Source organism: Marinobacter sp. V34 (assembly GCF_055524115.1).
The window spans coordinates 343,917-401,587 of record NZ_JBUPZY010000002.1 but is presented as its reverse complement, the minus strand read 5'-3'; the positions used below and the strand labels follow the sequence as shown (position 1 = coordinate 401,587).

Genomic DNA, 57,671 nt, shown 5'->3' with positions numbered 1-57,671 from the left:
ACCCCGAGGAGGCCCTGAACGCGCTGAACCGTGGCGAATGTGACCTGGCCAGCTTTCACTTTCCCACCTGCCCACAGCGGGCCCGGGAAATCATGGCCCATTATCAACATCTACTGACCGGACACCGGTTCCGGTTGATCCGATTTGTCACTCGGCGTGAAGGTTTGATGATGCGCAAAGACGCCCCGGTGAAGATCCATAACCTGTCGGAACTGGCCGCTTCCGGGCTCCGCTTCATCGGCCGTGATCGCCATTCCGGCACCCGCATCCTGTTCAACCTTCTGCTCCGTCAGGCGGGACTCACTGAAAAGAGCATCAACCGCTCGCCGCAGCACGAGTTTACCCACACAGCCGTCGCCGCCTTTGTGGCGTCGGGAATGGCGGATGTAGGCTTCGGCGTGGAAGCGGCTGCCAGCCAGTTCAACCTTGATTTCGTGGAGATGGCCAGCGAGCACTACCTGTTGCTTTGCCACGAAGAACGCCTGAGCCAGGCCAACCTGTCGCATCTGGTCGAGCTGATGCGCTCGCAGGCCTTTATTGATCGGATCAGGCACCTTCCCGGCTATGAACCGGATAGCCCCGGCTCCATTACCAGTTTTGAGCAACTACTGTCCGAAGGGGCTGGAAGGGATCACAAAGAAAGGACCGAAACCGTCACAGGACGGTTTCAGCAATAACGCAGGCAGGAAATCAGAGTTTCCCTGTCTCAACGACGATCCGGCTCAACGAAGATCCGGGTTCAGCGTGTAAGTACCAGTCACCCGGGCACTGGCCAGAACATGGCCTGCCATGGCCTCACGAACGGCGGCACCGTCGAACTCACCATCCAGGCCCAGGCTCTCCACATCCAGAGCGTGCACCTCGTAGTGGTAATGGTGGAGGATCTCATCGTTCCAGGGCGGACACGGGCCGTCATGGCCAGCATAGGTTCCTGCCATGTCGGGGTTGCCAGCGAGGAACTGGGTGTAGTTGTTCACCCCACGGATACCAATTGGTCCCGGGCCGGGCTCCTTACCCTTGGGGATCACACCGTCACTGTCCTCGCCTTCCGGAATACGGGAAACCGAGGCCGGCACATCCACCAGCAGCCAGTGGAAAAAATCCACCCGAGGAATGTCCTTCGAAACGGTCTTGCCTTCCTGGTTAACATCATCCGCAACGCTGGGCACGTCGGGATCAAACATCATCACCACAAAACTTTTGGTACCTTCAGGCACCTCATCCCAGGTCACTTCCGGATTGCGGTTGGGGCCAAAGCTCATGTGATCCTGTTCGCTGTAAACACCGAACGCAAACTTCTCCGGCACCGGTTGGCCTTCTTCAATACCTCGAACCTTGATTTTCACAATCGTGTTCTCCTGTACCCTTGATGGTTTTGCTTACCTGATAGCACGGTTTTAACAGTGGCATCGTGGGTCTGTCCAGATCCATACCGTACCCAAGTCCAATTCTTGGCCAGCTTCAGGCGTGTTACGGTTGCCCGATAGACGCTATGAAACCAGAGGAAGACCATGAGCCAGGACAAGCCAACCAGCCCCCAGAACCCCGATAACCAGCAGGACGAGGACGCCATTGCCTTCGCCCAGGGGTTGTTCGAACTGGCCCGGAACGGCGGTGCCGGCCCGCTCAGCGTGATGCTTAATGCCGGCGTACCCGTGGACATCCGCACCAACACCGGCGACAGCCTGCTGATGCTGGCCTGCGGTAACGGCCACAAGGACACAGTCCGCCTGCTGCTGGAACAGGGTGCCGACCCCAACCTGGCCAACGACCAGCTACAAACGCCTCTGGCCAGCGCGGTGTATCAGGGCGATACCGACATTGTAGACCTGCTGCTGACCTCCGGAGCCGTCGTTGATCACCGCCCGGCAGGCGCCAAAACGCCGCTGATGGTCGCCGCCATGTTCAATCGGGTGGATATGATTGAGCGTTTGCTCGAAGCGGGAGCGGAAAAGTCGCTTAAGGATGAGGAGGGGCAATCAGCAGAGGATCTGGCCCGGACCATGGGAGCGAACGAGGCTATCGGGGCGTTGTCGTCGTAGCGGCTGAATCGCGAACAAAACGCCTCAGTTTGACTTCGACCGTCACCGTCAAGGTTTCAAGTGTCTCGGCACGAGCCCGCCCCTCCGCCGGCGCCCGGTAAAAATGCGGCGTCATCGCCAGCAGGTCGGCAATAGCGTCCTGACTTTCCAGAGTCAGTGAATAGCGAACCGTTTCTGTGCCCAAGTCCGAAAACCCGTCCGGCACCTCCGCCATCGGCGGTTTCTCGGGCTTGAGTGACGGATAGATAATCTCCCGCAGCTCTCGCAGATGGTCAGGGCCGGCGTCGGCCTGGATCACTGTGCCGCCGGGTTTGAGCACACGGGCAAACTCACGGTAGACGGGAAAGCCAAACAGGCAGAGCACGCAATCGAGGGTGCCGTTCAATACCGGCAGATTGGCGTTACTGCCGACCAGCCAACGGGGCCGCTTATCCTGCTTCGCGGCAGCCAGGGTCGCCCACTTGGAGATATCGACCCCCACCAGCGCAAGGGACATGTCCATGTTCGACGCGGCCAGTTGTCGGAGGTAATAGCCTTCACCACAACCGGCGTCGAGACACGCCAGTGGTTTGGTATCGCCTGTGCTGGTTGTCACCGCTTTGCCCACAGCCTCTGCAATGGGCTGATAGAAACCGGCATTCAGAAAGCGCCGGCGCGCCGCCACCATGTCCTTGCTATCACCCGGGTCCAGCGAGCGCTTCTTCTGGACCGGCAGCAAGTGCAGATAGCCCTGGCGCGCAACATCAAAACTATGGCCAGCCGGGCAACGCCAGCAGGTATCGGACTGGCTCAGGGGCTCGCCGTCCAATGGACAGGCCAGGGCGTTGAAGACTTCCATCGTCATGAGCTCACAGCCTCCGGCTCTGATGCATGGCTTGAGAAGCGGCGGATAAATGCCCAGAATAACGGCGCAGCGATCAGACAAGGGACGCCACCGTGAAGGGCGAGATTATCCATTACACCCGGGACGCACTCGGTGGCATTCTGGTGGTCGACTATCGCAAACATCGGGTGATGACCTTTGATTCGGTGTTTGAGCAAAGCAAGATAGACCGCCGCAGACCCCACCTTCCCGTTCACGAGTACAGCCGCGCGATGCTATTGCCCGTAGCCTTTGCGCAGCCCGCACACGCCACGGTTCTGGGCCTGGGCGGCGGCGTGATGGCCAGTGCGTTGTTGCACCTCTTGCCGGAATGCCAGGTGCATGCCGTGGAACTGCGGCCCCGGGTGCTGGAGGTAGCCCGCGAATACTTCAGCCTGCCGCATTCCGCCAACCTGACGATGACCATCGGCGATGCCAGGGACGCCCTCGGCAAAGCGCCGGACGGTAGCAGCGACCTCATCCTGGCCGATATGTACAACTCCGACCGCATGAGCCCGGCTCAGGCCCAGCGCGAGTTTATCAGACAATGCAGCCGGGTACTCGGCGACAGCGGCTGGCTCGCCATCAACTATCACCGCACACCGGACATCAACGGCCCATTGTTCCACCAGCTTCGCGCCGGGTTTGCGGTGCTGCTGCTGTTCAAGAGTAAAACCAACAACACAGTAATCTTCGCCAGCAAGCGTCCCTTTGAGGCCCTGCACACCAAAGACCCCACCCTGGTGGAGCTGGAAAACCGACTGCCCATCGACTGGCGGCGTTTAATGGGGAGAGTGATTCGCCTGAACTGATCGGCTTCTGCGCTTCTCCTGCCCCCTCCTCTCCTCCTCACAAAGTAGCACCTGCCCGGCCCGGAGGTCTCATTGTGCCGGCATGGCAAATCTCTAGCATGGATCTGACCAACAACAATAAATCGATGGAGAGACACCATGCCCGGGCGGTTGTTGCTGCTGCTGCTGTTGGTCCTAGTCTGTTTTCCCCTGGCGGCGTACAGCGCTCTGGACGACGAGAAGCACGCGTTAATCCAGGAACTGTTCCCCAAGGCAACGGACATTCGTGACCGGTTGCCGGACTACCCGGTGTACCCCGTGTACCAACTCCAGGAGCTGATCGGCTACGCCTACGAATCCCGTGAAATCAGCCCTCTCCAGGGCTTTGCCGGGAAACCCGTCAACATGCTGATCGGGCTCGATAGTCGCGGGCGCTTTACCGGCATTCGCATTCTCAACCATCATGAACCGGTGTTTCTTCACGGACTTGGCGAAGAGCCCCTGTTCGAGTTCATCGATCAGTACGAGGGCCGCTCACTCACCGAGCAGATTGTTATAGACACATCGGGCTCCCGCAGCGGCAAAAACCCGGATGGCAACGTGGTGCATTTTGACGGCGTGAGCAAGGCCACGGTGTCAGTGCTGATCATCAACGACACCGTCCTGTCATCGGCTCTCAAGGTGGCTCGAAAAAAACTCGCCGGATTTACTCAGGAAGCGCCGACCCGGGCGAAACCAGATCTCTATCAACCGCTTTCCTGGGCGCAATTGGTTGACCGGGGGTACATAGGCCATTGGCGGATCAGCCCGTCCGAGATTGAAGAAATGCTGGGATCTCCGCTGGGCGATTATCCCGAGGCACCGCAACCAGAACCGGGCGAGCCGTTCACCGAACTGTTTTTCGGCTACATCAACGCACCGATGGTCGGCCGCAATCTCCTGGGAGATGAGGGGTTCGAGCGGCTGATAAAGAGAACCGGGCCGGACGCCCAGATACTGGCGGTCATGTCCCGTGGCCTATACCCGCACCTGCCCGATGATTTCACACCCGGCAGCTCTCCCGAACGCCTGGGACTGCAGCAAAACAACCTGTCGCTGGACATTCGCGACATCAACGTATTCGACCAGAACATCCATATTGATGCCAACGGCATGCCAGAGTTGGCCCGGACAACCCTTTTCCGGGTCGGCGGTAATGCGGGGTTCAATCCCGGGGCCGAATCGACCCTGAAACTGAGCGTCACGCTGCGGAAGAATCACCTGGTCGCCGACAGCGCCGAGCTGGAGATCCCGGTGGCCTTTGCCCAGGACCTGTTCGAAGCCGTCGAGGTGGCACCCCGGCCAGAAGACCGTCGCCAACCGGTGTGGATCGGGTTATGGAAGGAACGATGGCTGACCATATCCCTATTGGTCCTCAGCCTCATCCTGCTGACAGTGTTCTTCGCACGCCAGCGCGCCCTGAGCCGATACCCGAAACTGGTACACCGCTTCCGCTGGGGCTTTCTTTTCTTCACCCTGTTTTTTATCGGCTTCTATGCTCAGGGGCAGCTTTCGGTAGTGAATGTCTACACCCTGTTCCTCGCTATCTGGGATGGCTTTTCCCTGAACGTGTTCCTGATGGACCCGGTGTTGTTCATCCTCTGGATCTACACGTTCATCAGCCTGTTTGTCTGGGGGCGCGGTCTGTTCTGTGGCTGGCTATGCCCCTTTGGCGCGCTGCAGGAGATGGCGGCCTGGCTGGGTGAGAAACTGAAGTTCCGCCAGGTGAAGGTGCCGGAGAAATGGCACCGTCGGCTGATTCTTCTGAAATACCCGATACTTCTGATGCTGGTGGGAACGGCATTTTATTCGCTGGAACTGGCGGAGAAGCTGGTGGAAGTGGAACCGTTCAAAACCGGCATCACACTCTTCTTCGTACGCTATTGGCCTTTCGTGGTCTACGCCGTTGGCCTGCTGGTGGTGGGTATGTTCATCCACAAGTTCTACTGTCGCTATCTATGCCCGCTTGGAGCAGGACTGGCGGTTCTGGGCAAGCTACGCCTGTTCAGTTGGCTTGACCGGGTAGAACTTTGCGGCAAGCCCTGCCAGCACTGCAAGAACAGTTGCGGTATCAATGCCATCCGAAAAGATGGCCGGATCGATTACAACGAATGCATCCAGTGCCTGGAGTGTGTGGTCATTCTGAAAGACGAGAATCAATGCGTGGACAAAGTGCTGGAACAGAAACGCCAGCGGCAGGCGCATATACTGGCTACGGATGCGGGCTGAACCGCACCCGTAGCGTCAGGGAGTGACTTCGTTACTTCTTCTTTTCCCAGGCAAACTTCTGGAACGGCTCATCAACCGGCGTTTCCGCAATGTGGTTGATGTAGTTGCTCATGACTTTCTGGGACAGCACCAGGATCACTTCCAGTACCTGACGGTGCTTATAGCCAGCGCCATAGAACGCGTCCAGGTCTTCCTTGCCGACATTGCCTTTCTTGTGCATCACTGCCAGCGTAAACGTCCTCAGAGACTCGAGCTTGTCGCTGGGCAGGGGAGTTTCATCCCGCAGTGCGTTGATGATGTCGTCCGACACTTCCATCATCTTGGCGATGCCTGTGTGCGCCGGCACGCAGTAGTGACAGGCGTTCTCCACGTTGATGGTCTGCCAGACCACCGTGGTCTCTTCGTTATCGAAACTGCTGTCGAGCACCAGCTGGTGCAGGGTTTGATATGCCTCCAGAGTGCCAGGTGCCTCAGCCATGATTCCGTGCAGCGCGGGAATCATGCCAAAGCCTTTGATCGAATTTTCCAGCAGCGGTTTAGATTTTTCCGGTGCAGACTCGACATCGTAAATGGTGAAATCCGTCATAACACTCTCCTCTCGATTAATGATGAGCGTTCATTCAACTTCAATTCCACGGTAACTGTTTTTGAGCGTTCATTCAAGTTATCATTACGAGGAATTAAATCACCAGTAGTTGGCAGGTACCCATGGCCAGAAACGCTCGTTACGATCGACAAATCGCGCTGGACAAAGCAATGAACCTGTTCTGGGAACGCGGCTATGCTGGTGCTTCCATGAAGCAGATTGAGCAGGCCCTGGACATGCGCCCTGGCAGCATCTATGCAACCTTTGGCAGCAAGGATGGCCTGTTCAGCGAAGCACTGGCTGCCTATGCACAAAGAAGCGGGCTGGAACTACGCGAGCACCTGGCTGGAAATTCGTCGGTGCTGGATGGGCTGCAGGAGCATCTTCACTGCATTGCACGCCAGGCTAGTCCATACGGTGAATCACCATCCCGTGCCTGCATGGTCGTCAAAACTCTGCTGGAAGCCAGCAATACCAATACTGCCATTGCAAACCAGGCGGACTCGATCCTGAACGCCATCGAGCAGACCCTGACTGAACTTCTGGAGCAGGCGAAAATCCAGGGCGAACTGGCGCAGGGAACCCATTGCGCCCGACTGGCAAGATTGCTTCAGGCCCAGATCATTGGCCTCCGGTCTTTTGCGCAACGGGAAATCAGTTCTGAACAGGTCGCTGAGCTTGCCGAAGATATGGCAACCATGCTTGATCACTATCGCGCCCGTCACTAGACCGCGCCCGGCCTGCCCAGGGTATAGGTACTAACGGCGAATTGTTCCTGCCACAACAGTGCGTTAGCATTACCGCTCTGTGTCGCTCCCTTCCTCAGTGAGGACAGCCAAGGGTTTTTAACGAGAGTTCTTGGCTATCTTCACTTCAGGAACTCTTTGTCATGGAAAACCTGCATCACATCGTCGTCGTGGGCGGCGGCGCGGGCGGCCTTGAGCTGACCACCCGCCTCGGTAACAAACTCGGAAAAAAACGCAAAGCCCGTATCACCCTGGTCGACGCCGGCCTGACCCACGTCTGGAAACCCCTGCTTCACGAAGTGGCCTCTGGCTCGCTCGATGCCAACACCAACGAAATCAACTACCGGGCCCATGCTCGCAAGCACCACTATGAGTTCCAGCTCGGGCGCATGAATGGCCTGGACCATAACGCCAGGGAAGTGGTCATCGCGCCATTTCACGATGAGGACGGCGACGAAGTTGTGCCGGAACGTCGCATTGGTTATGACACCCTGGTGATTGCCGTGGGCAGCACAGCGAACGACTTCGGAACCCCCGGCGCCCAGGATCATTGCCTGTTCCTGGACAGTCTCAACCAGGCCCGGCGCTTCCACAACCTGATGCTTAACGCCTTTTTGCGCAAAAACCACGATGCCCAGGCCGGCAATGGTCCTGAGCTACCCATCACCATCATTGGAGCCGGCGCAACCGGCGTTGAGTTGGCGGCGGAACTGCGACTTGCTTCCAGGGAACTGCCTATATACGGCATGAATCATCTGCGTCCGGAGGATGTGTCCATTACCGTCGTCGAAGCGGCTGACCGCATCCTGCCTGCACTGCCGGCCCGGCTCTCCGAGGCCGCAACCCGCGAACTGGATCACCAGAACGTCAGGGTGATGACGGGTGAGCCCGTCAGTGAAGTTCGTGATGGCGTGGTGGTGCTCAAAGACGGTACGGAGATCGCCTCGGAGATGACCATCTGGGCCGCGGGGATCAAGGCGCCTGCTTTTCTGGCAACACTGGACGGCCTGGAAACGAACCGTGGCAACCAGATCAAGGTGAAGCAAACCCTGGAGTCCACCACGGCTCCAGACATCTTTGCCTTTGGCGATTGTGCCGAATGCCCCCAGCCCCAGACAGAACGGCCCGTGCCACCGCGTGCTCAGTCCGCGCATCAGCAGGCGGACACTCTTTTCAAAACCCTGTGTCATCGACTGGATGGCCGTGAGGCGGTTCCGTTTGTCTACAACGACCATGGTTCACTGATCAATTTCAGCCGCTACACCACCGTGGGGAACCTGATGGGTAATCTCTCCGGTCGCAGTATGTACATCGAGGGAAAAGTCGCGCGCCTGTTTTACCTGTCACTCTACCGCATGCACCAGGTCGCGCTGCATGGCCTCATAAGAACCGGAATCATCTGGCTGATGGATCGGATCAGCCGCGCCATGCATCCGCGCCTGAAACTGCACTGACGCGGTCGTGACCCTGCTATCATCGAAACATATTCCCAATCCGGAGCAGGAATGGATCCGCTAGTTACCTTGATCGGTGCTCTGATGCTGGTCATCAGTATCATGCTCAGCCCGCTGTCCAGCAGGCTGGGCATGCCGGTACTGCTGATATTTCTCGTGGTCGGCATGATCATGGGGGAGGATGGTCCCGGTGGCATCCTGTTCGACGACTTCGAGCTGGCGTTCCTGATCGCCAACCTGGCGCTCGGCGTGATCCTGCTGGATGGCGGCATGCGCACCCGGGCGGAAACGTTTCGTGTCGGTCTCCGCCCGGCATTGGTACTCGCCTCCGTTGGCGTGTTCCTGACTGCCTCCGGGGCCGGCCTGGTGGCCTGGTGGGTGTTCGACATACACTGGATGGCGGCACTACTCATCGGCGCAATCATCTCATCCACCGACGCAGCAGCGGTGTTCTCGCTGCTTCAAGGGCGCGGCCTTCATTTAAACGAACGGGTCAGTGCAACCCTGGAAATCGAGTCCGGCAGTAACGACCCGATGGCGATTTTCCTGACCCTGATGCTGGTCACCATGATTGAGGCAGGCGGAACATCTGAAGGCTGGATGGCGCTGCTGATGCTGGTGAAGCAGTTCGGTATTGGCGGTATCGTCGGCGTCGCCGGCGGCTTCATCGTGGTGGAACTGGCCAACCGGGTTCGGCTGACCCCATCGCTGTACCCTTTGCTGGTGGTGGCAGCCGGCATCATGGTGTTCTCCGGTACCAACGCGCTCGGGGGCAGCGGCTTCCTGGCGATCTATCTCGCCGGCGTGGTTGTGGGCAACCGCCCGGTGCGGATGATGCCAATGATTCTCCAGGTTCATGATGGCCTGGCCTGGCTGGCCCAACTATGTCTGTTCCTGATGCTGGGGTTGTTGGTCACGCCCTCGGAACTGTTGCCCCTCGCCGGCGGCGGCCTGGTCCTGGCGCTGGCGCTGATTTTCCTGATCCGGCCGCTGACAGTGATGGCGACGCTCTGGCCGTTCGGCTTTAATCGACGCGAACTGGGTTTTATCAGTTGGGTCGGTTTACGAGGTGCCGTGCCCATTGTGCTGGCGTTGTTCCCGATCATCGCCGGGCTGCCGGAGGCCCAGCTCATCTTCCATGTCGCCTTCTTCATCGTACTGGTATCACTGGTGGTCCAGGGTACCACCATGGCGCCACTGGCCAGGAAGCTGCGACTGGAAGTCCCCACCGGTGAAGATCCCTACCGCCGCCTGCCCCTGGATGTCCCGGCCGCCGGAGACCACGAACTGATGCTGTTTCCGCTGCGGGGCAGTGCCTGGGAGTCACCCAGACCCCTGGGCCAGCTCCGGTTGCCGGAAAACACTGCCATCGCTGGTGTTTTCCGCAAACGAACGTGTTACCAGCCGAGTCCGGATATGGAAGTATCCACCGGCGATGTATTGGCGATGTTTGCAACGCCAGCGATGCTTTCCGAGCTGGGTAAAGCTCTTAGTGGTCGCCATGCCCCCAAATACCTCGCCGAGCGCGCCTTCTTTGGCGACTTCGTGCTCAATGGCGATGCCCTGCTGGGGGATGTGGAGCAGGTCTACGGCATTGAATTTGATCAACTGCCCCCGGAACTTTCCCTTGCCGAATGCTTTGCACGGCGCACCAAAGGGCATCCAGTGGTAGGTGATAAGGTAGTGCTGGGCCCCGTTACACTGGTCGCGAGGGCAACCGAGGCCGATCGTGTGACGAAAGTTGGCCTGAAAATGGACAACTAATAAAAATCTTTAACAAAAACACTCAAAACCTTGGTTCGATTCCCAAAAATCCTGTGCTATAAAGTGTACAAAGATTAATCATCGACTCGTTATGTTATTTAAAATGCCGATTCCAATCTCCGGCCCCGGCCGATCCTCAGTTGCCGCTGCCAGCTTTCTGGCCTTTGTTTTATCGTTGTTGCTGGCTCCCCTATGCCCGCTGTCGGCGTCGGAGCTTCCGATGGGCGCCATGGATGAAACGCCGAAAGTTAGCGAGGTTCTGGTTCGTAAGGAAGAGCGCAGGCTTTACCTGCTGTCGGGCGATCAGGTGGTGCGCAGCTACCGTATCGGGCTGGGCGACAATCCCTCCGGCCACAAGCTCTACGAGGGCGATGAGCGCACGCCCGAAGGTAAATATGTGTTGGATTGGCGCAACTCCAACAGCGATTTCTACAAATCCATCCATATCTCCTATCCCAACGCTGTAGACAGGGAGCAGGCTTCTGCCTGGGGGCTCGATCCCGGCGGCAGCATCATGATTCATGGTTTGCCGAACGAGGCCGGTGATATGGCATTCGCTTTCCTCGGTTTGGACTGGACCGATGGCTGCATCGCTGTCAGTAACGAGGAAATGGACGAAATCTGGCAATTGGTGGCCGATGGCACACCAATACGGATCGTCCCCTGACACTGATCCAATCCCCACTTCATGCGTAGATTCTTACTGCAATATTAAGTTGTTGTCATAACCTAGGAACTTTTACGTATCCTTAGTTAACATTTCTGTCTAGACTGATTTACACTGTTTGACGATGTCGTTGGCCAAACGCTAACGACCCCGTTTTGACAGAATGTCTGCACCAACGACTTCTGGAACGCAGGAAATAAAATGACCAATAAGGGGATTTACAATGCGTAAACTGACGATCGCAGGGTTTGCACTGGCCACCGCACTGACCGCAGGTTGTGCGACTACTGACCAGGGCGCTCTCGACGAAGCGAATGCAACCGCTTCTTCTGCCGAGCAGACCGCTGAAAACGCACTGAACACTGCTAACAGCGCTTCCAGCGCCGCTCGCTCTGCGCAGAGCACAGCGGACGAAGCCCTGGCTGCCGCCAAGGCCGCCCAGCGTGCCGCTGAAGAAGCTAACGAGCGCGCCAAGCGCATGCTCGAGCGTTCCAGCCAGAAATAAGGCTGCTACGTAGCAAAAAAGGCCGGGATTCGTCCCGGCCTTTTTTGTGAGCGCCTGATAAAGCCCATCAGGATTCGTCGTTATCGCTCTTCGGCTTCTGTGGTGAGGGCGTGTTGCTCATAAAGGCAGACATCATTTCCATCGGCAGCGGGAACACAATCGTGGAACTGTTGTTGGTGCTCATATCCGCCAGGGTTTGCATGTAACGCAGCTGCATCGCTCCGGAGTTGGCTGACATAACTTCAGCAGCCTCAACCAGCTTTTGCGATGCCTGCAATTCACCCTCCGCGTGAATCACCTTGGCACGACGCTCACGCTCCGCCTCTGCCTGGCGGGCAATGGCGCGAATCATGGACTCGTTCAGGTCCACATGCTTGATTTCAACATTGGCCACCTTGATACCCCACTCCTCGGTCTGAGCGTCGATGATGCTCTGGATATCCGAATTCAGCTTGTCCCGTTCGGACAGCATTTCATCCAGATCATGCTTACCCAACACAGAACGTAGTGTGGTCTGAGCCAGTTGACTGGTGGCAGAGCCAAAGTCCTCGACACGGATGATGGCTCGCTCCGGGTCGACCACCCGGAAATACAGCACGGCATTGACCCGCACTGTCACGTTGTCCTTCGAGATAACGTCCTGGCTAGGCACGTCCAGCGCAATGACACGCAAATCCACGCGGGTTATCTGCTGGATACCGGGGATCACAATGATCAGACCTGGCCCTTTGACACCCTGAAAGCGCCCCAGGAAGAAAACCACGCCACGCTCGTATTCCGGCAGAATCTTGATGGCCGCCCCAAGAATCAGCAGGAGCACCACCGTGGGTGCAATATAGGGAATCAGATCAGTGATGTTCATAAGGCCTCCTTCGTTGGCTTGATCGCCGGCTAACCTGTCAACACTCTCCAGTCCGGCTTCAGGGTTCCGCCCTGTCGGCTTCGACGTACACCGTCAAGCCCTCCAATGCAGTCACCCTTAGCTTGTCACCGTTGCTCACTGGGGTTTTACAGGCGGCATTCCAGCGTTCACCGCTCATGCGCACATGCCCCCTGAAATACCCATCGTTGTCCTGAAACTCATCAAGTGCGGTCACTCTCTCGTGGACTATCTGTTCGCTTCCGCTGACCGGGTGCTTTCGGCGCAAGCCGATGAACTTGATGACGGTCCAGAGGATAAAGCCGGCCGCGACCAGTGCCGTGCCACCGATGGTGGGCAGTGAAATCGCCTGATGGCTGCCATCCATCAGTATGATGGAACCGGCCACAAACGCGACAATCCCCCCTATGCCCAATATGCCAAAGCTGGGCATAAAGGCCTCGCCGACAATGAAGGCAAGCCCCAACAGAATCAGCGCCAGGCCCGCGTAATTGACGGATAGCACCTGGAAGGCAAATAGTGCGAGGATCAGGCAAATAGCGCCAATCACACCCGGAAATATGGCCCCGGGGTTGGATAGTTCGAAGATGATGCCGTAGAAGCCGATGATCATCAGGAAGTAAGCGACATTCGGATTGGTGATCACCGATAGCAGCCGCGTGCGCCAGTCCGGGTCTGCTCGCGTCAATTCAATGTTCGCGGTGGCCAGCGTTCTCTCGCCATTGGCCATTTTCACGGTGCGCCCGTCGATTTTTTGCATCAGGCTGTCCATGTTGTCGGCCACCACATCAACCACGTTCTGCGCCAGCGCTTCTTCGGCACCCAGGTTGACGGCTTCACGCACCGCCTGCTCCGCCCAGTCGGCGTTGCGTCCATGCCGCTCCGCCAGGCCGCGGATATAGCTGACAGCATCCTCCAGAACCTTGCGTTCCATGGCCGTACCGCCTCGGCGTTTCTCGGAACCGGAGTCGTCATCCTGGGCCGATTCTTTGTCCCCCGCGCTTTCGTTTCCATCGGGATTGGCATCCCCGGTGTCTTCCGCGGGCTTCTGTTCCTCAGAGCCCGGCAGGCCACCCATCTGGACCGGCGTGGCCGACCCCAGGTGGGTAGCCCCAGCCATTGCCGCCACGTGACTGCCATAGAGAATGTAGGTACCGGCACTGGCGGCACGCGCCCCCGCCGGCGATACCCAGGTCACCACGGGTATGTCTGAAGAAAGGATTTCCTTGATGATACCGCGCATGGACTCCATCAGGCCGCCGGGGGTATCCATCCGGATAATGAGCAACTCGGCACCTTCGGACTCGGCGCGGCGAATGCCCCGTACCACGTAGTCCATGGTGGCAGGGCCGATAGCACCGTCGACCGTCAACACAAGACCTGTCGGCGCATCGTCCTGCTGGGCGATGACCGTATGCGACAGAGAGGCCAGTGCAAGCACCAGGCCCAGCAGGAAGATAGCCAGCCACCAAGGCAGGCGGCTGGAGGGAATTGATGGGTTGGGTCGGTTAGCGATCATCACTCCTCCCCGGGTCCGTTCAGCGGATTAGAACCTTCGGTATCAGAACCAGAGGCGTTGCTTCTCACCTTTATGGCCATCTGGGGTACTTCGCGTCGGCCCAACAGCGTCATCCGCGACGCGGGTCAGACGTTCTCCCACCATTCGCGGCAGACCGTCCGCCTGGTCCACAGCCAGCTCAATCGCCATGCGCTTCACTTCCACACCGGGCATTTTCTGGCGAAAATCTTCCACCTTTTTCTGTACCTGCTTCCACAATTGTTCACGGTCCCGCTGGCTGTAGTCTTCTTCAGGACGGTGTACCTCCAGCCAGACCTCATTACCTTTCAGGCCAATCTTCACGGGTTCATGGATAACCTGCACCGGCGTACCCTTGCTGACTTCATAGACAAACCGCGATATATCCTCGTTGTACATGCGAAAACAGCCGTGACTGACCTGCATGCCCACACCGAACAACTTGTTGGTGCCATGAATCAGGTAACCTTTCTCACTGAGCATTAATGCGTGGGATCCCAGAGGATTGTCTGGCCCGGGTGGAATCATCCTGGGCAGATAGTCCCCCTCGGCTTCGTATTCGGCACGAATGCTGGCGGGCGGATACCAGGCCGGGGATTCCAACGGCATGGTCACTTCGGCGTTGGTCAATGGCGACGGGTTGTCGTCAGTGCCTACCCCCACCGGATAGACCTGTACCTTTCCTTCAGTAAAGTAGTACAACCGGTATTCCGCCAGATTAATGATTATGCCTTCGCGTTTCACATCCGGAAGCACATAGTGCCGAGGTACGGTTATCCGGGTACCATCACCAGGCAGCCAGGGATCAACCCCGGGGTTGGCCTTAACCAGTTCCAGATAGCCAAGACTGTTTTGATTGCCAATGGCCGCAAAGGTGTCCTCATAGCGGGTGGTCATCACCGACAGTTCCCCGGCCAGATCCCCTTCAATGGAAAACCGAGGGACACGGGGCTGCTCGGGGGCGTCGTTTTTCCCTTCGGGCGTACTCAGTTCCTGACCCGCGGCCTGCGCCTCTGTTTCGGCACCAACCGCGCTGGCCGACACCAGAGTCAGCAAAATCAGCAGAAAACCTGTCAACTGCGTTCGATACATAGCGTCTCAATCCGATATCCGGTCTGCAGCGATAACAGCATGCTTCAAACCGACGTCAGGGCTGTCCAAACCGTGGCAACAGCCAGAATCAAAAATAGTAGGCTGGCCCCAATTCTGGCCGTAGCCAGTGGTAACCGCTCCATCAACCATTTACCGGCCATGATAACCGGTATATTAGCCAGCAGCATACCAACGGTGGTGCCCATAATCACCCAGAAGGTTTCCGTATATCGTGCTGCCAGCACCACGGTTGCAATCTGGGTCTTGTCGCCGATTTCCGCCAGGAAGAACATCACGGTCGTAGCCATGAAGGCCCCCATGCCCAGAAACGCCGAATCACCATTGTCATCTTTATCCGGAATCAACAACCAGAGCGCAATGGCCACAAAACTGATGGCCAGTATCCAGGGCAACCAGGCTTGTGGAATCCACTCCGCGATCCAGGCGCCCAACAAGGCTGACAACGCATGGTTCAGCAGGGTAGCGACAAGTATGCCAAGAATAATGGGCGCGCGCTTGGCGTAACGGGCAACCAGGAAGAGAGAGAGTAGTTGCGTCTTGTCGCCGATCTCCGCAATGGCGACCGCAAACGTTGAAGCGAGAAAAGCGTCCATGAAAAACTCCGGGGCGGACATTCAGACATGAGACAGCTCACCTTCCGCCCTGGGAGGTGAAACTGCCTCAGGTCTTGCCAATTTCACCAGTGTGCCGGTGAAACATGATAGCCACGGAGATTGAGCTCCAAGTATGTTGACTACCATCCGCCCCTGGAAACGGGTTCCGTTGCGGAGGCTACTCCCCTGAAGAGTGCGGAAATGTTAATCAATAACTCGCCGGATGACAACTACGCGCGCATTTTCCAAACCGGAATGGCCGCCACCGCCACGAACACAGCGACCAACCACCAGGCCGAGTGAAAAGCCTCGATAGTGGGAATGCCGCCACTGTGATCACCAAACTCGATGGTCAGGGCCACGATATTGACGCCAAAGGCCCCACCCAGCTGGCGGGTAAAGTTGATGGTGCTCGAACCGGCACCGAGTTGTTCCGGCGCCAGTGGATTCAGGGCGCCTGTTGAGAGTGCTGGCAGCATAAAGCCGATACCGATTCGCCCCAACACGGTCCATAACGCCAGCCAGCCAAAGGCGAGCTCAATGTCCGATACCGCAAACAACATGGCCGATATGGCGAACAGGACAATACCGAATATCACCAGCTTACGGGCACTCAGGCGGTCCGCCAGTCTTCCGGCTAACGGGAAAGTCATGCCCAGCACGATGCCTGCTGGCAGCATGAGCAAACCGGCTTCGGTGGCGGTGAATTCCAGGGCTGTCTGGACGAACAGAGGTACCAGGTAAGTGGAGCCGAACAAAGCGAGCCCCAACGCCATGGCACCCACGTTGGCGTATACGAAGGCCGGATTGCGTAAAAGCCCTATGTTCACCAATGGGTGGCGGGCGCGTCTCTCACGAATCACAAACAGCGTCAGGGCAACGACGGCAACAACGCCCTCGATCGCAATTCGTGCCTCCTGTCCCGCCAGCTCCTGCAGCCGGTTGAGGGTGTCCAGAGACAGACCGATGGCAATGCCCAATAGCACCAACCCAAGAAAGTCAAAACGGTAGGGAGCCGGGCGCGAAACCGGCAGCGGCAGAAAGCGCCATGCCATAAACACCCCGGCCAGGGTGACGGGCACCGGGGCGAAAATCACATAGCGCCAATCCAACTGGTCCACCAGGAAGCCCCCGAGAACCGGACCCAGGGCTGGAGCGAGAATCACACCCATGCCGTAGATCCCCATGGCTTGCCCACGACGGTTGCGGGGGAAAATCCGGAATACCAGATACATACCCATGGGCTGCATCAGCCCCGCCATGGCACCCTGGCCAATGCGGGCGGCAATCAACTGTTCCGGGGAGGTGGCAAAACCACCGAGAAGTGAGATCACCGTGAACAGGAACATGGCCGTCGCCAGGGTCTTGCGCACTCCGAAGTGATCCAGAAGCCACGACGAGGCCAGCATGGTCGTGGTCATGGCAGCAATGAACCCGGTGGCCAGCCAGTGCACCTGGCCCTGCCGAATACCGAATTCCAGCATGATGTCGTGGAGGGCAACGTTGACCACGGTTGCGCTGAGCACAGTTGCCATGGTGCCCAGCATCACCGTGGCAACCGCCAGCCAACGCCAGCGCTCACCGTAACGGGCCCTCAGCCCCTCAACCGTGTTATCACTCAGACCAAAATCCCTCCAGGTGGAGGTATCGACAGCACACCATTACCGTTGGCGCTCCGCATTCTCCAGGATCTTGTGGAATACCTTGACGGCACCTTCAATGTCCCTGTCGCTAATACCGTCCAGCATCTCTTCACGCAGGCGGGCCGCACGCTCGGTCAGGACATTCATGAACTCGGTCCCGTCTTTGGTGAGATGAAGACGGCGGGCACGGCGGTCATTGGGACAGGGACGGCGCTCAATCAGGCCCTGCTGTTCCAGGCTGTCCAGCAATCGCACCAGCGTCGGATTCTCAATGGCCATCAGGCGGGCGAGCTCACGCTGGGTCAGTCCTTCGCCCCCTTGCTGCAGATAGACCATGGTGGTCCAACGAGCCTGGGTGACACCCAGATCCTTAAGGCGTTCATCCAGCAATTTGCGCCAACGACGGGTGACCCGGGCGACGGCAAAGGGAAATTGATCTCTCATGATCTGGGACTCCGGTAATGGGTATCGACGGCTGTACTACCTGATAACGAATACCACTGCCGAAACGGTGCAGTGACGGATGAAGTTACCAATAGTAAGCTAACAATTACGATAAAAACAGATATGCAAGGTGAAACAAAATTGGGGAAAACCGAGAGACGTGGCCCGGGGTTCGAGGGAGACCGATCAATCAACCAGTCTTTCGCATGTCCTCTTCCTGAAGCTCCGTCGCTTCCGCGGACGAGTGGAACTCCTCGTTCCGGGGATCCATTTCCGTCAGCACCGGCGAGGTCTCAGGCATGGCAGGTATGAAGTGTTCCTGCTCCGCCACCGGCACGTCGTCAGTGTGACTGATGCGGTAACTGGTTATCACAGCCAACACGACCAGGAACCCGGCGTTGCCAAAAAACAGCCCCCTGGGGCCCAGTATGCCGACCAGTTCGGCCATGACGATGGGGCCAATAACACTGCCCACGCCATAGCTCAGCAGCAGTGTCGCGCTGGCGGCCACAATACGGTTGCTCTCCATCCGGTCGTTGGTAATCGCAACCGCGATTGGATACAGAGTGGCTGACAGCCCCGTAAACAGACCAACCAGCAGAGTCAGCAACCACATCCTTTCGGCCCCAAGGACGCCAACCAACACCGCCGCGGTGCCCGCTGTTACCGCTACCCAGAACATTACACGGCGACGATCAAACCGGTCACACACCCGCCCCAACGGCCAGGCCAGGAGCATCGCCGCAACAATGGCACTGGCCATGAAGGTAGACACCCGACTGACCTCCAGACCGACCAGGGTGGCGTAGACGGGGCCAAGCGCATAGAACGAACCGATCATGACGCCGCAGATCAATGCGCCGGAAACCCCGGTGAACGACTCACGCGCCAGGGTGAAAAATGACAATCGCTCTGACTGCTCGATCACCGGGGCGTCCATGCGTGTCAGCGACAGGGGAATCAGTGCCAGCGTCAGCAAAACGGCGGCCAGGGAAAACGGAATAAACGAGGACGGCTCGCCCACATTGATCAGCAACTGTCCACCGGCCGCGGACAGGTAGAACACGATCTGGTAGACCGCGAACAGGGCCCCCCGGTTAGCGTTGGTGGCACGGCTGCTGAACCAGCTCTCAATGACCACCAGCACCCCGGCCACACTGAAACCGGACAACGCACGGAGAATCGCCCAGAACACCTCGGACACCGCCATCGGATACAGCAGGGCACACACTGCCGCCATAGCGGCAAAGACCGCAAAAGCCCGGATATGCCCGACACGACCGATAATCAGATGCACGTAGAGTGTGCCCAACACGAAACCAATGGAGTAGCACACCAGAATCCAGCCGATAATGTTCGGCGAGACCGCTTCAATACTCAGTCGTACACCCAGCAGGGTCATCAGAAAGGCGTTGCCACTGACCAGAAGGACAATACTGAGGATCAGGGCTGAAAGCGAGGTGACCATTCGGGTCATCAGTCAGACTCCGGCGTACTTGATACGGTTGATACAGGAATGTAATGAAAGTAGCAGCAACGCCGGAACATTGTAGAGCGCGAATTAGAACAGGGCATAATCCACAAAACCACTACGCAGTTCCCGAAATTCCCAATACTGCTTGCAGCGCCGCAATGACTGGATTTAACATCATTTTACATTAAGGTGACGTAACACACCCTGGTGGTCTGAAGGGTTAACATGTGGGTAGTTTGATCGCTGCCTATTTGAACCCACGAGAGTCTCTCATCTCATGCAATCCACGCTAACCATGAGCGCCTGGTTATGAAAAAAACGGACTGGCCTATTCGATGGGATCTGTTGCTTCGCTACCGGCTGATTGAAATCATCGCCCTCTGGGAAGGACGGCTCACCACCAATCATATCTGCCACAGTTTCGGCATCGGGCGACAGCAAGCTTCCAAGGATATCAACACCTACTTGCGGGAGCTGGCGCCGGACAATCTGATTTACGATCGCCATCTCAAAGGCTATGTGCCATCGTCCGGTTTCCGGCCGGTGGTCACCCAAGGGCACGCCAGTGAATATCAGGACCTGCTGGCCCGCCAGGACAGCCTCAGCGAGGCTTTTGAGTCGCTTAATATCAGCCTGCCTGACAACGCCATCGTCCGCGGACCGGAGCGGGTTGTTAAGCCGGAAGTCATGCGTGCCGTGGTCACGGCAGCCCGCCATGGCCGGGTGATGAAGGCAGAGTATGCCTCCCTTAGCCCGGCTGGCGTTTCCCAGCGCACTCTGGAACCCCACACATTGGTGTGTGTCGGTCAGAACTGGCACCTCCGTGCCTGGTGCGACTCCAACCGGGAATTCCGGGACTTTGCCCTCAGCCGTTTTCGCGGCAAGCCGGAAACCACCCGGCAACGCAGCCGTCACACGATCCAGCATGACGATGACTGGAATCGTCAGATCTCTCTGGTCATGATGCCTGACAGCCGCCTGAACAAGGCACAGCAGGACATTGTCGCCACCGACTACGGCATGAGCGACAACCGGCTCGAACTCACCATTCGCGCGGCCCTTGCACCTTACATACTGTCCCGGCTCGACCTGGGTTCAGACAGCCAGCACCCGGACCCAATGGTCCAGCAACTGGAACTGGCCAACGAAGAACAGCTGGGTATTGCGGAGTCGGCCCGTGAACGGGCGATTAAAGCAGTGGCAGGGCTCTGCTAGACTGGGAGGGTGACCATAACCAACCCTTCAATATCCCGGCGCCTTGCCCTCACCCTACTCATCTGCCTGCCCGCTGCCGCGGCGGGCGATTGCGGTACCGGGGCTGTCCCGGTTTCCCGCATCCAGGGCGAGGGGAGTCATTCCCCGCTCGCTGGCCAGACCGTTTCCGTTGAAGGCATCATAACCATGGACGCCCGCCAGCAGGGCGGCTTCCGAGGCTTTTATCTGCAACAAGCTGATGGCGAAACGGATAACGACCCGAAAACCTCCGAGGCGCTGTTTATTTACACCAACCACTCCGACGGACAACGCGGGGAACGGGTGCACGTCTCCGGGCGGGTGAAAGAATTCCATGGCCTGACCGAGCTCACCGATATTACCGCCATCACCCGTTGCGGGGATGGTCATCTACCAGAGCCTGTCCCCGTCACGCTGCCTTGGCAGGATGGCCAGCCTCCGGAACACCTGGAAAACATGAGGATCAATGTCGCCGGTGAGCTGACGGTTATCGACCACTATAACCTGGCCCGTTACGGTGAGCTGACCCTCGCAGCTGCGCCCCAAACGATGGCCACGGAGATCCTGGAACCGGGACCGCGGGCCCAGTCGCACCACAAGCAGCAGGCGATCAACCGACTGTTACTTGATGATGGCCGGGGTGCCCGCAACCCGCGCCCTATCCCTTGGCCTAAGCCGCCATTATCCGCAGGTAACACCGTTCGCACCGGTGACGAGATCAGCGGGTTAACGGGCATACTGGATTTCCGATTCGGTGCCTGGCGGGTGCAACCGCAATCAAATCCGACCTTCAGGCCTGCCAATCCACGCCCGCAGGCACCCAAGCGACCAAAGCTGACCACGCTCAGGGTGGTCACACTCAACCTTGGCAATTTTTTCAACGGTGATGGCCGTGGCGGTGGTTTTCCAGCAGCACGGGGTGCCCAATCCGACACTCAGTTTGAACAGCAGAAAGCACGCCTGCTTGCCGCACTGACCATCCCGGATCCAGACATCCTCGCCGTAACAGAAATGGAAAACGATGGTTATGGGAGTAACAGCGCCATTGCCGAACTGGTCAAAGCCCTGGGTGCACATTGGCGTTACGTGGAAACGGATGACAACACCGGCAGCGATGCCATTCGCACTGATCTGCTGTACCGCAGCGACCGGGTGATCGCAGAAGGCCCTGCCAGCAGACTGACAACGACACCGTTTGGTCGACGTGGCCGGCCACCTGTGGCCCAGGTATTCCGCCCCATAGGCCGTGACCGGGCCTTGAGGGTTATCGTTCCTCACCTCAAATCAAAGGCCTGTCGTGGCGCCAGTGGTTCGAACCAGGACCAGGGCGACGGCCAGGGCTGCTACAGCCACCGCCGTGAGCAGGCGACCCGGGCCATTATCCGCTGGACCCATGCTCTGCCGCACCCGGATGGCCTGTCCGGCACCATGATCACCGGCGACATGAATGCCTACGCTCGGGAAACGCCGCTGCAACTGCTGGAAGCGGCAGGCTTTATCAACGCCGTTCGTCACATACACGGCTGCACCGAAACCGCCTGCAAGCACACCAGTTATACCTATCATGGCCGTAGCGGAACCCTGGACTACAGCCTGGTTTCGAACGGACTCCTCCCACAGATCGTCGGTGCCCGCACCTGGTCGATAAATTCCGATGAACCCCGGGCGCTGGGCTACAAGGGGCCGGTTACCGTGCCCACAGGCCAGCCCTGGCGCTCATCGGACCACAACCCGGTCATCACCGACCTGTCACTCTGATTCCACCTTGCCCGCGAGCCGCAGTTTCAGGGCAGGTAGGCCAAAGCCCGGCGTGGGATAAGCGGTACACTGGTTCCAATCCAGCTGAAACGGAAACCGACCGTGAAAATACCCACTCCAAACTTATGGCCCGCCGCCCGCACCGGTCAGCGATGGCTGGTACAGGCAAAACGTCGTGAAACCGTGATCGATGGCCACCGTATGGTGTATCTGGAAAAAGGGACCGCTGTCGCGGACCGACCCACGGTTATACTGATGCACGGTTTTGCCGCCATGAAAGAGAACTGGGCGTTCTGGCTGCAGCGGCTGCCCGAACACTGGCATGTTCTGGTTCCGGACCTGCCAGGGCTTGGAGAAAGCGAGTACCGTTCGGACGCCGATTACGGCTACGAGGCCCAGGCATCAAGGCTGGCAGCCTGGATCGATACTCTGACCACCAACAGCCTCCATCTGGTCGGCAGCTCCATGGGGGGTGCCATTGCCACCGTCCTCGCCCACAAAATGACACCCGCACCCGCTTCCCTCACGGTGCTGAACAGCGCTGGCATACCCGAACATACAAACGTGGACCTCAACGCACCGTTCGAATCTGACCGCGACGCCATTCTCATTCCCCGGGACTGGACCGGTGTCTACCGGATGTTCAACAGCGTCGGCAGTGGCAGGCCAACCGCCATGGGCGTCGCCATGACAGGACTCCTGGGGCCGGACCTACTGCGACGAACCGAGTCGTTGCGCCACATCTTCAACGACATGCTCGCCGACGCACTGGCACCGGCACGCTACCTGGGCTCGGGCACGCCTCCTCTTCAGGTCCAGTGGGGTGATCGGGACGTCATCACTCCCACACGCTGTGTTGACTGGTATCGAAAGGTCACGCCCGAAGCAGATATTCACGTGTTCCGGCGGGTGGGCCATCTTCCCATGCTGGAGAATCCGGGCCACTCAGCCCGCACTCTGGCAGCCTTCATCGCACGCCACTCAGCGGGCGACCAGATCTGTTAATTGGCCTGCATATCCTGTTGACCCGTCAGCGAAGTCATGGGGTGGGAGGAACATTCCGTTCATAATCATGGAAGAAGTTTCATCCCTGACATAACAACAACAGGAAACACGAGGAAATCCCATGCGCGCCTCAGTATCTACCACTCAGGATCTGGGCATGCCGGCCATTTACCTGCACTTGCTGGCGGAGTTGCTTAGTACCATCGGCGTCGATGAAAAAGCGCTGCTCAAGCGTGTCGGCCTCGACCCGGTGCGTTTGCAGTCAACCGATTTAAGAGTCAGTCAGTCACAGGCCAGCGAATTCGTGACCCGCGCCATCATCGAAAGTGGCGAGCCCGGGCTCGGCATCATGCTGGCCCGGGAACTTCGACTACCATTGCACGGCGCCCTGGGCACTGCGGTCATGAGCAGCCGCACGCTGGCGGAGGCTCTGGACCTGATGACGCGGTACCTGACCCTGCGTGCCCCACATCTGCAGGTCAAGCGCTGGCAGCACGATGGCCAGGCTATCTACGCCATTTCGTGCGGCATTGATCTGGGACCATTACAGGGCTTTATCATGGACGCCATGCTGTTCGGCTGCGCGTCCATGGGCGCGCAGCTGACGGGCTCACCAGTTGCCGGCTCGTCGATTCAGCGACGCGGCCCGGAACCGGCCTACTTTCACCGCTTTCGCCAGCAAATACCGATTCCCGTGGTGTACGGCGCTGCCGAAGATGCGATTGTCATTCCCGATTCGCAACTGGCATTGCCCATCCGTTTTTCCGACGATCAGCTGGCCGCCTCCTCGAAAGCCCAGTGTGAGGAGGCCCTGCGCCTTCTAACGGAAGATGCCGGCTTTGCCTGTCGGGTCAGGCGGGTGATTGAAACCAGTCACCCGTTCCCACCGAAACTGGCCAGGGTGGCCACAACACTGTTTGTGTCGGAGCGCACCCTGAAACGACGTCTACAGGCGGAGGAAGCCAGTTTCCAGCACCTGGTGGATCAGGTTCGATTGGAAAGAGCGGGTGAGTTGCTGCAACAAACCGCCATGAACCTGAGCCAGATTGCCGACGCCCTGGGCTATGCCGACGCTGCCAACTTTACCCGGGCGTTCAAGCGCTGGACGGGACAGAGCCCCAGCCACTACCGAAACCAGGCCTCCCTGCCAACAACGACGTCAATCAAGAGAACACCGGCCAGTGCAATGGTCTGAGATACTCAGTCGATGCCAATGATCTTGTGCATCTGCAGGGTCAACCGCCACTGAGGGTGTGTCAGGCAGTAATCCGTGGCTTTGCGGGTGTTACTTTGCTTGACGGGGTCAGGCTCACCCTCTGAGACGGTCGGCGACGCCATTGGCGAGAGAAAGTAGTGGCTGGCCTGAATGTCAGTGAAGCGTTCCGGCATCGCCAGGGGTTGAGGGTACACCACTTTGAGCTCATCACACTGGCGCAACACTACCGGCGCGTCCGCCTTAGGGCTCACACACAACCAGTCAATACCGGCTGGTGCCGGCAGTGTGCCGTTGGTTTCCACGCCTACTTCAAAGCCGGCCCGGTGAAAGGCATCAACCAGCTCATTATCCAGTTGCAGCAAGGGTTCACCGCCCGTGCACACCACATAGGGCCGACCAGACGCATCTGGCCAAAGGCAACGAATATGCGCCGCCAGCGCATCCGCGGTTTCAAACTGGCCGCCGTTCTGGCCATCGGTACCTACGAAATCGGTATCGCAGAAACTGCATACGGCATTGGCCCGGTCCTTTTCACGGCCGGTCCAGAGATTGCACTTACTAAAGCGGCAAAACACCGCTGCTCGCCCGGCCTGGGCACCCTCACCCTGCAACGTATAAAACGCTTCCTTTACCCGATACATCAGGTTTTCACCTCATAAGGCAAGGGGTCTGAAACGCCGTTGGCGGCAAACGCCTCCAGACGTTCCACGCAGGAGCCACAGAGGCCACAGGCCTGATCGCGGCCGTTGTAACAGGTCCAGGTTTTGCTGTAATCGAGCCCCAGCTTCAGACCCTCGGCAAGGATGGCACCCTTGTCCGAGCCCATGAAAGGCGCTTCTATTTTCACGGGGTCGTAGTTGGCCACCTGACAGACGGCATCCATTTTTTCAACGAACTCCGGTCGACAGTCCGGATAGATAGCGTGATCGCCACCATGGGCACCGTACCAAACAGCAACAGCACCGGCGGTAACCGCATAACCGGTGGCCAGCGACAACAGAATCATGTTGCGGTTGGGCACCACGGTGGCCTTCATGTTGTCTTCTTCGTAGTGCCCCTCGGGCACTTCCACTGCGTCCGTCAGGGCCGATCCAGCCATGACTTCACTGAGCGCACGAATATCGATCACCTTGTGCGGCACAGACAACTCGTCGCATACCTGGCGGGCGACTTCCAGTTCGCGAACGTGCCGCTGGCCGTAGTCAAACGACAGAGCATGAACCTTATACCCTCGGGCACGGGCAAGGTGGAGCAGGGTGAACGAATCCATTCCCCCAGAGTAGATTACAACGACGGTTTCGGTCATCAGGTCATCCCGGTTTCAGACAGCCCGCAGGGCGTCACTGGATTGTTATAGGGTCGGAGTATCATCCGTGGACACATTGTAACAGTGGAATGCGACGATGGGTTCGCGTCTGCAGGAGCGTGCGGGTAAACTCTGATGACGGCACAGCAACAAAAACCAGGCGGAATGAAAACCAGAACCAGCCCAGCCTTTATTGACTTCGAGGCCTCCAGCCTCGACCTGATCGCCAGCTATCCGATCGAGGTGGGCATATGCCTGCCCGACGGCACCTTGCACAGCTGGCTGATACAACCCCATGTACTTTGGCAGGACTGGTCACAAAGTGCCGAGCAGGTTCACGGAATCACCCGGGAAACCCTGAAAACGGAGGGTACACCCGTGTCGGAGGTTGCGGCACACCTGAACCAACTGCTCTCGGGGCAGGTATTCTGCGATGCCTGGACGTTTGACAGCTTCTGGCTCCACCGCCTGTTCCGTGCTGCCAACACCCGCGCCGACTTTCAACTGGAATCCATTTCCATGTTGCTGGATGGCCATCAGGTAAGGCACTGGTCGGCATCGCGTCAGCAGGTTATCAACCGTCTGGGGTTACCCGTGCACAGGGCGGCAAACGACGCGCTTATCCTCCACAGAACCTGGGAAGAGATCCAACTGTTCGCTGCGGATGACGAACCGCTTCACGGCCGCAGCCGGCAGGTCTGAGATTCCCATCAAGGAACTCAGCGCCGGGAGCTATTCACCTTGAGGGCGAGGACTTCGAGGCCATCACGCAAGGTGTTCAATGTCCAGTAGGTCACCAGCACCATCAGCGCCGCCCCAATGACGGTAAAGGAAAAATCGTCACCTACCATCTCACTGCGAGCAATGAACAGGTAAACGGCGAGCGCCAGGACAAGCAGCGCTTCAACAATGGCGTGTGACTGTAACCGGTTTTGTGCAGATCCGTTTTCTTCGGACATTTTACTGGGTTTCAACCTCTGGTTTCTGGCAATACATTGCATTGATTAGTGTGCAAATTATCGCCAAATATGGCCCGGGCGTCTGTACGAACTAGTGGCTACGAGGTTTCCACGATGCCGTCAGACACACACTTTTCGGACGGCCAAAAAAAACGCAGCCCAGAGGGCTGCGTATAAAGGAGAGATCCATACGGTACGCCACAGGTAAAAGGTGGGCACCGAAGGATTGCACAACGTAAAACACGTGACAGGACGAATTATGGCTGTTTCGAGAAACCACGTCTGTAGGGGTTTGCCGAAGCACTCAGCCCCTTGCAAAGCCATGGGCAAGCGATACACTGATGACAGTACCGAAACCGATATGCTCGGCAAACGATGCCGGAACAAGGCCCATGACTATGCTTCAGAAATGCCAATATCTGATGAATGACGCGGACGCGATTGCGCACCGCAATGGTGGGGCGTGTGCACACTCCATGGTGAACGACATCTAACGGCTTTCGGTCAGTCCCGGGAGCCTTTGGAGCGACCGGGCCAGCTTCTCCGCGAGACCCCGGTTGCCCAGAGCGCCGGGGTTTTGTTTTTGCAGCCGCAAAACGACAAGGAGAAGATCATGAAGAGACATCTGACAAAAGCAGCAAACCAGCCGGCGAGCAGCCGCACGGGACCTATTCGGCGCCCGGAAAAGCTGCCGCTGCTGGATGCTATCTGCAAGAAACTGAACCAGCGCGTCAACCTGGATGACGAACAGCGGGTGCTGGGGCTGTATGAGCGTGGCTGGATATTCAAGGGTGTTCTGGGCAACCTGAACGATGGCGAAGCACGATACGTGCGTGCTCTTGCCACTCGATACGGTTCCTGGATCTCCCGCCAGGTTGCGTGATGGAAAACCCGATGGGCCGAACCGTCAGTGTTGGCGGTTCAGCCCCCGTATCATCGCGGCATCGCTGCCGTGCACCATGGCGTAGTTGTTCACCACGTCGTGGATTTTTTCCTGAGAATAGGGTTTGACCACGTAACCGTTAGCTCCGGCACTGATGGCTTTCTGGATGCTGTCGATTGAGTCATCCGCTGTCACCAGAACAATGTGCTGATCCTTGCGCTTGGCCTTGAACTCTTCCATCAACTGATGACCATTGCCGTCCGGCAGCCCCAAGTCCAGCAGGATGATCTGGAAGACGTCGGCCTCAAAAGCGGCCCTGGCACCCGCAATATCCGGACATTCAACCACGCTGCTTGCGCCAGCGGTGTAGAGCATATCCACCAACCGCTCCCTCATGACCGGCTCGTCTTCCACCACCAGTATTCTCATGTCACTCATATCCTGCCTCCTGATTCTATTTTATACCCAGCCCCACAAGGCACTTCAAAAGGAATCACCGCCGGTTCGCCGGGGAATGGCCAATGGCTCATGCTGAGCAGTGGCTGGCGCGGGTTCTCCAGTCTCGCCCTGGCGAACGCCAGCGGTGCGTGACGGGCTGGCGTCAGCGCCGCCGGACCGGGTCAGGATATTACTGATACTGACGGCCGTGGTGTAGAGCGAAATCGCGATGATCAGCAGGATAGGCTGAACAAACGCCACGAATCCGGGCACTTCGCGATGACCAGCGATACTGAGCATGAGGATGATGGCAGGTCCCAGCACCACAAACAGCGTCAATGCAATAAAGAACACAATGCGCTCCTTGTAACGACCCAAATCGCGGTTACTGACCAGCCCCAGCACGAACTTGCCTATGGCCAGCCCGGCCAGTATCGCAGCCGCAATGCTCAGATCGGGCCTTAACAGCGTCTCGTATAACTGGCCATCCCATAACCGTTGCATGCTTATGACCAGGAACGGAAAGAGGACAAACAGAATGTCGGCGTAAGTGCCGTACATCATGCTCAGCGAGTGCTGTTCGCTTTGCTGGAAGTTTTCACTCATCAATCATGATTCCTGTTGTTATCGGTAACCGAAATACCGGTTGTCATAGGCGTTCCTCTCGCCCCAGCAGTGCCCTGTCGATCATGTCACCCAGGGTTTGCAGTTGGCGGTGAACGAGGTCCCAGTCTTGGTCTTCAACGTTCACGCAAGCCTCCAGTTTCCCCGCCTGCCGTGTCATGTCAGGATAGCCCATGGCGCCGGCGGTGCCTTTGATCTGATGGGCTTCGGATGCCAACCGCTGCTGATCATGACCCGCGGCGGCGGCTTCCATGGCCACTTTTCGGGTCGCCAGCCCATCGAGGAAGCGTTCAACCAGGTGGCCGATGTCTTCATCCTCCGTAGAGTCCATGTTCGGGCCATCGGACTCTTCAAGGAAACGGTCCAGCGTGGTCAGCAAGTGCTTACTGTCGATGGGCTTGTTTAATACCCCATCGCATCCGGCTGCCATCAATGCGTCGGTTTCTGACTGACCACCGGCGGTGAAGGCGATAACCGGCCGGCGGAAGCCCGTCTGTCTCAGCAACCGGGTAGCCTCCACGCCGTCCAGACCCGGCATATGCCGGTCCATCAGGACCATCTGCACCGATTCGGACAGCGCCGTTCGGACCGCATCATCGCCACTGGCAACGGTGATGACATCCAGCCCCTGGGCCCCGAGCATTTGCTCCATCAGACGACGGTTGTCCCCGTTGTCCTCAGCGACCAATACCGTGCCGTTATAGTGCCGGTGACCATCGAGTTCACTCTCCGGCTGCACCACCAGATATCTGGCCATGACCTCATAGAAACGCTGTTTGTCGATAGGTTTGGCCAGATGGTCATTACAGCCTGCGAGGCGATAGTCTGCAATATCCTCCGCCATCACATTAGCCGTCAACGCGATGATCGGGATATTCAGGCCAGCTTCACGAATGGCGGCCGTTGCATCCCGGCCGTTCATCACCGGCATCTGGATGTCCATCAGGATCAGATCAAAGGACTCCCGCAGCGCCAGATCCAGTGCTTCAGCGCCATTGCCGACATGGACCAGCTCGGCACCCGTACGCCCCACAAGCAGGGACACCAGGCGACGATTCACGTCATTGTCCTCCGCCAGCAGGATACGGCCGGAAAGCCGTGGCGCAGTCACCATGGGAATACTGCGCCGACGTTGCGACAATTCCGACGCGTCGCGCAGGAAGTGGATATCCTCCAATGGGCCGGTGGCAATGGAGAGCTCAAACTCACTGCCTTCGCCATAGGTGCTGGTAACGGATATGTTTCCACCCAGCAACTCCGCAAGCCGACGAGAAATGCTCAGCCCAAGACCGGTTCCGCCATATTGCCGGGCAATAGCGGCGCTACCCTGGGCAAACGGATCAAACAGTCGACCCAGCTGCTCGGGTTTCATGCCGATGCCGGTATCCACCACCCTGGCCACCAGGGCCTGATGCTGCCGTTCACATCGAATGTTCAGAGAAATTGACCCTTTTTCCGTAAATTTAAGCGCATTTCCGCACAAGTTGATGATGATTTGCCGAAATCGGGTTGGGTCCGTCGCAATCTTCTCTGGCAGGGGATACTCGCAGATGATATGAAACTCCAGTCCCTTTTCCCGCGCCCTGGGTGCGAAGAAAGCGCGGATTTCGTCAAGCAGTTCCGGCAGGTTAACGGACACAATATCCACATCCAGCTTGTTGGCGTCGATCTTGGAGTGGTCCAGGATATCGTTGATCAGATCCAGCAGGTGACGGCCACTGCGCACCACCGTTTCCGCACTGGTGTGTTTCTCCCTCTCGGTCAGGTCCGGGTCGAGCAGAGTTTCGCCATAACCGATAATCGCCGCCAGCGGCGTGCGGATTTCGTGGCTCATGTTGGCCAGGAACTGACTCTTGGCTTCAGCCGAATTGCGGGCGAGTTCTTTTTCCAGGCGTTCCTGCTCCCGCTCACGTTCGATACGCTGGCGCTGATGGCGCTCGGTGGCGTCAATGCAGGTACCTTCAAGATGGGCGGGATCGCCATCGGGGGTATACACGGTATGTAAAGAGATAGTGGCCCAGCGCTCTTCACCGGAACGGGTGTAATACCGCGCCTCGATACCCTTGACCGTGCCCCGGGATTCCAACTGCCCGATCACCCAGCGGCGTACGCGCTCATCCGCAAAACAGGTTTCCAGTGCGTCCGGGTCAAGATCCAGCAGCTCCCGGCTGCTGGTGTAGCCCATTAACCTCGCCATGGCGGGGTTGGCGGTGACGAAACGCCGGTCCAGCGACATCTGGAATACGCCCTCGATGGCGTTGTCGAACAGCGACTGGTATCTCCGCAGGTTGGCCAGCGCCCGCTGGCTCCAGCCCAGCGCCTCACCCTGTACCTGTTTGATTCGGTCGGCCAGGGCAAAAGAGAACAGAATGATCTGGGCCGTCAGGCCAAACTGCGGCGCGTAAGACGTGAACATGTTCAGCGGCAGGTAGCCCATTACCGTCAGGCCATAGATGCCAAACCCCACCAGCGCCAGGGTCCAGGCAAAGAAGTAGGAGCGCGCTGCCGGGTTGTAATAGCGCCAGGACAGGTAACTGACCACGATCAGGATAATGCTGAGCAGGATCGACGCCAGCACGATCCATTCCATCGCCGTGTGATAGGGCAGAAATAGGGATAGCACAAAGGTCGCCACAATGGCGTACAGGCAAAGCTGGATAACCTTGTCCAGATCCGCCGATCGCTCCCGGGTTTCCAGCAGGGACCGGGCCATCAGCAGGCCCCAGAACCAGGTATTGATGATCTGGTAGTGGAGGTACTCCTTGTGCAACAGCGCGGGGCGATTCTCCAGTAGCTGGATACCATGCACCTGTTCGGTGGCTATGAATACCGTGGCCGATACCAGATACATCACGTAGTAAACATTGCTGCGTTCGCGCACGGACACGGCTACAAACAGGTTGTAGGCGAGAATGGCCAGGATGCTGCCAAGCAGAATACCCCGCACGGCTTCATCGACCGACACCTTCTCGATATAAGCATCGGGGTGCCACAGAGTGATAGGCAGGCGGAAGGTATTGGTATTGGTAATGCGCAGATAGATGCGGGTTGAGCTTCCCGGTTCCAGTGACAATCGGAACGTGGGGTTGGGTACTGCCAGGTCACGCCCGGACCAATCGCCCTCGTAGCCGGCACGGCGCTGCTCTACCAACTCGCCATCACGGACCAGATAGATCACCACCTCGTCCACCAGTGGCAGGGCCAGCTCCAGTATCCAGTCTGTCAGTGCTGCACCGGCACCCACCTCGACATCGAACCTGGCCCAGTAAGCAGACTCCGTGTAGCCAAAGTTCAGCACACCGCCCTCATGACGGGTGAAAGGCGCGGTATCGCTACTCAGGATGTCGCTGAAATCGAGGGTGTGCTCCGGGTCCTCCAGGTACCAGATACAACTACCCAGATCACGCACACTGCTGGTGGCGCTGTTCAGTACGATCTCGCCATCCTGGCATCGCTCCTGCGCCACGGCGGAGGCCGGAATAACAATAGCCAGAACCGCAAGCGCGATGAAACGGAGCCACCGGACGTGGCATTCCCATTGCTGCAAAATGTGATCTCCGCGAGGGCAGATGCCTTTTTTATGGTTTATTGTCAGCAGTCATGCAGGTGCCGAACGAATTCAGCGGCACCTTAGCTAAACACTTTAGCGTTTTACCGACAACGACGCATCTCAGGGTCACTTGAAATGAGACATTCCTGCATTTTCGCCGCCATTCCCCTGTTTGCCCTGACATTGGCCGGCTGTGGGCCGGACGACTCCTCCGACAGCAACTACATCAATCCGGCGGCCAGTGTGTCGTTGTCTTTCGAGAGTTTCGCCGTCAGGGACGAAGACGGCCTGTCGCCGGTACTCCCACAGACCACATTCTACGATGTGTATCGAGGCATTGAACCCGCGGACGGCGAGAACGACGAAGGCGTGGTCGCCCAGCTCCGCGATCGCTTCGATTTACTGATGGGGTTAACGCCAAGTGATGATGGGACAACCTACACCCAAGCGCGAAATCCGATGGACTTCCTCCACTACGTCATCAGCACGAATCAGGTGAACACCTTCAATGATGGCCGGCGGCTGATGCGCGACAGCATCACCCGGGGCGAGGGGTCCCGTTACAATACCCCGGCTAACGATGCACTGATCCGCTTTACCGAAACCGGCGGCAACAATGGCGAACCACCTGAGCCGGATCAGATCTGGGTATACGTCCTGCTCGACTGGACCAGCAACCCACAGCTCAACAAGGTTTTCCGGGCGGCCCAGTTTGTCGCCAGGAAACCCGCCGATGATGACACCTCGCCACCAGAGGTGAGCAGCGCAGTCTGGAGCGGCCGTTTTCACGGTCCGGATTTTTCGGTCAGCGGTTACAATCAGCCAGAATATGCCGTCATCAGCCTGACCGGACGGGAATTTGGCAATGCGGAAATGCGGCAGGAGTTTATCGGCAACAAACGCGACACGCTGTCACTGACACAGACCTCGGGAATAACCATTGACGGTGAAGAGCCCGATTGTATTCGAGTGGATGTGAACTATGAGGACGCCAGGGTGCGTGTATTCACATCCTTCGATGAGCAGCCCAGCAGCACCAACGACGGGGAAACGACTCTCAACCCTGCCCACTGCGGCAACCAGCAGAACGGTGTCGAGGCAATTGTCTACGAGTCCGTGATCATCAGCGAGCGTCAGTAAACGGCCCGGTCCTGCATGTCCCAGTTTTTGAGAAACCCCTTCTTGCGGTCAATCATGCGCTCGTAGGTCGAGATCATGATGGCGGCGTGGGGGGCTTTGGTCAGTCGGAGGGTTTCAATGCGGCGCTCAAGGCGCGCCACTTCAGTACTGACCTGCTGGCAGACGTGAGACCGAACACTGTCGTGATGGTCAAGCTTGACCGGGCGTGGCTGCTCTGGCCCGGGCTGTGGCTGCGTGTGTTTATCCATGATCGTCCTCTTCCAATGAGTATCCAATGATCAATACGCCGAAACCGTTGATTCCGCCCACGTTTCAATGGCTCTTTCTGGCCGGGCTGGAAGTCCTTTTATCCTTTTGTTTCGTCAGGCTTTTCAAAGCCTCAGTACATACTGTAGCAGGCTTTTGCCGCTTTGTATGATCAGACGCAATTCTGCACAACTGTCAGACAAAACTCAATAAAAATGAATAGAGTTTCATATTTTTTTCAGCGAATACGACTCCACTACCCAAACTACACGAACAAACCCCTGCTATAGTTCCCTTCAGATAGCCACATAGAGCGCAGCCGTTAGCAGTAACGACCCCCCTCCATTCGGGCCAGGAAGACCGCTTATGAACCAGACATCCGTTGCCGACACACTAAGGGAATACCTTTCCCTGCTGGAGCTTCTTGACGATGCGTACTGGGAAGCGAGCTCAATTCAGCACAAGGACATGCTTTACGACATCATCAGCATCTTCAGCCAGGAAGTGGCCGAGATCAACAAGCTCAGCGTCATGGACCATCATTACCCCTACGAAGTTATCACTGAGGGTATCCGGCGGGTGGTTCCCAAGCTGGAGCGGCTAGATGAAAGCCGGGAGGATGTAATCCAGAGAACCCAGACACTAACCGACTTCCGGGATATCCTGTCGTCAGTGCTGGGGATACTCGAGGAACAGCTGGCGACCCTTTAAATGGTCAGGCCGCCACCAGCGGCCTGCGATTTTCCGGCATCAACGGAAAGCGGTCGCACACAGTGTAGACAAACCGTGCCAACGCCGGCAGGTGGTGACCAACAATGGGCATGCCGGTATTGAGCAGGCTGACAGAAATATCCCGGGCCGCATCCGCCCAGCACAGCTTGTTGATCAAACCAATGTGACCGAAGGCATGCCTGCTGTGCTGGCCCCACAGCCCCACGGGGTTGCCTCCAAGCATCATGCCTGCGCTGAAGCGCATGGGGATCATCATGGTGCGGTCGATCTGTAGCGAGCCAAATTGTTGGATGGAGCGCCTGACGGTCATCTCGCTGCAGATGCGTTTGCCATTCCAGACCCCGCCATTGAGCATCATCTGAAAGAAACGCCCCATTTCTTCGGCGGTGCCACACAAGTTGCCCGCCGGTATAACCGCTTCCTGGAAGCGAGGATCATTGGAAACCCGTTCCACGGTGCGTATATCGCCTCCCAACGCCCGGTTCACGATCCAGGATACCGGAAAACGCGGCGTCGGGCCGGTGGCATAGTTGCCGGCCAGCTTATCCACGTCTGCAGGCGCAATCCCGTAGGTAAACCACTTCATACCCATGGGCTTGCGGAGGTGCCTGTCGATGTACGACTCGATGGTGTCGCCGGTCACTTTCTCCAGCACCCGCTGCAGCACGAATCCTCCGGTGATGGCGTGATACGCCACTTTCGCACCGTCCACCTCCACCGGCTTCGCCTCACACAGCAGTCGCCAGATTTCGTCCCTGTTCCAGAGCACATCAATGGGGGTTTCCCGGGGAATCGCCGGAATGCCACCACGGTGGGAAAGCACCTGGTGAATGGTGATGGTGCGCTTGCCACCCCCAGCGAATTCCGGGCAGTAGTACGACACCGGGTCCATCAGGTTGACCAGCCCTTGTTCCGCCAGGATGTGGATCAGCAGGGCAGTGACCGCCTTGGAGGCGGAGAAATAACAAATGGGCGTCTCCGTGGTCATCGGCACTTTCATCGCGTCCATGGCGTCGTGGGGCCCGTTGCCACTGGCATAGCCGATGGCTCGATGGAGGATTTGTTCGCCCCGGTGCCTGACCGAAAGCTGTATACCCGGGTGCACCCCGGTTCGGTACAACCGCTCAACGCTGTGCCAGATGGCCTCGACAACCTCGGGGCTCACACCAGCCAGTTCCGGTTTCTCGCCGGCCTCATCGCGGTGGGTTACTGACGCCAGATCATTGGGGACAAAAGAGGTGTGGAGCGCACGGCGGGCAATTCGGTTCATCGCTTGACCTTTGATTCCAGAGACTGTCTTTTCGCACATCCTGACGTTGAATGCCTCCCGGCTCATTGGCCGGATAGCGGGCCTGGCAGCGTCAACTCATCCAGCACATCGTCTTCAGGGATTATGGGCTTCCTCGGTCAAGGGTGCCAGTACCACCTGATTGCGGCCATCGGCCTTGGCCTGATACATGGCCCGGTCGGCTGCGGCGCACAGGGCATCGGCGCCTTCGCCATGGTCTGGGAATACGGAAACGCCGATACTGATGGTCAGTGCAACCGTGTTGCCATTCCCCAGAGGCTGCGGGGCATCACTTACCAATCTGCGAAGTCGTTCTGCCGTTTCCAGCGCCTCGCGACAGTCCATTTCCGGCAACAGAATAACAAACTCTTCACCGCCAAACCGACCGACACTATCCACACTCCGCACGCTCCCGGCTAGCAATGCGCTAGCTGCCTTCAGCACAGAATCGCCGGCAGCGTGTCCATGGTCATCATTAATGGTCTTGAAGTGGTCAAAATCGATCCACAACAGCGCCAACTCACGGTCGTAACGTTTGGCCCTGGCGATTTCCTCTTCCAATATGCGAGTCATCTCCCGGCGGTTCAGCACCCCGGTCAGCGAATCGCGGGTTGCCAGTTCCGACAATTCTTCCTCCAGTTCCTTACGATCCGAAATATCGAGGATAATCCCCTCAAGCACCAGTTCACCTTCTCCCTCGACACCCCGTCCACGCTCCCAGACCCATATTTTTCGGCCGTCCTTACGGGTTATCGGATATTCAATGGAGAACGGCTCGGCGTTACCGATGGCTGATTCAACCGTTCGCAGGATCGTTTCGTTGCTGGCCTCGTCGATGAGTTCTGCATAGCTGACCTGGCTGTTGTTCACCAGATCATCCGGCTCATAACCGGTCAACTCACGGCAGCCGTTGGATACAGACAGCATGGTCCAGAACTCGTCATACCGGCAGCGGTAGGCCATTCCAGGCAGGTTGTCCATGATCGTGGATAGCTGGCGTTCACGACGTCGAAGGGTGTTCTCCGCCTCGCGAATATCGGTGATGTCCTGGCCAATAGCAATGGAGCCGGTGATCACACCGGCGTCATTGCGAAGGCTGCGCGAGTTCCACGACAGCTGACGCTCGCGGCCATCGCGAGTGGTGATCCAGGTTTCGTAACCCACAACTTCACCTTCGTCACGCAGGATTTCACCGGCCCTTTCACGAATTCTCACCCGATCTTCGTCGTCCGGGTATAACAGTTGCCATATTCCGTCTGAATCCATAACCTCTTCTCTGGGATAGCCGCTTATATCTTCCGCAGCCTTGTTCCAGAGCACGACCCGCCCCTCCGGGTCCAGCACATTGATCCAGACATTGGCACGCTCAATCACGCTTTCGCGGAACTGGTTCAGTTCGCGGATCTCTTCCTGCTGATGGACATTCAGAGACAGCAATGTCCGGTCACTCACGAATTGCCGAATCAACGACAGGAAAAGTACGAGCGCCGTCACAAGGACGAAGAGCGCTCCTTTGTATGTCTGCACCCGGCTCAGTGTCTCCGGGTCGGGAAACCACTGCTGCACCAGGTAGTCTGAAAACGTTATCCACAACCAACCTACCAGCAGATAGGTTCCGACAATCCATAATGATCGCCGCAGCGGCGTATGGCGGCCTTGAATCTTCTCCATTGACGTACTTTCCCCGGGTTCCGGCTGCTTCCCTGTCGGTGCGAACACCTCGGGCCCAAATAACAGGCGCTACATTCTGAAAATAGTCACAGACGACCCTGTCGTCGAGGGAATATTGCAATTGATGATGTTTGAGGAGTAGCCGCATAAAAAAACCCGGAGGGTGTTTCCACCGTCCGGGTTTCGCCAGGCTCTATAACGTTACTTCACCTGTGCGCGAGCCTCTTCGAGAATACGGTTAAAGGTCTCGCTCGGCTGCATGATCTTGCAGACTTTCTCGGCCGGTGGGTGATAGTAACCACCGATATCGGCCGGATGGCCCTGAATCACGCTCATTTCTTCCAGGATCTTGTCCTTGTTGTCTTCCAGTTGCTTCGCCAGCTTTGCGAAGAAATCCTTCAGATCCTTGTCATCGTCCTGGTTTGCCAACTCTTCCGCCCAGTAACGAGCGAGGTGGAAGTGGCTGCCGCGGTTGTCCAGTTCACCGGTATTACGCGACGGTGACTGATTGTTCTCCAGCAAGCGCTCGGTGGCTTTGTCCAGGGTCAGGCCCAGCAGGCGCGCACGTTCGTTGTTCTGCTTCTCGCCCAGCTCCTCCAGGGAAACGGCCGTCGCCAGGAATTCGCCCAACGAATCCCATCGCAGGTGGTTCTCCTGCAGCAATTGCTGAACGTGCTTCGGTGCGGAACCACCAGCACCGGTCTCGTACAGGCCACCGCCGTTAAGAAGGGGCACGATGGAGAGCATCTTGGCACTGGTACCCAGCTCCAGAATCGGGAACAGGTCGGTGAGGTAGTCACGCAGAACGTTACCAGTCACGGAGATGGTATCCAGACCACGAATCAGTCGCTCCATGGTCCAGCGAATGGCGCGTACTGGCGACTTGATGAGGATATCCAGGCCGTCGGTATCGTGCTCCTTGAGATACATTTCCACTTTCTTGATCAGTTCAGCATCATGCGGGCGCTCGTCGTCGAGCCAGAACAGGGCCGGCATGCCGGTGGCGCGGGCACGGTTAACGGCCAGCTTGACCCAATCGCGGATCGGCAGGTCCTTGGTCTGGCAGGCGCGCCAGATGTCACCTTTCTCGACCTTGTGCTCGGTCAGCACGGCGCCGTCTTCGGCAATGACGCGAACTACACCGTCTTCCTTGATTTCAAAGGTCTTGTCGTGAGAGCCGTATTCTTCGGCCTTCTGCGCCATCAGACCGACGTTCGGTACCGTGCCCATAGTGGTGGGATCGAATGCACCGTGAGTCTTACAGAAGTTAATCACTTCCTGGTAGATGGTCGCGTAGGTGCTCTCAGGCATCACCGCCTTGGTGTCCTTGAGCTTGTTGTCTCGCGCCCACATCTTGCCGGAGTTACGGATCATCGCTGGCATGGAGGCATCAACGATGACGTCGCTGGGCACGTGCAGGTTGGTGATGCCCTTCACCGAGTCCACCATGGCAATTTCCGGGCGATGCTCGTAGCAGGCGTGCAGGTCTTCAAGGATCTGCTCCTGCTTGGACTCCGGCAGTTGCTTGATCTTGTCCGTGACACTGGAGAGACCGTTGTTGGGATTCACACCCAGCTCGTCGAACAGTTCGCCGTACTTGTCGAACAGCTCCTTGTAGAAGATCTTCACCGCGTGACCGAAAACGATCGGGTGGGAGATTTTCATCATGGTGGCTTTGACGTGCAGGGAGAACATCACACCGGTTTTTTCGCAGTCTTCAATGCAGTCATCGAAGAACTTGCGCAGTGCCTTACAGCTCATGAACATGCCGTCCAGCACTTCGCCTTCCTGCAGTGGCAGTTCACTCTTAAGAACCGTCTGCTTACCTTTGGCGTTCTCGAAAACGATACGGGCCTTGGTGGCCTTATCCAGTGTCAGTGACTGTTCGTTGGAGTAGAAATCACCGCCACGCATGTGGGCCACGTGGGTGCGTGACGCCGGGCTCCACTCACCCATGGTGTGGGGGTGCTTGCGAGCAAAGGCCTTGACGGCGGTCGGGGCACGACGGTCGGAGTTGCCTTCACGCAGTACCGGGTTTACGGCGCTGCCCAGCACTTTGGAGTAACGGGCGTGAATTTCGTTCTCTTCGTCTGACTCAGGATCTTCTTTGTACTCGGGAACCTTGTAACCCTGGTCATTGAGCTCCTTGATGGCAGCCCGCAGCTGGGGAATGGAGGCACTGATGTTGGGAAGCTTGATGATGTTGGCTTCCGGGTCCTTGGTGTAGTCACCCAGCTCTTTGAGGTCGTCGGGCACGCGCTGGCTTTCTTCCAGGTAGTCGGGGAACAACGCCAGGATGCGAGCCGCGAGGGAGATGTCACTGGTGCCAAATTCGATGCCTGCTGGCTTGGCGTAGGTTTCCAGGATGGGAAGAAGTGACCGTGTTGCGAGGGCGGGGGCCTCATCGGTCAGTGTGTATATGATCTTGGCTTTGGATGATGTCATTTTCGTCCTCAGGCTGATGGGTGAGTTCAGGACGGTCACCGCAGGGTCAGCCGTCTTGTGAACGTCTGGCTTGAGCGATGACTGATTCGGGAACTTTTGATAGACCTACTAAGATAGCATTTTTTTGGCAATTCTGGTTACGATCTTAGTATAAGAACCGACTAAAAGTTCGCTAAAAGCCGTTACAGGACTATGAAAAGGCGGGAATTTACGAAACTTTCGAACATTTTGACATGGAGGCGGCCGTGGTGGGGAGGCCTTCTCCCGAAACCCGCCTCACGACATCCCTGTGCGGCTTGAGCTCCGCCATCCATGGCTCCGCACAGTTTCGGGAGAAGGCCTCCCCACCACTAACATACTCCGTGCGTATCGCCACAAGAGCAGGACCGTAAGGCGGATCAGGCAAAGTCGTAATTCGTCAGCCGATCCACCAGCGAAGTCACCCCTTCGGCAACAAACCCGCCTCTTCCAGGCATTCCCGAATCCGGTCCAACGCCTCCGGATTGCCAAGAGCATCCCGGTTGTCGGCTTTGTTGGAACCGTTGATCAGGCGCGCCACCGCCAGCTCCACTTTCTTACCACTGCGGGTGTAGGGAATGTCCGGCACCTCGATGATGTGCTTGGGCACATGGCGGGGGCTGGCGCCTTGACGGATGCGGGTTTTGAGGTTTTTCTGGAGGTCGTCGGTGAGGGTCTGGCCCTCCGCCGGGACCACCAGCAAGACCACTTCCACGTCGCCTTCAATCTGGCGACCAACCACAAGGCTGTCTTTCACTTCCGCGATGGTCTCTACCTGCCGGTAGATTTCGGCGGTACCGATTCTCACACCGCCCGGGTTGAGGGTGGCGTCGGAGCGGCCGTAGATGACGGCGCCGCCGTGTTCGGTGAATTCAATAAAGTCGCCGTGAGCCCAAACACCCGGGAAGGTGTTGAAGTAGGCGTCTTTATAACGTTCATTGTCGGGGTCATCCCAGAAGGCAACTGGCATGGAAGGCAGAGGCTGGCGGCATACCAGTTCTCCACGCCCCTGACTGACCGGTTGACCGTCGTCGCCATAGGCAACGGCGTCGACGCCGAGGAAGCGGCACTGGATTTCGCCACGCCGTACCGAGAGCAGTGGTGTGGAGCCCACAAAACACCCGCAGATGTCGGTGCCACCCGCAATCGAACCCAACAGTACATCGGGGGCACCGTCACTATAGACCCAGTCGTAGTCTTCCGGCAGCAGAGGGGAGCCGGTGGAGAAGACGACTCTCAAGGCAGTCAGGTCCAGGGTTTTCGCCGGAGCCAGCTCGGCCTTGCGGCAGCCAGCAATGAAGCGTGCGCTGGTGCCGTAATGGGTGACTTTCTCGTCAGCCACAACCTGCCATAGATAGTTCAGGTCCGGGTAGCCAGGGGAGCCGTCGACAGTGATGACAGCGGCGCCGGTCAGCAGGGCAGACGCCTGCCAGTTCCACATCATCCAGCCGCAGGTGGTGAAGTAAAGGAAGCGGTCCTCGGGGCCAACATCACCGTGGAGCATCAGCTCTTTGGCGTGGTTGACCAGCAGTCCGGCGTTGCCATGCACGATGCATTTGGGTTTACCGGTGGTGCCGGACGAGTAGAGGATATAGACCGGGTGTTCCGGCGGCAGCGGCGTGAAGGAGGGCGCCTGGCCATGGCCCTCTGCAAGGGCATCGTCCCAATGGGTAACCTTGTCGCCGGCGACGGCGGGTTCGCCCGGAAGTTGTTCGATGCTGACAACGCAGCGCAGGCTTGGCAGGCCGTCAATCAGGCCGGCGAAATCATCCTGGCGGTTGAAGACTTTGCCACCATAGCCATAGCCGTTGACCACAATCAGCGCTGCAGGCTCGATCTGACCGAAGCGGTCAAGAATGGCGCCCACGCCGAAATCCGGTGACGCGGAACTCCAGACGGCACCCAGGCTGGTGGCCGCCAACATGCCCACCAGGGCCTCATAGCCATTGGTGACAACACCGGCCACGCGGTCACCCTGTTGAATACCCTTATTGCGCAGGAACGCTTCCAGGGCACCGGTGTCCGCTTTCAACTCAGCGTATGTGCGGCGCAGCACCGGCCGGGTTTCGCAGTAGGCCACAACCGCTTCGCGCCCGGCGTGATCGCCTTCCGCCAGCCGCAGCAGATTGGCTGCAAAGTTTAGTTTCATACCCGGGAACCACTCCGCGCCAGGCATGTCACGCTTGCCCAGAACGGCGTCGGCCGGGGTGTCGCATACCAGGCCACAGTAGTCCCACACTTTCTGCCAAAAGGTTTCAAGGTTCTCAATCGACCACTGATGGAGGGCGTGGTAATCGGCAAACGGCCCGAAGCCCTGTTGCTCCAGCCAACCCTGGAACTGACCCATCTGGCAGTGTTTCAGTGTGTCCTGCGAAGGAGACCAGACCACTGGTGATTGTTCTGTGTTACTCATCCGTCTCTCCTGTTGCTTACTGCATATGCCAGCCGTGACTGACCACAATGGATTGGCCGGTCAGTGCCGCCGATGGGAAGGCCGCCAGATGCACTGCCAGCTCGGCGACGTCTTCCAGGGTGGTGAATTTGCCATCGACGGTATTCTTCAGCATAACCTTACTGATGACGTCTTCTTCGGAAATACCCAGCTCCTTGGCTTGTTCCGGGATCTGCTTGTCCACCAACGGCGTTCTGACAAAGCCAGGGCATATGATGTTGCTGCGCACACCGTGCTCCGCCCCCTCTTTTGCCACCGCCCGGCACAGACCGAGCATGCCGTGTTTCGCTGCTACGTAGGGCGCCTTGAGGGGTGAAGCTTCCTGGGAATGGACAGAGCCCATGTACAACATGGTCCCGCCCCCGCTTGCGTACATCTGTTTGAGGGCCGCTCGCGTTACGAGAAACGCCCCGTCCAGATGAACGTTCATCACTTTGCGCCAGTCAGCAAAGGCCAGTTTGTGCAATGGGTCGATATGCTGAATACCGGCGTTGGCCAGGGCAACGTCAAGGCCGCCCCACTTGTCCACGATGGCGGCCACGCCTTGGTCTACAGCCTCTTCGTCGGTCACATCCATGGCCAGGGCCATGGCGGTGCCACCTGCTTTTTCGATGGCCTCAACGGCCTCCTGGGCACTTTCCAGGGTGAGGTCGGCCACCGCAACCCGGGCGCCCTCACGGCCATATTGTTCGGCTATGGCCCGGCCGATTCCGCGCCCCGCCCCAGTGATCAGGGCTATCCGGTTTTCTAGACGCATGTTTCTTTCTCCTTAGTCGTAAGCCACGCTAGGCAGCCAGGTCGCGATTTCGGGCACCAGGAAGACAATCGCCAGAGCCACCAGCTGAATAATGATGAAGGGTATGACGCCCTTGTAGATGTCGGTCACCTTGATTTCCGGCGGCGCCACACCTTTGATGTAGAACAGTGCAAAGCCGACAGGTGGCGTCAGGAACGACGTCTGCAGGCACATCGCGAAAAGGATGGTGAACCACACCAGATCAAAGCCAAGGTGCTGAACCACTGGGGCCACCAGAGGCAGGATGATCAGAGTGATCTCGACCCAATCCAGGAAGAAGCCGAGCAGGAAGACACCAAACAGGATGGTAAGAATTACGCCGTAGGGGCCGAAAGGCAGACCCAGCAAAGCGTCTTCGATAACCTGGTCACCACCGAGCCCCCGCAGGACTACAGAGAAGGCTGTGGCACCCAGAAAAATGGCGAAAATGAACGCAGCCGTGCGGGTTGTCTGCTGCATGGAAGAATTGAGCACTTTGATGCTCAGGCGACCCGACATCAGCGCCAACAGCAGAGCGCCCAAGGCGCCAACACCGGATGCTTCCGTTGGTGTTGCGATTCCGGCAAAGATGGAACCCAGCACGCCCAGAATTAGCGCAGCTGTCGGCACAACGGCCTTTGCTACTTCCCAGACAATGCTCCAGGTCACTTTCTCTGTGCCTTCCGGCACCGGCGCAATGTTCGGCTGCAGCATAGGACGGATGATAGCGTAGGCGACGTACATGGCGCCCAGCATCAGCCCCGGAAAGAACGCCCCCATAAACAGATCGCCAACCGATGCTTCCGGAACGGCCAGCCGATCCGCCATCAATACCAACATGATGGACGGGGGAATCAGAATGCCCAGGGTCCCGGTAGCACAGGCCGTCCCCACAGCGAATCCCTTGTCATACTTGTTCTGCATCATCACCGGCAGGGACAGCATGCCCAGAAGCACCACGGACGCACCAATGATTCCGGTGGTCGCGGCGAGCAAGACACCGATGACAATCACGGTTACCGCGTAGCCGCCGCGGACAGCGCCAAACAGTTTGACCATGCTGTTCATCAGACGCTCGGCTACCCCGGACTGGTCAAGCATGATGCCCATGAAAATAAACATGGGCAGAGCGACAAGGGTCTCGCTGTTTACAACCTTCCATACCCGCTCGGGCACTAGCCCCATGGAGGAGGAATAGTCAAACCACAGATTTGCCCCAAAATTCTCTACGGCGATTACACCGACAACGGTCCAGATAACCGCGGTGCCACCCAATACCCACGCAACCGGAAAACCGGTCATCAACAATGCCCCGAACGTCAGGAACATGCCGATTACAAAAAGGGTTTCAAGCTCCATCAGGACGCATCCTCTTTCTTGTTATTCCCGGACTCGATCCGAATTGGCTTCGGAAAACCGAAAAGCAGAGCAGTGACTTTCAGCAGACGGGATAACGCTGCCAGAATCAGAAGAACAAAAGACAGTGCCAGGATACTCTTGAGAATCCAGCGATAAGGAAGCCCGGCAGGCGCCTGGCTGGTCTCACCCTGGACCCAGGAACTGAAGGCATAGGGAATCATTTCGTATACAGCCAACCCGAGAAACGGCAACAGCAGGAGTAACAGGCCAAGCAGTTCAATCCATGCCTGGCCTCTGAGAGACAGGCGTTCATGGATCACATCGACCCTGACATGGTCATCCGTCACCAGGGTATAGCCCAAGCCCAATAACCAGCCTGCACCGGCCAGATGCCATTGGACCTCTTCAAGAGTGACTGAACCCATGCCAAAGGCATAGCGACCCACCACTGCATAGATAATCACACCAGTGACCACAATCCAGAGCCAGGAAGCACTCTTACCAATTGCAGAAATCGCACTGTCGACACACTGGCTGAGCCAGGTTGTCGGAAACTCCGTGTGATGATGAATAAATTGACCGGCGTCCGACGCCGATGCGTGCACATCTGGCGATGAGCCTTTATCAGACACTGTCATACAACAGTTCCTCGTTCAGAAAGCCTGCCATGAAACGAGGATGGCCCCGCAGGGCCATCCAGACTTGATAAGGGAGCACCGGATTTTCTTCCAGTGCTCAGGGTCAGCCCCGAACCTTACAGGTCCGCCGGAACATAGGCGCGAGTGTCCCACACCTTGTAAGATTCCATAAACTCCTGCTGGCTTTCATAGACGCGCTTGAAGTCGGCATCCTTGGAAGCTTCTTCTTCAAGCACTTCCTGAGTCACTTCCTTCAGCTTAAGCAGAACCTCACGCGGAATCTGGTCAGCCTGAACGCCTTTTTCCTGGAATTCGGCCAGAACCTTACCGTTCTTGTACTCGCCCTCTGCAAGACCACGCGTGGTCGCTGCGGTGCAAGAAGCCTCAACCAGCGCTTTCTGCGCGTCAGTCGCACCAGCCCACTCATCCTTGTTGATCAGCATATACTGAGCCGTGAACTGCTGGTGCCAACCCGGGAACAGGTTGTACTTAACCACTTGATTGAAGCCGAGAATCTGGTCGATGGCGGGCATGGAGAATTCGGTGGCATCAATGGTGCCTTTTTCCAGTGCCTGGTATAGCTCGCCGCCGGGCATCATGGTGACAGACGCGCCCAGTTTTTCCAGAACTTTGCCACCCAGGCCGGCGAAGCGGATCTTCAGGCCTTTGTAGTCTTCCAGTGTTTTGATGGGCTTGGAGTACCAACCCGCAGTTTCAGGCCCAATGATGCCGCACAGTTGTGCGTGTACATCGAAGCCTTTGTTGGCATAGGCTTCCTGCAGCATTTCATGACCACCACCGTAGTAGTACCAGCCAATATAGGCGGGTGGCTTCATGCCGAACGGAACAGCGGCAAACAAGGGAATCGATGGCACTTTGCCCTGATCGTAGCCGATCCAGGTGTAGCCGGCAGAAACCTTGCCGTCGGAAACCGACTGCAGAATATCGAACGGGGGTACCAGCTTGCCGGGCTCGTAGACGCGAACCTGGATGCTGCCATCGGAAGCGGTGTTGAGGTTATCGGCGACCCAGGCGGCGGGAGAGCCCAGGCCCGGCAGATTGGTAGCGAAGGCGACCGGCATTTTCCAGCGCAGGTCATCAGCGAACGCCGATCCGGTAGTCAGGGCGATCGCACCGGCGACACCGGTAAGGGCCTTGAAGAGTTTCATTGGCAAGTCTCCTAGCATTGTTTTTGTAGTAGGCCATGCAGGAATTTTCCCGACGGGCCTCATCTGAGTGTAGTCAGACATCGCAGGAAACGAGACAGACAAGATGTGTTTTGGGTCCAACGATAGCGCCAGTCTTGTTTTCTGCGTTGTTCTGACGTCCTGCATCCGGGATATAGCAGGCACTGTGCCAATCATAATATTTCGTTATTTATCAGCTAGATAAAAATACGTGGAGATATTGCCTGTGATGGGTAGTCCGGAAATCCGGACATATTTAGAGAACAGTCGTAGGGGTTTGTACGGACAACAGGACATGTGTCCTGATGTCAGGACATTTTGGCCAGCTTTTCGTAGAGTACGGATCGGGAGATACCCAATAATTTGGCGGCACGGGTGCGGTTTCCACGACTGGCAACCAAGGCTTCTTCAATCGCCTGAGCTTCAGCATCCGCCAACGTTTTGGCCAATGGGCGCACAGGCTGCGGCACAAGCGATGACGATGGTCGATTACCGCTGCGGGGTAATACCTTGAAAACAGCGTCTGCGTCTAATAGACCGCCATCTTCCCCCATGGTTAACGCGCGTTCCAGTACATTACGCAGCTCACGGATATTACCCGGCCAATCGTATCCACCCAAAGCTGCCACACCAGCGTCGGTAATTTCACCCCGCATCTCCAGGCCGTCACAGATTTCACCCAGCAGGGCCTCGCACAGTACGCCCAGATCGGCCAGGCGGTCGCGCAGCGGGGGGATTGGTATCTCCAGCACGTTCAACCGGTAATAAAGATCCGACCGGAAATCACCCTCCGCAATCATTGCTTCAAGGTTGCGGCTGGTCGCGGCGATCACACGCACGTCCACCGAGGCCACCTTGTTGGAACCCAGAGGCTCAATCTCACCTTCCTGCAGGGCCCGCAGCAGCTTTGCCTGTAACGGCAACGGCATATCTCCGACTTCATCAAGAAAGAGCGTACCGCCGTTGGCCAACTGGAATTTGCCGTCACGAGTGCGTCGGTCTGCTCCGGTATAGGCCCCCGGTGCAACACCGAAAAACTCTGCTTCCAGCAGATTGTCAGGGATAGCGGCAACGTTCACCCCCACGAAGGGTTTTTCGGCCCGAGCAGACACGGAATGAATCGCCTGTGCCAGTACCTCCTTGCCAGTACCGGTCTCACCGAGCAACAACACCGGCATATCGCGACCGGCCGCCAGCCGGGCACGGCGCTTTACCTCCAGTGCCGCCGGACTGGCACCGACGAAGTCAGCCAGGTTGTAACGAGTACCACGCGCCTTTTTTGCCAGGGCTTTACGAGCAGCTGCGAGGTCCTGATGCAAACGACGATACTTGGCCACCAACGGCGTCAACGGTTGCAAGTCGTCATACAGAACAAACGCCACCGCCCCCATGATCCGGCCATCTTCGTCGTAAAACGGCAGCCGGGTAACCACGAGCTGTTGCTTGTTGTGCTCCATAATATCAAGCAGCAGTGGCTTACCCGTTTCCACCACTTCCGGCATGCGCGTGTGGGGAATCACCTGACGGACAGGCTTACCAATGACGGCGCCAGGGTCGCTCAACCCCAGTAGATGTGAGTAACTGTTGTTAATCCACGTAATCCGGCCTTGGTGATCAACAGCAATCGCACCGGCGCTGGCTTCCTCAAACATTGGAAACAACGCCTCAATCAGATCCCTGGTCAGGCCACTCTTATTTTTCTCGCTAAACAGCTCGGTCATGTACCCTGTACCACCGGGTTGGATGTTATTCATGGCAATATCCAAGGCACCCGGCAAGCCGGGTGCAGTGACAGAAGTATATGGCGCCCCCGGAACGGGGGCAAACAATGCCGGCACGGAATCTGACCGGGCCGGCCGACAGGCGTGTCAGTCTGGAATCTGTACCTGATCGTCAGCGAACACGATGCGGTCGCCGGCATCCGGGCTGGGATTGATCGGGGTCAGGTTGGCCGCAAACAGAGGTGTGGCCATATCGCCACGCGGTACCGTTCTGACCACCTGGCTGGGCGGCAAGGCCTGCTTCTCGGCGAGGTTCGCCCACACCAGATCCAGGGCCTGGAAGAAGTAGTGATGCAGCGGCACATACCGGTCTGCAATACCTGGAAAGCCATTAAGGACATCCAGGTGGTGGGCATTAAGAATCTCGTAATACCTCAGCTTGCTATCGCTGCCCTCAACCCGCTGATTCAGCCCGAAATAGGGCCGCGAGGTGTGATTGATAGGCAGGATGGCGTCGGCACGACCGGTCACGAAGACCGTTGGTTTGCCCCGCAGGTTGCCAGACGCGCGGATTTGTTCGATACCACCGGCGATACGCTCGGACCATTCCGCGGCATCACCCGCCAGCGGGCTTCCGGTCACAACATCGGTGCCCACGGCAAGGCTTCTCAGGCACAGCAGAGCATCCAGACCGTAATCCTGCTGGCTGGTACTGGGCGACGCACTGGCACCCAGATTGGTGGGCTGACCTTCGGCACCGTCGTACACCAGATTCACCCCGGCACTGGGAGGAATACCGTTACTCGCAGAGAACAGCGCTGCTTCCTGCGCCGCAGTGATGGGCGTGACCGCGCCGCCAGCTCCCGTAGCCGCCAGGCTGATATCACACAACCTGTCCTCAACACCGGCCTGACTGTAGGCGTTGACGTACGTCATGGAGATGCCCTGCGACACCGCAAGCCCGAAATGGACCGGTGCCAGCAGGTTCTGTTCGGGCTGAATACCCACTTCCTCTTCCAGGATGCGCAACGCATCAGATGCTCGGTCGTCGGTGGTGGCACCTGTCACCAGGCCCTTGTTGGCCAGTGAATTACAGATGTTTTCCGCAATCGTGAAGTTGTTGAATGTGGCGTTCAGTGGCGCCACATCACGCACTTCCGGTGCAATGTTCGCGCAGCCCTGATACACCGCCAGTGCAGTGGTGTAATCCAGCAGGCTACGGCTGTGTTCGGCAAGCTCGGGGCCACTGCCCTGACGGATGGTAAAGCTTGTATCCACCTGCGGATTGACGTTGGGCTCCGACACCGCCACCCCGTCGATCAGCCCCTTATCGTCAAGTTCAGCGGCACGGACCGAAGCCCCACCGCCGTTGGAAACGCTGGACGCAATTACCAGGGTGTCCTTCGGCTTTACCTTGATCACTTTGCGACCATTGCCGGTTTCCTGACCGAATTCCTCGTTCAGTACATAGAAGCCGAACTCAATCGACTGCAGTACATGCTGCCCCCAGTCAGCCTCGGGATTAACCTTGGAGTGGGCATGCTTGTAGGCAAAACGGTCCGGCCAGGCAGCGTCAAAATCAGCCCGCGCCTGGGCGTCCAGGTCTGCCCTGAACTGTACCGGCTCGTCGGCCTGGGTAAGCGTACCGTCGATACGCTGGGCGGCGTTGGTAGCCAGGTTGTGGGAGCCTGTGCCCGTGCCCTTATCGGTGTAAACCACTGCGCAGCCTTTCTTCAGGCCCCATTCGCCGGCGGTACCAATCGCGCCGTAAACGCCGCGGGAGCCCGACGAGGGCGCCGTTACCATACAGGCCTGCTTGGGATCGAAACTGTCCGGCACCTGTACCATCACGGTCACCGGCACATCGCTGCCATCAACCGTCATGTAGGCCAGGTATTCATTACCTGGAATCCGCCCTTCGCCACTACTGTCGACCTGGGGGCCGAAAAATTCGCCGTAACCTCCTCCGGGCACGGTGTCCACAAGCGCGCGATAGTTGTTGTAGATAGCCAGCGTTCGGAGTTCTTCAGACGTGGGATTGACCGGATCATCGAAGGCCGGTGCCGTTGCACTGGCCAGGCCGCTGGCGCCAAGGCCGCCAGTCAGGAGGTCATTGGTGACGCCATCATACTGGGTAGACTGGACCTCTCCCTGGATGAATCCCGGGAGCTGGTTGAACGGTTTCTTGCTGCTGTCGTTGCAGGCGGTACCCGTCAGAGCCACCGCACCAATCAGCGTGTACTGAAATAGCGTTTTCATAGGTTGTTCCCTGTTGTTTTTGTTAGGCATGAGAACCCAGCGCACACGAACGAAGCCGGGCATCATGACCGAAGCCATGCGCATCCTGTGCCAATACAGCAGAACATTGATTTTAATTGCTTTTTTCGAAAACCGCTCTGATTTCCAAGCATTATTTCCGGGTTTCCGGACAGCGCTCAGAGGGGGAAGTGGGCAGAAATGCCCTGTGCAGGCCGTCTCGCGACATTGTCCTGAAGCCAGGACAGTGTCCCGTTATCAGGACAGTGCTGAGCACTGCACAATGCATCCGCGGTCATATTCGAGACGTATAAGTCTTCGTTTCCGCCCGGATGAACGGAGAGTCCATGCACGTCAACCGCCTGCTGGCATTGGCCGCCAGCACTTTGCTATCCGCCTGCGCCTCACACCTGAACGCACCGGCGGAAACGGTGTCGGTACCCGATACCGGCTTTCGCACCACAACCGGCATCACCTATTCCCCGGACAACTGGCCTCAGGAGCTCCAGGCGGATCTTTATCTGCCAGACAGCCCCGACCCCGCACCTGCGGTACTACTGGTGCATGGCGGTGGTTGGGAACGGCGTTCGCGGGAAGACATGACATGGATCGCAGAGCACCTGGCTGGCCGGGGCTTTGCCGTGATGAACATTGACTATCGGTTTGCGCCTGAACACACCTTCCCGGCGCAACTCTACGATCTTCAGATAGCCATGAACTGGCTTCATGCCAGGGCGGGGACCTACAACCTGGACCGGGCTGCGATCAGTGCGTTTGGTTTTTCTTCTGGCGCTCACCTGGTCAGCTTGTTGGCCGTGATTGCGGAAAGCCAACACCCGTTGAACCAACCACACGGAGGCGCGGAGGCCCGGCCGGAGGCTGTTGTTGCCGGTGGCTTGCCAGCCGACCTGCGAACCTTCGGATCCGGAAAGCTGATCCGTCAGTTCCTGGAAGGTGATCAGCAGGACATTCCGGGTGTTTATGAGGCCGCCTCGCCGATCACCCACATTACCGCCGGCACGCCTCCGTTTTTCCTGTTCCATGGCGCCCAGGATATGCTGGTGCCTGCGGATCAGGCGCGGGATTTCCGGGCACGCCTTGCGGAGCATCACGTTGAGAGTGAACTTTACCTGATGCACCTGCGAGGCCACATCACCAGTTTCCTGACTGCCGGCAATGCCGTTGAGAAAGCCACAGACTTCCTGATCCGGCACACGGAAAAGCAGCCGGAGTGACTAAAGCGTCACAAACGGAGCAACCGTCAATGCCAGGATGACAGCGATGGCCAAGCAAACCGCCAGGGTCGTCACCGGCTTACGGCGAAGCCGGTGCCAGAATCCGCCGACCCGGCCAGCCGCCAGATCCTCCTCGTAGGCTTCACGCTGACGGTGCAGGCGCTCCTGCTGATAGGTTTGCAGCAATTCCCTGGCACGCTGGGCCTCCTCATTGTCGTGGACCCAGAATCCACCCATGCTGATACCCCAGCGACTGGGAGGCGTCTCGTAGTAGGACACATTGTGCGTCTCGAACAGCTCGCGTATTTCGTCAGCTTCGTCGTCGGGGACGTGACGAAGGTTCATGAGGTGGTTGGTCATGGTAGGTCCGACACCGGTTTATGGGATACCCTTATCATCCTAGACCCTTATCCTAGCATTCCGCGGCGGCTCTCACCGCCCAGTTGAACAGGATACTCAATGCCAGACAGCGCCATTCGACGATTACTGGAGTTCGACAATCAGGTTCAGCGCGACCGCGACCAGAACCCGGTGTTCCTGCACCGGCGGGATCGCCGTTTTGCCCTGGACTGCCACGACCAGGGTGTCAGCCCTGACCCGGATCGTTGGCTTGAGCATGTCAGGCGCCTCTCCAGCCGTGCTTCGACCCACGACCCGCTGAAACCCTGGCGAAGGATGACCACCGGTTTTGCCCTAGCAGGGCTCGTTGCCGGAACGCTGGCCATGCTGGGGCTACTGTTCTACGACGGTGGCCAGCGAATCAATCTGACGGTGATCCTGGCCTTTACGCTGCTCCAGTGCATCCTCGCTGTGGTTACCACTGTCCAGGCCTTCGCTGGCTGGCAGCCCTGGCGCTGGTTGTTGAGGAAGTTTGCAGCTGAACGCCCCTCCGACGCCCTGCGAACCTTACAACCTCTGTTAATGGCCCGTGCAGCCCATACCGGCGGACTGGTGTTTGGTGTCGCCGGATTGATGACACTGCTGATACTGGTAGTGATCCAGGATCTCGCCTTTGGCTGGAGCACCACCCTGAATACCGGGACCGATAGCTACTATCGCCTGCTGGCCGCCACAGCCACGCCCTGGCAGCACCTGTGGCCAGCGGCCATGCCGGACCGCGAGCTGGTGAATGCCACCCGATTTTTCCGTAGTCAGTCTTCCACAAATACCGATCCCGCCCTCTGGGGGAGTTGGTGGCCATTCGTGACGATGGTCTGGATGACCTATGTTGTCCTACCCCGGCTCGCCCTGCTGGTGCTGGCAATCGTTCACCCCCAACTGCGTGCCCGCAAGGCGCTCCAAACCCATCATGGGTGGATCGCCCTCCAGTACCGCATAGAAACACCTACCGTGGACACCGGCAACCGCCACAATGACGCCGCCGACCAACCGGATACGTCAACGTCTGCAAGGCTGCAACCTCTCCCCAAGGCCCAGGCTCTTATTCGCTGGGCGGAAGCCGGCAAGCCAGCGCTGCCGCAAACCATCATCGCAGGAGACCAGGAGCCCCTCGCCGCCGGCGGTAGCGCCTCACTCGAGCACGACCATCACATCATCGAACTGGCAAACCAGCGACTGACCAATGCCCTAACTCCGGCGGCGATCGTCGTCACCCGCAGCTGGGAGCCACCCACCGGCGAGCTTACGGATTTTCTACAACAGGCCCGTCGCGTATGGCCAGGACACACCATAATCGCCCTGGTGCCGATGGCGCCTCAACCGGACCAATCGCCACCCGACCATCAACTCAGCCAGTGGCTGCGATTTGCCGAGCGCACGGGAGATGAGAAAATGGTGGTCAGCACACCGATGACGACACCGCCAGATATCCTTATGCACCGCGCACTGCAGGACGAAGACGAATAATGGAAGCCCCCGTGTTTGCCGTCGTCGGCCACCCCAACAAAGGGAAATCCAGCATTGTCGCCACCCTGTCCCAGAACGACGCCATCGCCATTGCGCTGGAGCCTGGAACCACTCGCAAGCATCAGGCGTATCCGTTGGCCGTCGACGGCAAGACGCTGTACACCCTGGTAGACACTCCGGGATTCCAGCGCCCCCGGCGTGTACTGGAATGGCTGGAGGCCCACAGCGTGTCAGCCTCTGACCGTGCGGAAACAGTCGAAGCCTTTGTGGTCCAGCACCGTCAGGATGACGGCTTTGTGGATGAATGCGAACTCTTGCAACCTCTCATTGACGGCGCGGGCATCATCTACGTTGTTGACGGTTCTGTACCCTACAGTCCCCAGCATGAAGCAGAAATGACCATCCTGCGCTGGACCGGTCGGCCAAGCCTTGCCTTAATCAACAGCATTGGCGAGGACGACTACAGCGACACCTGGGCCAGGGCACTCGGCCAGTTCTTCCAGGTTGTCCGGACCTTCGATGCCGTTCGCGCGCCCTTTGAGCAACACCTCAGCCTGCTGCGGGCCTTTGGACAACTTGAGCCGGACTGGGAGCAGCCCCTGGCCAACGCGACCGCGTTTCTCTCGGCGCAAAGACAGCAACGCCGCACCCAGGCGGCCACATTCATCGCCCGCAGCCTGGAAGACATGATGTCCTTCCGCGAAAAACGGACACTGACCACGCTCCAGACCAGCGAAATTTCCGATCACGACCTGGCCGGGCAGTTGCGCAAGAGCTGGTATGACAACCAGAGAAAACGGGAGCAGCACCTTCGAATTGCCATTGAGAAGCTCTACGAGCATCACCGTGTGCAACGACAGGAAGCGGAACTGGAATGGCATAGTGAACACGATCTGTTCAGCGAAGACAGCCACAAAGCCTGGGGTGTAAACCGACGCTATCTGGCCACCGCAGGCTTCGGTGCGGGCGCCGTGAGCGGGGCCGGAGTGGATGCGTTGACCCTTGGCCACTCACTGGGCGCCGGAGCCCTGGTAGGCGGGCTGATCGGTGCCGCAGGCAGTTATTTTTACGGCGACCGCCTGGCACTGCCGGTGCTCAATACCGGGGTACTGAAAAACGGGCTCCGGACCGCCACCTTCGGGCCTGTACAAGACAGTCAATTCGGCTATGTTGTATTAGGAAGGGCCGTTAATCACTGGTGGCATATCAGCCATCGGAATCATGCCGGCCGGGAACTGCTTGACCTTGAACCTGCGAATGACCATTGGCTTGAGCAACTCGATCGCAGGCAACGCCGGACCATCCATCAGGCCTTTGAACGTTGCCGAAAAAAGCGCGCCCTGGATGACAAAATGAGAATGGCCTTTATCGCCGCCATCGAGCAGTCGCTGGATGCCTACGACGATTGGCGGTTGAACCGAACCTGACGGGGATGTTTATACTGTAAGGCTGTTCCATCACACAGCGAGGGATAAGTATGAAAATTGTACGAGTTCAGGACATCATCGGTACCGAACGCGAAGTTAGCGACAAGCAGTGGACCAGTCGTCGTTTGCTGCTGAAAAAAGACGGCATGGGTTTCTCCTTCCACGAGACCATCATCAAGGCGGGGTCTGAACATACTTTCTGGTACAAGAATCATCTTGAAGCCGTTTATTGTGTGGCTGGCAATGGCCGCATCAAGGATCTCGAGACTGGTGAAATTCACGAAATCACAGATGGCACACTTTACGCGCTGGACAAGCACGATCGTCACACCCTCTATGGCGGCACCGAAGACATGCGCCTGATCTGCTCCTTTAACCCGCCGGTCACAGGCCGCGAAGTACACGACGAAGACGGCGCCTACATCGCGGATACCAGCGACGATTAAACCCGGCCCCGTGGCTGACGTTTCCGACACACCGACACCGCCACCGGCAGTCAAACTGCTCCCGGTGGCGGTGTTGCTTTGGCTGGCCGGTGTTTACCTGCGTATACCAGTGTTGGTGGCACCGCCCCTGGCGCCATTCATCAGCGACGAACTCGGCCTCTCCCAGGCCCTGACTGGCGCACTCACCACCCTGCCCATACTGATGCTGGCGATCGGATCCATGCCCGGCTCCCTGGCCATCGCACGGCTGGGTCCGCGAAACACTCTGGCACTGGCCATGGTCATCATGGTCATTGGCTCCGCAGGGCGCGGCCTGTCACCGGACACCGTCACACTCATGCTCACCAGCGCAATCATGGGGCTGGGCATCGCCATGATGCAGCCGTCCCTACCGGCTCTACTGCCCCGCTGGCTCGAACCCCGTCACCTGGCAATTGGCTCCGCGATCTATATGAATGGCATGCTGATGGGAGAGTTCATCGGCGCCGGCATCACCCTACCGGTGCTGATGCCACTGATGAACGACAGCTGGCGAGCCACGCTGCTGGCCTGGTCACTGCCCGCGTCGCTGGTCGCTGCCGCTCTGTTCCTTCCCCGCCGGGAAATGGCACGGCCGGTGAAAAAACCGGCCTGGCTGCCCGACTGGAAAAACCCACTGACTCTGCGAATTGGCCTGCTGCTGGGCCTGTCAGGCTCCCTGTTCTTCGGCCTTAACGCCTACATGGGCAATATCCTAGAACAACAGGGTAACTTCGACATGCTGGCGGATGCGCTGTTCTGGTATAACTTCGCCCAGGTGATCGCCTCCCTGGTCATGCTGAAAATGGCGAGATACTGGGTAGGCCTCAAAGCACCCATCATGGTGACGGCACTCTGCAGCACCCTGGGTACGGTGGGAACGGTCGTCTTCACCGGTTGGTGGTCGATAGCCAGCGCAACGTTTATGAGCTTTACGGCCGGTATTCTGCTGATCCTGTTGGTGGCGTTACCGCCGGTACTGGTGGAATCACGGGAAACGGGTCGACTCTCAGCAGGAAACTTCCTGGTTGGTTACACGGTCGCGTTTTCAGTTCCCATGATCGGTGGGTTACTGGCCGACTGGAGCAACGACGCTCGATACGCCATCATCTTCATCATCGCCTATTGCGTTCTGGTTCTTCCCCTGACTTTTACCCTGGACCTGAAACGACAAAAGGGCCAACCCGAAAGCTGACCCTCTGTTTGGTGTCGTTGATCTATGCCGGGCCGCGGGGTGGGGGTATATTTTCCTTGGAAATGGAACTCGCTTCGCTCAGACACCCATTTCTGGCGGAAAATATACCCCCACCCCACGTCCTTACCGCCTGGCTTAGATGTAATAGTCCTTTAACGGAGGGAATCCGTTAAATTCTATTGCACTGTACGTCGTGGTATAGGCACCGGTGGACAGCCAGTACATGCGGTCGCCGATGGCCAGATTCAGCGGCAATGGGTACTTGTGATGCTCGTACATGATGTCGGCACTGTCGCAGGTTGGGCCTGCAATTACACAGTCCTCGCCTTCGCCGGATTTCTCTGTGTAGATCGGGAACTTGATGGATTCATCAAGCGTTTCGATCAAGCCACCGAATTTACCCACATCGGTGAATACCCAACGGTGCAGGGCAGTACGCGATTTACGTGAAATCAGCACCACTTCACTGACCAGAACACCTGCGTTGGAAATCAACGAGCGGCCAGGTTCGATAATGATCTCCGGCAAGGCATCGCCAAAGTCTTCCTGAAGAAAGCGCTTGATCTCTTCCGCGTAGGTTTTCAGATCGTTGGTGCGGGTAATGTAATTCGCCGGAAAACCACCGCCCATGTTGATCATTTTCAACTCGATGCCGTCTTCTTCCTTCAGGCGCTCGAAGATCACTTTCACCTTGCCCAGGGCTGCATCCCAGGCGCCGATTTCCCGTTGCTGGGAACCCACATGGAAGGACACTCCGTAAGGCACCAGGCCAAGGTCACGGGCCAGTATCAAAAGATCCATCGCCATGTCAGTCTGGCAGCCGAATTTGCGTGACAGGGGCCAATCAGCGGTCAGGGTGCCTTCGGTCAGGATGCGAACATACACTTTCGAGCCCGGAGCCGCTTTGGCAATGTTGCGCAGGTCCGCTTCCGAATCCGTCGCGTAGAGGCGAACACCTCGCTCGTAGAAGGTGCGGATGTCCTTGGCCTTCTTGATGGTGTTGCCGTAACTGATGCGGTCACCAGCTACACCCAACCCCATGACTTTGTCGAGTTCGTACACCGACGCGATATCAAAGCTGGCGCCCTTGTCCCGCAGCATGGTCAGAACCTGCGGGGCCGGGTTGGCCTTCACCGCATAGTAGACGTTGGCATAGGGAAAGCCTTCCACCAGATCGTCGTACTGACGGTTGATGGTCGCGGTATCAATCACCAC

At 58.0% G+C, this 57,671-nt stretch carries 51 protein-coding genes (2 of these 51 cut by a window edge); 22 read left to right on the top strand and 29 right to left on the bottom strand.

What is annotated here, in order from left to right; genetic code table 11:
• A protein-coding gene (locus tag AC0B60_RS04870) for a substrate-binding domain-containing protein (RefSeq protein WP_465084483.1) crosses the window boundary here: on the top strand, window positions 1-677 show its 3' portion. It extends 451 nt beyond the left edge of the window; the window shows 677 of its 1,128 coding nt (coding positions 452-1,128); its start codon lies off the left edge, out of view; its stop codon occupies window positions 675-677.
• A 45-nt stretch (window positions 678-722) separates the two neighbouring features.
• Here the strand turns inward: AC0B60_RS04870 and AC0B60_RS04865 are convergent, their stop codons facing one another.
• Window positions 723-1,346, bottom strand: coding sequence for a YbhB/YbcL family Raf kinase inhibitor-like protein (locus AC0B60_RS04865; protein WP_465084481.1), 624 nt, complete (start codon window positions 1,344-1,346; stop codon window positions 723-725).
• A gap of 165 nt (window positions 1,347-1,511) precedes the next feature.
• On the opposite strand from AC0B60_RS04865, the gene AC0B60_RS04860 reads away from it, so the two are divergent.
• A complete protein-coding gene (locus tag AC0B60_RS04860) occupies window positions 1,512-2,042 on the top strand; it encodes an ankyrin repeat domain-containing protein (RefSeq protein ID WP_465084480.1) in 531 nt (176 codons plus the stop codon).
• Here the strand turns inward: AC0B60_RS04860 and AC0B60_RS04855 are convergent.
• Window positions 2,020-2,886 (bottom strand): putative RNA methyltransferase, encoded by an 867-nt coding sequence (locus tag AC0B60_RS04855; protein WP_465084478.1) that lies wholly within the window; start codon window positions 2,884-2,886, stop codon window positions 2,020-2,022. The genes AC0B60_RS04860 and AC0B60_RS04855 overlap by 23 nt on opposite strands.
• A gap of 92 nt (window positions 2,887-2,978) precedes the next feature.
• Between AC0B60_RS04855 and AC0B60_RS04850 the strand changes: the two genes are divergently transcribed.
• Entirely contained in the window at window positions 2,979-3,716 is a 738-nt protein-coding gene (locus tag AC0B60_RS04850; protein WP_465084477.1) for a spermidine synthase, read from the top strand.
• A gap of 138 nt (window positions 3,717-3,854) precedes the next feature.
• A complete protein-coding gene (locus AC0B60_RS04845; protein WP_465084475.1) occupies window positions 3,855-5,963 on the top strand; it encodes a 4Fe-4S binding protein in 2,109 nt (702 codons plus the stop codon).
• Window positions 5,964-5,994: 31 nt separating this feature from the next.
• Here AC0B60_RS04845 and AC0B60_RS04840 read toward each other — a convergent pair whose 3' ends face one another.
• Entirely contained in the window at window positions 5,995-6,549 is a 555-nt protein-coding gene (locus AC0B60_RS04840) for a carboxymuconolactone decarboxylase family protein (RefSeq protein WP_465084473.1), read from the bottom strand.
• 122 nt (window positions 6,550-6,671) lie between these two features.
• Between AC0B60_RS04840 and AC0B60_RS04835 the strand changes: the two genes are divergently transcribed.
• The 5 genes from AC0B60_RS04835 to AC0B60_RS04815 all read left to right on the top strand — a co-directional run bounded on the left by AC0B60_RS04835 (window position 6,672) and on the right by AC0B60_RS04815 (window position 11,685).
• A complete protein-coding gene (locus tag AC0B60_RS04835; RefSeq protein WP_465084471.1) occupies window positions 6,672-7,277 on the top strand; it encodes a TetR/AcrR family transcriptional regulator in 606 nt (201 codons plus the stop codon).
• Between the two features lie 161 nt (window positions 7,278-7,438).
• On the top strand, window positions 7,439-8,749 hold the full coding sequence (locus AC0B60_RS04830; protein WP_465084469.1) for an NAD(P)/FAD-dependent oxidoreductase: 1,311 nt from the start codon (window positions 7,439-7,441) through the stop codon (window positions 8,747-8,749).
• A 51-nt stretch (window positions 8,750-8,800) separates the two neighbouring features.
• Window positions 8,801-10,513 (top strand): potassium/proton antiporter, encoded by a 1,713-nt coding sequence (locus AC0B60_RS04825; RefSeq protein ID WP_465084467.1) that lies wholly within the window; start codon window positions 8,801-8,803, stop codon window positions 10,511-10,513.
• A gap of 103 nt (window positions 10,514-10,616) precedes the next feature.
• Entirely contained in the window at window positions 10,617-11,180 is a 564-nt protein-coding gene (locus AC0B60_RS04820) for a L,D-transpeptidase family protein (protein ID WP_465084465.1), read from the top strand.
• A gap of 223 nt (window positions 11,181-11,403) precedes the next feature.
• Window positions 11,404-11,685, top strand: coding sequence for an Lpp/OprI family alanine-zipper lipoprotein (locus tag AC0B60_RS04815; RefSeq protein WP_465084463.1), 282 nt, complete (start codon window positions 11,404-11,406; stop codon window positions 11,683-11,685).
• Between the two features lie 67 nt (window positions 11,686-11,752).
• Here the strand turns inward: AC0B60_RS04815 and AC0B60_RS04810 are convergent, their stop codons facing one another.
• The 7 genes from AC0B60_RS04810 to AC0B60_RS04780 all read right to left on the bottom strand — a co-directional run bounded on the left by AC0B60_RS04810 (window position 11,753) and on the right by AC0B60_RS04780 (window position 19,372).
• Window positions 11,753-12,547 (bottom strand): slipin family protein, encoded by a 795-nt coding sequence (locus AC0B60_RS04810; protein WP_465084462.1) that lies wholly within the window; start codon window positions 12,545-12,547, stop codon window positions 11,753-11,755.
• 58 nt (window positions 12,548-12,605) lie between these two features.
• Window positions 12,606-14,084: an NfeD family protein gene (locus tag AC0B60_RS04805; RefSeq protein WP_465084460.1), complete on the bottom strand. Its 1,479-nt coding sequence runs from the start codon at window positions 14,082-14,084 to the stop codon at window positions 12,606-12,608.
• A gap of 42 nt (window positions 14,085-14,126) precedes the next feature.
• Window positions 14,127-15,194: a L,D-transpeptidase family protein gene (locus tag AC0B60_RS04800; protein ID WP_465084458.1), complete on the bottom strand. Its 1,068-nt coding sequence runs from the start codon at window positions 15,192-15,194 to the stop codon at window positions 14,127-14,129.
• Window positions 15,195-15,238: 44 nt separating this feature from the next.
• A complete protein-coding gene (locus AC0B60_RS04795) occupies window positions 15,239-15,808 on the bottom strand; it encodes a TMEM165/GDT1 family protein (RefSeq protein WP_465084456.1) in 570 nt (189 codons plus the stop codon).
• A gap of 230 nt (window positions 15,809-16,038) precedes the next feature.
• Window positions 16,039-17,430, bottom strand: coding sequence for a DHA2 family efflux MFS transporter permease subunit (locus tag AC0B60_RS04790; RefSeq protein ID WP_465084694.1), 1,392 nt, complete (start codon window positions 17,428-17,430; stop codon window positions 16,039-16,041).
• 39 nt (window positions 17,431-17,469) lie between these two features.
• On the bottom strand, window positions 17,470-17,895 hold the full coding sequence (locus AC0B60_RS04785) for a MarR family transcriptional regulator (RefSeq protein ID WP_007154667.1): 426 nt from the start codon (window positions 17,893-17,895) through the stop codon (window positions 17,470-17,472).
• 190 nt (window positions 17,896-18,085) lie between these two features.
• A complete protein-coding gene (locus tag AC0B60_RS04780; RefSeq protein ID WP_465084454.1) occupies window positions 18,086-19,372 on the bottom strand; it encodes an MFS transporter in 1,287 nt (428 codons plus the stop codon).
• A 306-nt stretch (window positions 19,373-19,678) separates the two neighbouring features.
• Between AC0B60_RS04780 and AC0B60_RS04775 the strand changes: the two genes are divergently transcribed.
• The 4 genes from AC0B60_RS04775 (at window position 19,679) to AC0B60_RS04760 (ending at window position 24,560) form a co-directional block, all read left to right on the top strand.
• Complete coding sequence (locus tag AC0B60_RS04775) at window positions 19,679-20,584, top strand: helix-turn-helix transcriptional regulator (RefSeq protein WP_465084452.1); 906 nt, start codon at window positions 19,679-19,681, stop codon at window positions 20,582-20,584.
• 9 nt (window positions 20,585-20,593) lie between these two features.
• A complete protein-coding gene (locus AC0B60_RS04770; protein WP_465084451.1) occupies window positions 20,594-22,360 on the top strand; it encodes an ExeM/NucH family extracellular endonuclease in 1,767 nt (588 codons plus the stop codon).
• 102 nt (window positions 22,361-22,462) lie between these two features.
• Entirely contained in the window at window positions 22,463-23,365 is a 903-nt protein-coding gene (locus AC0B60_RS04765; RefSeq protein WP_465084450.1) for an alpha/beta fold hydrolase, read from the top strand.
• Between the two features lie 121 nt (window positions 23,366-23,486).
• Window positions 23,487-24,560 carry an AraC family transcriptional regulator gene (locus AC0B60_RS04760; protein WP_465084448.1) on the top strand — a complete coding sequence of 358 codons (1,074 nt, stop codon included), beginning with the start codon at window positions 23,487-23,489 and terminating at the stop codon, window positions 24,558-24,560.
• 5 nt (window positions 24,561-24,565) lie between these two features.
• Here the strand turns inward: AC0B60_RS04760 and queE are convergent, their stop codons facing one another.
• Window positions 24,566-25,222: a 7-carboxy-7-deazaguanine synthase gene (gene queE / locus AC0B60_RS04755; protein WP_465084446.1), complete on the bottom strand. Its 657-nt coding sequence runs from the start codon at window positions 25,220-25,222 to the stop codon at window positions 24,566-24,568.
• Window positions 25,222-25,887: a 7-cyano-7-deazaguanine synthase QueC gene (queC, locus tag AC0B60_RS04750; RefSeq protein ID WP_465084445.1), complete on the bottom strand. Its 666-nt coding sequence runs from the start codon at window positions 25,885-25,887 to the stop codon at window positions 25,222-25,224. Before queC ends, queE begins: the two co-directional genes overlap by 1 nt.
• Window positions 25,888-26,052: 165 nt before the next feature.
• Between queC and AC0B60_RS04745 the strand changes: the two genes are divergently transcribed.
• A complete protein-coding gene (locus AC0B60_RS04745; RefSeq protein WP_465084444.1) occupies window positions 26,053-26,589 on the top strand; it encodes a 3'-5' exonuclease in 537 nt (178 codons plus the stop codon).
• Window positions 26,590-26,606: 17 nt separating this feature from the next.
• Here the strand turns inward: AC0B60_RS04745 and AC0B60_RS04740 are convergent, their stop codons facing one another.
• Window positions 26,607-26,846: a hypothetical protein gene (locus AC0B60_RS04740; protein WP_465084443.1), complete on the bottom strand. Its 240-nt coding sequence runs from the start codon at window positions 26,844-26,846 to the stop codon at window positions 26,607-26,609.
• 613 nt (window positions 26,847-27,459) lie between these two features.
• On the opposite strand from AC0B60_RS04740, the gene AC0B60_RS04735 reads away from it, so the two are divergent.
• Complete coding sequence (locus AC0B60_RS04735; RefSeq protein ID WP_465084442.1) at window positions 27,460-27,729, top strand: hypothetical protein; 270 nt, start codon at window positions 27,460-27,462, stop codon at window positions 27,727-27,729.
• 24 nt (window positions 27,730-27,753) lie between these two features.
• Here AC0B60_RS04735 and AC0B60_RS04730 read toward each other — a convergent pair whose 3' ends face one another.
• Genes AC0B60_RS04730 through AC0B60_RS04720 form a run of 3 tightly spaced genes read right to left on the bottom strand, consistent with a single transcriptional unit; the run spans window position 27,754 to window position 32,338 of the window.
• Window positions 27,754-28,167 (bottom strand): response regulator, encoded by a 414-nt coding sequence (locus tag AC0B60_RS04730; RefSeq protein WP_465084440.1) that lies wholly within the window; start codon window positions 28,165-28,167, stop codon window positions 27,754-27,756.
• Window positions 28,168-28,212: 45 nt separating this feature from the next.
• Window positions 28,213-28,773: a hypothetical protein gene (locus AC0B60_RS04725; RefSeq protein ID WP_465084438.1), complete on the bottom strand. Its 561-nt coding sequence runs from the start codon at window positions 28,771-28,773 to the stop codon at window positions 28,213-28,215.
• A 43-nt stretch (window positions 28,774-28,816) separates the two neighbouring features.
• Window positions 28,817-32,338, bottom strand: coding sequence for a response regulator (locus tag AC0B60_RS04720; RefSeq protein ID WP_465084436.1), 3,522 nt, complete (start codon window positions 32,336-32,338; stop codon window positions 28,817-28,819).
• A gap of 138 nt (window positions 32,339-32,476) precedes the next feature.
• On the opposite strand from AC0B60_RS04720, the gene AC0B60_RS04715 reads away from it, so the two are divergent.
• The gene (locus AC0B60_RS04715) at window positions 32,477-33,481 is read left to right on the top strand and encodes a hypothetical protein (RefSeq protein WP_465084434.1); all 1,005 of its coding nucleotides are present in this window, start codon (window positions 32,477-32,479) and stop codon (window positions 33,479-33,481) included.
• Here the strand turns inward: AC0B60_RS04715 and AC0B60_RS04710 are convergent.
• Window positions 33,475-33,729: a hypothetical protein gene (locus AC0B60_RS04710; protein ID WP_007154683.1), complete on the bottom strand. Its 255-nt coding sequence runs from the start codon at window positions 33,727-33,729 to the stop codon at window positions 33,475-33,477. The two genes, AC0B60_RS04715 and AC0B60_RS04710, sit on opposite strands and share 7 nt — an antisense overlap.
• A 364-nt stretch (window positions 33,730-34,093) precedes the next feature.
• Here AC0B60_RS04710 and AC0B60_RS04705 point away from each other — a divergent pair, with 364 nt between their 5' ends.
• Window positions 34,094-34,438 (top strand): hypothetical protein, encoded by a 345-nt coding sequence (locus AC0B60_RS04705; RefSeq protein WP_007154684.1) that lies wholly within the window; start codon window positions 34,094-34,096, stop codon window positions 34,436-34,438.
• Between the two features lie 4 nt (window positions 34,439-34,442).
• Here AC0B60_RS04705 and AC0B60_RS04700 read toward each other — a convergent pair whose 3' ends face one another.
• The 10 genes from AC0B60_RS04700 to AC0B60_RS04655 form a co-directional block, all read right to left on the bottom strand.
• A complete protein-coding gene (locus AC0B60_RS04700) occupies window positions 34,443-35,729 on the bottom strand; it encodes a serine hydrolase domain-containing protein (RefSeq protein ID WP_465084432.1) in 1,287 nt (428 codons plus the stop codon).
• A gap of 114 nt (window positions 35,730-35,843) precedes the next feature.
• Window positions 35,844-37,418 carry a sensor domain-containing diguanylate cyclase gene (locus tag AC0B60_RS04695; RefSeq protein WP_465084431.1) on the bottom strand — a complete coding sequence of 525 codons (1,575 nt, stop codon included), beginning with the start codon at window positions 37,416-37,418 and terminating at the stop codon, window positions 35,844-35,846.
• Window positions 37,419-37,619: 201 nt separating this feature from the next.
• A complete protein-coding gene (locus AC0B60_RS04690) occupies window positions 37,620-39,863 on the bottom strand; it encodes an NADP-dependent isocitrate dehydrogenase (RefSeq protein WP_465084430.1) in 2,244 nt (747 codons plus the stop codon).
• A 439-nt stretch (window positions 39,864-40,302) separates the two neighbouring features.
• Entirely contained in the window at window positions 40,303-42,294 is a 1,992-nt protein-coding gene (locus tag AC0B60_RS04685) for an acetoacetate--CoA ligase (RefSeq protein ID WP_465084429.1), read from the bottom strand.
• Window positions 42,295-42,310: 16 nt separating this feature from the next.
• Window positions 42,311-43,090 carry a 3-hydroxybutyrate dehydrogenase gene (locus tag AC0B60_RS04680; protein WP_465084427.1) on the bottom strand — a complete coding sequence of 260 codons (780 nt, stop codon included), beginning with the start codon at window positions 43,088-43,090 and terminating at the stop codon, window positions 42,311-42,313.
• Between the two features lie 12 nt (window positions 43,091-43,102).
• On the bottom strand, window positions 43,103-44,467 hold the full coding sequence (locus AC0B60_RS04675; protein WP_465084425.1) for a TRAP transporter large permease: 1,365 nt from the start codon (window positions 44,465-44,467) through the stop codon (window positions 43,103-43,105).
• Window positions 44,467-45,105 carry a TRAP transporter small permease subunit gene (locus tag AC0B60_RS04670; protein ID WP_465084424.1) on the bottom strand — a complete coding sequence of 213 codons (639 nt, stop codon included), beginning with the start codon at window positions 45,103-45,105 and terminating at the stop codon, window positions 44,467-44,469. The genes AC0B60_RS04675 and AC0B60_RS04670 overlap by 1 nt, the downstream gene beginning before the upstream one ends.
• A gap of 116 nt (window positions 45,106-45,221) precedes the next feature.
• Window positions 45,222-46,274: a TRAP transporter substrate-binding protein gene (locus AC0B60_RS04665; RefSeq protein ID WP_465084422.1), complete on the bottom strand. Its 1,053-nt coding sequence runs from the start codon at window positions 46,272-46,274 to the stop codon at window positions 45,222-45,224.
• A 326-nt stretch (window positions 46,275-46,600) separates the two neighbouring features.
• On the bottom strand, window positions 46,601-48,013 hold the full coding sequence (locus AC0B60_RS04660; RefSeq protein WP_465084693.1) for a sigma-54 interaction domain-containing protein: 1,413 nt from the start codon (window positions 48,011-48,013) through the stop codon (window positions 46,601-46,603).
• 147 nt (window positions 48,014-48,160) lie between these two features.
• Window positions 48,161-50,272, bottom strand: coding sequence for a 3-hydroxybutyrate oligomer hydrolase family protein (locus tag AC0B60_RS04655; RefSeq protein ID WP_465084421.1), 2,112 nt, complete (start codon window positions 50,270-50,272; stop codon window positions 48,161-48,163).
• A gap of 344 nt (window positions 50,273-50,616) precedes the next feature.
• On the opposite strand from AC0B60_RS04655, the gene AC0B60_RS04650 reads away from it, so the two are divergent.
• Window positions 50,617-51,504: an alpha/beta hydrolase fold domain-containing protein gene (locus tag AC0B60_RS04650; RefSeq protein WP_465084419.1), complete on the top strand. Its 888-nt coding sequence runs from the start codon at window positions 50,617-50,619 to the stop codon at window positions 51,502-51,504.
• On the opposite strand, the gene AC0B60_RS04645 is transcribed toward AC0B60_RS04650, so the two are convergent.
• Window positions 51,505-51,864: a DUF6164 family protein gene (locus AC0B60_RS04645; protein WP_465084417.1), complete on the bottom strand. Its 360-nt coding sequence runs from the start codon at window positions 51,862-51,864 to the stop codon at window positions 51,505-51,507.
• A gap of 99 nt (window positions 51,865-51,963) precedes the next feature.
• On the opposite strand from AC0B60_RS04645, the gene AC0B60_RS04640 reads away from it, so the two are divergent.
• Genes AC0B60_RS04640 through AC0B60_RS04625 form a run of 4 tightly spaced genes read left to right on the top strand, consistent with a single transcriptional unit; the run spans window position 51,964 to window position 56,456 of the window.
• Window positions 51,964-53,370 (top strand): DUF2868 domain-containing protein, encoded by a 1,407-nt coding sequence (locus AC0B60_RS04640; RefSeq protein ID WP_465084416.1) that lies wholly within the window; start codon window positions 51,964-51,966, stop codon window positions 53,368-53,370.
• Window positions 53,367-54,797, top strand: a complete 1,431-nt coding sequence (locus tag AC0B60_RS04635; RefSeq protein ID WP_465084691.1) for a GTPase/DUF3482 domain-containing protein — start codon at window positions 53,367-53,369, stop codon at window positions 54,795-54,797. The genes AC0B60_RS04640 and AC0B60_RS04635 overlap by 4 nt, the downstream gene beginning before the upstream one ends.
• A gap of 50 nt (window positions 54,798-54,847) precedes the next feature.
• Entirely contained in the window at window positions 54,848-55,243 is a 396-nt protein-coding gene (locus tag AC0B60_RS04630; protein ID WP_300497280.1) for an ectoine synthase, read from the top strand.
• A 10-nt stretch (window positions 55,244-55,253) separates the two neighbouring features.
• Window positions 55,254-56,456, top strand: coding sequence for an MFS transporter (locus tag AC0B60_RS04625; RefSeq protein ID WP_465084414.1), 1,203 nt, complete (start codon window positions 55,254-55,256; stop codon window positions 56,454-56,456).
• A 135-nt stretch (window positions 56,457-56,591) separates the two neighbouring features.
• On the opposite strand, the gene AC0B60_RS04620 is transcribed toward AC0B60_RS04625, so the two are convergent.
• On the bottom strand, window positions 56,592-57,671 hold the 3' portion of the coding sequence (locus tag AC0B60_RS04620) for a type III PLP-dependent enzyme (RefSeq protein WP_465084412.1). 96 nt of this gene lie beyond the right edge of the window; the window shows 1,080 of its 1,176 coding nt (coding positions 97-1,176); its start codon lies beyond the right edge, outside the window; the stop codon is at window positions 56,592-56,594.

Bases quoted from the DNA above. Each gene is read 5' to 3' on its own strand.
- AC0B60_RS04860 (WP_465084480.1), top strand. From the start codon at position 1,512: ATGAGCCAGGACAAGCCAACCAGCCCCCAGAACCCCGATAACCAGCAG.
- AC0B60_RS04855 (WP_465084478.1), bottom strand. From the start codon at position 2,886: ATGACGATGGAAGTCTTCAACGCCCTGGCCTGTCCATTGGACGGCGAG.
- AC0B60_RS04845 (WP_465084475.1), top strand. From the start codon at position 3,855: ATGCCCGGGCGGTTGTTGCTGCTGCTGCTGTTGGTCCTAGTCTGTTTT.
- AC0B60_RS04840 (WP_465084473.1), bottom strand. From the start codon at position 6,549: ATGACGGATTTCACCATTTACGATGTCGAGTCTGCACCGGAAAAATCT.
- AC0B60_RS04835 (WP_465084471.1), top strand. From the start codon at position 6,672: ATGGCCAGAAACGCTCGTTACGATCGACAAATCGCGCTGGACAAAGCA.
- AC0B60_RS04830 (WP_465084469.1), top strand. From the start codon at position 7,439: ATGGAAAACCTGCATCACATCGTCGTCGTGGGCGGCGGCGCGGGCGGC.
- AC0B60_RS04825 (WP_465084467.1), top strand. From the start codon at position 8,801: ATGGATCCGCTAGTTACCTTGATCGGTGCTCTGATGCTGGTCATCAGT.
- AC0B60_RS04820 (WP_465084465.1), top strand. From the start codon at position 10,617: ATGCCGATTCCAATCTCCGGCCCCGGCCGATCCTCAGTTGCCGCTGCC.
- AC0B60_RS04815 (WP_465084463.1), top strand. From the start codon at position 11,404: ATGCGTAAACTGACGATCGCAGGGTTTGCACTGGCCACCGCACTGACC.
- AC0B60_RS04810 (WP_465084462.1), bottom strand. From the start codon at position 12,547: ATGAACATCACTGATCTGATTCCCTATATTGCACCCACGGTGGTGCTC.
- AC0B60_RS04805 (WP_465084460.1), bottom strand. From the start codon at position 14,084: ATGATCGCTAACCGACCCAACCCATCAATTCCCTCCAGCCGCCTGCCT.
- AC0B60_RS04800 (WP_465084458.1), bottom strand. From the start codon at position 15,194: ATGTATCGAACGCAGTTGACAGGTTTTCTGCTGATTTTGCTGACTCTG.
- AC0B60_RS04795 (WP_465084456.1), bottom strand. From the start codon at position 15,808: ATGGACGCTTTTCTCGCTTCAACGTTTGCGGTCGCCATTGCGGAGATC.
- AC0B60_RS04785 (WP_007154667.1), bottom strand. From the start codon at position 17,895: ATGAGAGATCAATTTCCCTTTGCCGTCGCCCGGGTCACCCGTCGTTGG.
- AC0B60_RS04780 (WP_465084454.1), bottom strand. From the start codon at position 19,372: ATGACCCGAATGGTCACCTCGCTTTCAGCCCTGATCCTCAGTATTGTC.
- AC0B60_RS04775 (WP_465084452.1), top strand. From the start codon at position 19,679: ATGAAAAAAACGGACTGGCCTATTCGATGGGATCTGTTGCTTCGCTAC.
- AC0B60_RS04760 (WP_465084448.1), top strand. From the start codon at position 23,487: ATGCGCGCCTCAGTATCTACCACTCAGGATCTGGGCATGCCGGCCATT.
- queE (WP_465084446.1), bottom strand. From the start codon at position 25,222: ATGTATCGGGTAAAGGAAGCGTTTTATACGTTGCAGGGTGAGGGTGCC.
- queC (WP_465084445.1), bottom strand. From the start codon at position 25,887: ATGACCGAAACCGTCGTTGTAATCTACTCTGGGGGAATGGATTCGTTC.
- AC0B60_RS04745 (WP_465084444.1), top strand. From the start codon at position 26,053: ATGAAAACCAGAACCAGCCCAGCCTTTATTGACTTCGAGGCCTCCAGC.
- AC0B60_RS04740 (WP_465084443.1), bottom strand. From the start codon at position 26,846: ATGTCCGAAGAAAACGGATCTGCACAAAACCGGTTACAGTCACACGCC.
- AC0B60_RS04735 (WP_465084442.1), top strand. From the start codon at position 27,460: ATGAAGAGACATCTGACAAAAGCAGCAAACCAGCCGGCGAGCAGCCGC.
- AC0B60_RS04730 (WP_465084440.1), bottom strand. From the start codon at position 28,167: ATGAGTGACATGAGAATACTGGTGGTGGAAGACGAGCCGGTCATGAGG.
- AC0B60_RS04725 (WP_465084438.1), bottom strand. From the start codon at position 28,773: ATGAGTGAAAACTTCCAGCAAAGCGAACAGCACTCGCTGAGCATGATG.
- AC0B60_RS04715 (WP_465084434.1), top strand. From the start codon at position 32,477: ATGAGACATTCCTGCATTTTCGCCGCCATTCCCCTGTTTGCCCTGACA.
- AC0B60_RS04710 (WP_007154683.1), bottom strand. From the start codon at position 33,729: ATGGATAAACACACGCAGCCACAGCCCGGGCCAGAGCAGCCACGCCCG.
- AC0B60_RS04705 (WP_007154684.1), top strand. From the start codon at position 34,094: ATGAACCAGACATCCGTTGCCGACACACTAAGGGAATACCTTTCCCTG.
- AC0B60_RS04700 (WP_465084432.1), bottom strand. From the start codon at position 35,729: ATGAACCGAATTGCCCGCCGTGCGCTCCACACCTCTTTTGTCCCCAAT.
- AC0B60_RS04695 (WP_465084431.1), bottom strand. From the start codon at position 37,418: ATGGAGAAGATTCAAGGCCGCCATACGCCGCTGCGGCGATCATTATGG.
- AC0B60_RS04690 (WP_465084430.1), bottom strand. From the start codon at position 39,863: ATGACATCATCCAAAGCCAAGATCATATACACACTGACCGATGAGGCC.
- AC0B60_RS04685 (WP_465084429.1), bottom strand. From the start codon at position 42,294: ATGAGTAACACAGAACAATCACCAGTGGTCTGGTCTCCTTCGCAGGAC.
- AC0B60_RS04680 (WP_465084427.1), bottom strand. From the start codon at position 43,090: ATGCGTCTAGAAAACCGGATAGCCCTGATCACTGGGGCGGGGCGCGGA.
- AC0B60_RS04675 (WP_465084425.1), bottom strand. From the start codon at position 44,467: ATGGAGCTTGAAACCCTTTTTGTAATCGGCATGTTCCTGACGTTCGGG.
- AC0B60_RS04670 (WP_465084424.1), bottom strand. From the start codon at position 45,105: ATGACAGTGTCTGATAAAGGCTCATCGCCAGATGTGCACGCATCGGCG.
- AC0B60_RS04665 (WP_465084422.1), bottom strand. From the start codon at position 46,274: ATGAAACTCTTCAAGGCCCTTACCGGTGTCGCCGGTGCGATCGCCCTG.
- AC0B60_RS04660 (WP_465084693.1), bottom strand. From the start codon at position 48,013: ATGACCGAGCTGTTTAGCGAGAAAAATAAGAGTGGCCTGACCAGGGAT.
- AC0B60_RS04655 (WP_465084421.1), bottom strand. From the start codon at position 50,272: ATGAAAACGCTATTTCAGTACACGCTGATTGGTGCGGTGGCTCTGACG.
- AC0B60_RS04650 (WP_465084419.1), top strand. From the start codon at position 50,617: ATGCACGTCAACCGCCTGCTGGCATTGGCCGCCAGCACTTTGCTATCC.
- AC0B60_RS04645 (WP_465084417.1), bottom strand. From the start codon at position 51,864: ATGACCAACCACCTCATGAACCTTCGTCACGTCCCCGACGACGAAGCT.
- AC0B60_RS04640 (WP_465084416.1), top strand. From the start codon at position 51,964: ATGCCAGACAGCGCCATTCGACGATTACTGGAGTTCGACAATCAGGTT.
- AC0B60_RS04630 (WP_300497280.1), top strand. From the start codon at position 54,848: ATGAAAATTGTACGAGTTCAGGACATCATCGGTACCGAACGCGAAGTT.